The organism is Kocuria sp. NBRC 114282 (assembly GCF_030268385.1).
Classification (GTDB): Bacteria; Actinomycetota; Actinomycetes; order Actinomycetales; family Micrococcaceae; genus Kocuria; species Kocuria palustris.
Map to the genome: position 1 here is coordinate 1 of NZ_BSQO01000005.1, position 55,931 is coordinate 55,931.

Consider the following 55,931-nt stretch of genomic DNA (forward strand, 5'->3'; position numbering starts at 1 on the left):
GCAACCTGAGCGCCAGCTGCTTCTGCTCCCGGCTGAGATGACCGTGCTTGCCCTGCATCCGGATCCTCCTGTGGTCAGTGACTGTCCCATCTCACAGGAGATGTTGCGCTGACCGCTTGAATCCGCCATCTCATTGGCGCGGCGGGCTTCGGCGAGTTCTCGACGCAGCCTGCGATTCTCTTCGCTCAAGGTTTCGCCAGTGGCGGCGGGCGTGGCCTTGCTTGCTGTGATGGCTTGGTTGCACCAGGCGTGCAGGGTCTCGGGGCCGCAGCCCAGCGACTCGGCCACGACTCGGATGGAGGCCGCGCGTGGTCCGCCCTCGGTGGCTTGGCGGTCGAAGACCATCCGCACGGCGCGTTCGCGGAACTCGGGGGTGAACTTCTTGGGCATGATCCGATTCTCCTTCAGGAAGCTCGGAACCAAACCCAGGGCGCTTCAGTTCCGGATGCCACTGACAGACTGGGCAGTCATACTCGCCTGGTTGTGGCTCGCCCCCTCAACAGGTCACAGCTCGTCTCATCCCAGCGCGCCCTCCCGGGATCGGTGGCGGTAAGGTCGACACTGTCGTCATGGGCAAACAATCCAAACGCAAAAGTCGTCGGGACCGCCATGAGGCCCGTGAAACTGGGCTGCGAATTACAGTTGGGGTCGCACCGCACGCTGGCCCCAGTGGTGAAGTTTCACTGCAGCACGAGCTACGTATGGTTCGATCTAGCTTGCTTTATGCAGACCAGATAGAACTCTTAGCCCCGGGCCTCACCTGGGCCTGGACCATGGCACCGCTCCGCAATTTGAAAGGCGAGGATCGCCTCAGACAGTTCTCCGAACTGCCGGCGGACGTTCTACACAGGCTAGGCGTGCCCAACGACCCACAAATTCGACGAGATTTTCGTCGTGAACTGCGAAGCGCCGCTGACAGTGAACCAGATTCAATAACCCGCACTCAAATGGAAGCGCGATTTAGGGGACCGATTAACGATCTATCAAGAATTGTTGAGACGCAGCTAAATCCATCAGACGCCGAAGCATTTGAGGCTGCGATCGACTCCGGTGCGGTCGCACTATTGAATGATGGCTTTGATGATTTCGACATAGACTCAGAGGAACAGTTTGACTGGTTTAGCAGGCGACTCGCGCAGGCTTTGAATTCTCCAGAAACGCAAGTTCTGCTCGACCCCTTTTCCACCGAGCTGATCCGGTCAGGTAACGTCCGTCTAGGCAGCAATGGTCGAACCGAGCCCCAGGCGCGCCGAGCCACGGCAGGGACTGGACTGATCGAGCGATTGCCGGCATTTCCCGACGCCCCTATGACCATGATCCTAGAAGCCCGTGAGCAACTGACTGACAGCCGCCGTGATTACCGCAGGGCAATCAAGTCTTACGCCGCCAAGTTGGACTCTTTGGCCTGGGATGACACTCTTGCCCATGAGCTAGACGAGTTATGGTATGACGAAGTGCAGCCTGCCATCAAAAAAATTCGCACGGACGCATCAGCCACCAGGGTCGCTAGAGAGACAGGCAAGGCTCTCGTGAGTGAGGCGATGCCATCCACCCTTACTCTGGCATCTGTCACGTCAGGAGCCGTGCTAGATATGCTCATACCAGCCTCACTTGGCGGAGCCGGGGTCGCAATTTTTGTAAAAGCCGTCCAGCAGGCCATGAGGGCCAGAGCGGCCCGCGATGCCTACGACTTGGTCTATTTGCTCCACCTCGATAAACAACTTAAATGACGAAGCATTTCCTGTCTCAGGCTACTGGCACGGCCGGACGAGGCGATATTCCCGAGGATGGTCACGCACTCTACGGGACATGAATACTCACACTCGGTTGTCCTCCACGCCCGGAAATCCTAGGCATGTGTGGAAACCGGATCGACACTGGTCAGATGTCGACCCCTTGCCCCCCGATCTCGCCCTGCTGGCAGCAGGGACTGATGCACGAGTAGGTGTCACATGATCTGTGGCGCTCCGCGGCGTTGCAGGGAAGGATGTGCACCATGCCTGCTCCCTATCCCCAGGAGTTCCGTGACGACGTCGTGCGCGTCGCGAGAAACCGCGAACCTGGCCAGAAGCTGTCGATGATCGCGAAGGACTTCGGGATCTCCGAGTCCTGCCTGACGAACTGGATGCGCGAGGCCGATGTCGAAGACGGTGCCCGGCCCGGCAAGACCAGAGAGGAGTCCTCCGAGCTGCGCGATCTGCTCGCCGGAATCGGTTGCTCGAGCAGGAGAACGAAGTCCTGCGCCGCGCGGCCGCCTACCTCTCGCAGGCGAACCTGCCGGGAGAATCCTCTACCCGCTCGTGAGCGAGCTCGCCGGCGATGGCGTCCCTGTCGCGGTGTCCCTGCGGGTCCTGAAGCTCTCCCGCCAGCCCTACTACCGCTGGCGGAAACAGCAGGTCACCGAGTCCGAGCTGGTCGAGGCCTATCGGGCGAACGCTCTGTTCGACGCCCACCGCGATGATCCCGAGTTCGGCTACCGGTTCCTCGCCGGCGAAGCGGAATCCGTTGGCCAGCGCATGTGCGAGCGGACCGCGTGGCGGATCTGCCGAGACAACCAGTGGTGGTCCGTCTTCGGGAAGAAGCGCGGCAAGAATGGGAAGCGCCCCGGTCCGCCAGTCCACGACGATCTCGTCCAGCGCGACTTCTCAGCCGACGACGTTAACGAGCTGTGGCTGACCGACATCACTGAGCACTGGACCGATGAGGGAAAGCTCTACCTCTGCGCCATTAAGGACGTGTTCTCCGGTCGGATAGTCGGCTACTCCATGGATTCCCGGATGAAGGCTCGTCTCGCGGTGAACGCCCTGGACAACGCTGCTTCGCGACGCCGAGGCGCCGCCGGATGCATCGTGAATTCGGACCGAGGATCGCAATTCCGGTCACGGAAGTTCGTGCACACTCTGAACCGTCATCACCTCATCGGATCGATGGGACAGGTCGGTGCGGCCGGGGACAACGCCGCGATGGAGTCCTTCTTCGCCCTGCTCCAGAAGAATGTCCTGGACCGCAAACGCTGGCGGACCCGAGACGAACTGCGGATCGCGATCATCACCTGGATCGAGAGGACCTACCACCGCCGCCGCCGACAGGCCCGCCTCGGCCGATTGACCCCCATCGAATACGAGACCATCATGAACCCGACCGTCAGCCTGGCGGCCTAACCCCAGCTGACACCTACTCGTGCATCAGTCCCAACTCACTACGACCCTCAGTCGCACCAACCGCATGAGACCGCCTCAGAAGGTGAGTGCTCCCGGCCCAACACCTCGGGGCAAGTCAGGTAATCCTCGGGTGTCCACAGCGGTTCATGCGCACAGGGTGCTGGTCTACCGTCGATAATGGTCGAGGGCCTGCCGGCACCTCCCCCCTCCAATACCGGCATGTCCTCGGCCCTACACGCTTCGTGAGGTAGTAGGTAACGGCGCTCCCGTTGTCGCCACCTCAGAAGACCAGGACGAGCCGCCCGCGCACCCCTCCTGCTTCCAGGCGCCGGTGAGCCTGGGGAGCCTGGTCCATCGGGAGCTCCTGGGCTACGCGCAGGCTCAGCAGGCCTTCTTCGGCCTGGCGGCCAAGGGTGTGTAATTTCTCCGAGGCACGGGCATAGTCGACCACCACGATCGGCTGGAACACGATGCCCCGCTCGCCTGGTTGGTCGTATCCGCGCAGGGTGATCACCGTTCCACGGTCCTTGATCGCGGCCGCGATCTCGTTCCCCTGTACGGCACCGTCGATCAGCGCATCCACCCCGGCGGGGTAGTGCTCGCGCACCGCTTGTGCGAAGCCCTCGCCGCGGGGCAGCACCAGGTCCGCTCCCAGGCTCTTGACGAGTTCCTCGTCCTGCGGTGCGGCGTCGGCCACGACCGTCAGCCCGTCGGCCTTAGCCAGCTGCACCGCGTACCCGCCCATGGCCCCGGCTGCACCGGTCACCGCCACCACATCACCGGCGTCCAGGCCCAGCCTGTCCAGGGCCAGTCGCGCGGTCAGCCCGTTCATCGGCAAGGTGGCGGCCTCGGCGAAGCCGGTGTTCGACGGCATGGGCGCCACGGACTCGGCCGGAACCGCCACGCGTTCGGCATAAGCCCCGTGTGAGCCGCGCGGGACGATGATGGCCATGACGCGATCACCGACCCTCAGATCGGTCTGGGTCTCGGGGCCGATCTGTTCGATGACCCCGGCCGCATCCATGCCCAGCACATACGGTCCCCCGGCTGTCCCCGCCCGCCGCTGCCGGGTGCGCCCGGTGAGGTCGGTAGGGTTCACCGCGGCCGCGTGAACACGAATCAAGACCTCGCCCTCGCCGGGAACGGGATCGGGAAGCTCGATCACGTCGAGGACGTCCGGGTCACCGGGGGTATGGAATCCAATTGCCTTCATACCCGTGGCAACACGGCCCCCTAGAGCACTATTCCTGCCACTGACTTCGCCCGATGAATCCCCGCGCCCCTCTGCGCTGCTGTGTGCGATCGACCCCGGTGCTGGCCGTGAACGGTGAACGCACCACGCGGCCACCCGGTGTGGGCGCGGGCCACGGACGGGCCCAAGACACGCCAGTGCCCGGTCTCGAGATGGAGACCGGGCTCCGGCGCGTACTGGGAGGCTAGGGCTTGAGGACGACCTTGATGCAGCCGTCTTCCTTCTTCTGGAACTTCTCGTACATCGCCGGCGCCTGGTCCAGGGGGGCGGTGTGCGTGGTGAGGTCCAGCACGCCCAGCGGGTCGGCGGGGTCATCGACCAGCGGCAGCAGTTCCTCGGTCCACCGCCGCACGTTGCACTGACCCATCCGCAACTGGAGCTGCTTGTCGAACATCGTCATCAACGGCAGCGGGTCCTTCATCCCGCCGTACACCCCGCTGATCGAGATCGTCCCACCGCGCCGCACGGCCCCGATCACGGTCTACCACCACACCGACGTCGGAGCCGCCACGGCATGCGCCGCATTCGCCGCCACCGACATCGCCGTGAACACCCCCAGCGAGGTCCACGACGGCCACACCGCCTCACCCCGCGACCGATGCGCCAGAACCGCCAAGGCGTAGGTCAAGATGGCGCCGTCGATGAAGACCGGAACTGCCCACTGGAGCCCGGGACCGATGCCCGCCCACGCCGCCACGTCATGCAGCGCGCGGAACGAGACCGCGAACGACGTCAGTCCGAGCAGGCCCACCAGACCGACGACCGTCCACTGGACGCCCCGGGTGTCCGGGTCGATTCGAGACGTGCGGGGTGGGGTGGCTGCTACCGTGTCGCTCACCAGCGTTGATCCTCTTAGATCCTGGGTTTCCTGCTGATGAGATGCGCGTCCGGATGCCCCCGGGCGCGCATCGTTTTCTGTGCGCTCAGGCCTCGTCATCGTCAGCGTCCTCCAGGTCCCCGATCACGCCATCCAGGGACTCGATCACGGTCCCCAGGACACGACGCAGCGCCTCCTGCGACTCGCCGTCAAGGTCTTCGACCCCGAGATCGACGATCACGCCGCCGGCTGCCAGCACGGTCCGAGCTGCGGCCATCGTCAGCTGAGACGGCCCCGGATCCTGCGGATCCTCAGTCAAGCGCGGCTCCGCCTTGCGCTGCCTCAGCAGTGCTGCGCAACGGGACTCCGCCCGGACTGGCTCCCGGGTCGATGCAGGCTCCGGATCCAGGACGTCACCGGAGAGCACCTGGTCAGCACCAACCCCAGGCAGGCTCGTCGGATCGACCATCGGGATCCCGAGCCCATCCAGCGACACATCCGCGAACTCAGCAGCGTCCTCCGCCGTCGGAGCGGGCCGCTTGTAGGACTTGCCATCCAGCCCCACCACGTTCGAGTCCCGTTCAGGTGATCCATTTGGATCACCTGAACGAGCCGAGCGATTCACCGTTCCGTAGGACAGGTCCGTCGCCTGCGAGATCGCACGCATGCTCATGCCGGCCTCGCGCATCGACAGCGCGACCTCTTCGCGCTGCTCACGCGGTGGACGCAGCTGGAGCCCACGGAAGTTCGCATCGATCCAGGCGTCCCAGGTCTCGAAGCCCAGGGCCTCCCATACGCGGCCTTCCCAGGCCTGCACGATCAGCGAATGGACATCAGCGAGCCCCTCCGCGATCTGATCCGTCAGTTCTCGTGCATCGGCCTCATTCAGCGGGGTCGTGTTCGTCGTCATGGTCGTGCTCATCGCTGCATCTCCTTGTCTTCTGCCGGCAGCAGATCTCGGAGCGAGACCCCGAGCACCTCCGCCGTCTTCATCAGCTCTGTGACCGTGAAGTCCTTGTGCCCGTTCATGCGCGCCGAGAGGGCTGCATGACCGAGCCCGAGCGCCTCACCGAGCTGCTTCTGAGTCATGTCGCGCAGCGCCAGCCGGGATCGGATCTGGAGCGCGAGCTGCTTCTGCTTTGTCATGCGATCATCGTGCTCGATTTGAGCACCCTATGTCACGATCACTGATCGTGTTTCGAGAACCACGTGTCGCCTTGAGCGCACCTTGACCACGCATCGCGATATGCTTTCGCCATGACTACGACCAACGAGGGCCAGCGCGGCAGCGCCGTCGCCCACCACGTCAGCAATGAAGTCCGCGCATGGCTCGGGCGCAGGCGCCGCACCCAAAGCGACCTCGCTCGTCACATGGGGATCGCCAAGAGCGCGGTCAGCGTCCGGTTGAACGGCAGTAGGGAGTTCTCGATCTCCGAGCTCGTCGAGATCGCGGCCTGGCTCGACATCTCGCTGGCAGACCTACTGGGGCCGGAATTGCTCCAGGCACGGAGAAGCCCCCGCGGCGACATGGTCACCGCAGGGGCTGAGGGGAAGGAGTGGGCCCTGTGGGGATCGAACCCACGACCCATGGATTAAAAGTCCACTGCTCTGCCAGCTGAGCTAAGGGCCCCACCGCCGCCCGGACGTGCGGACGACGCCCACCATCGTAGACCAGGCACCGCATGGGCCTCGGCCGAGAGATCGGCATCCGCCGCCCATCCCGGTACCGTCGTCCCGTGACCTCCCACGACACGCAGCAGCGACACGAGACCGCCCAGAACACCGACGACGACCAGAGCACCGCCTACCAGCTCGACGAGAACGGCGACCCGCTGGGATGGGCCGACACCCAGCGCCCGAGCCCCGAGTGGTCCGAGTCCGAGAAGCTCTTCGGCCCGTCGCCCATCGAGGGCGCCCTGGCCGCCGTGCTGGATGAGGTCCGCGAACTGACCGAGGGCGAGCCGTCGTCGTCGATCCCGGCGCTGGCCAACGCCGATCCGGAGAAGCTGGCCGTCGTGGTCGCCACCGCCGACGGGCACATCTACGAGGCCGGCGACAGCCGCGACTGCTTCTCCATCCAGTCGATCTCCAAGGCCTTCGTCTACGGGCTGGCGATCGAGGACCGCGGCTTCGGGGGCGTGGACGCCAAGATCGATGTGGAGCCCAGCGGCGAGTCCTTCAACCGCATCTCGCTGCATCCGGAGACCAACCGCCCGGCCAACGCCATGATCAATGCCGGGGCGATCACCGCCTCCTGGCTCGTGGACCCGCACCGCGGCACCGCCCGCCGCGAGCGCGTCCGGCAGCTGTTCTCGGCCTTCGCCGGGCGCGAGCTGATGATGGATCCCGACGTCTACTCCCAGGAGCACAAGGAGGGCGACCGCAACCGCGCGCTGGGCTGGATGCTCAGCTCCGTCGGGATCATCGAGGAGGACCCCACCCAGGCGCTGGAGGACTACTTCGCCCAGTGCTCCGTCATGGTCGACACCCGGGACCTGGCGATCATGGGCGCCACCCTGGCCGCCGGCGGGCGCAATCCGTTCACCGACGAGCGCGTCATGGAGCCGGTCACGGTCGAGCGCGTGCTGTCGGTGATGAACTCCTGCGGCATGTACGACGACGCCGGCGAGTGGTTCGTGCGCGTGGGCCTGCCCGGCAAGTCCGGCGTGGGCGGCGGCATCATCGCGGTGGTCCCGGGCCAGCTGGCCGTGGCCACGTTCGCCCCGCCGCTGGATCAGCACGGCAACAGCGTGCGCGGCACGGCCGCCTGCGAGCGCATCTCCCAGGCCATGGACCTGCACTTCGCCCGCGGCCCGCGCCCGTCCAAGCGCACCGTGCGCTCCATCCACTCCTTGGCCGACGCCCGCTCCCTGACCCACCGCGATGAGGACTCCCGCCGGGCCCTGAGCGAGCTGGCCTCGGACGTGGCCGTGATCGAGATCCAGGGCAACCTCCTGTTCCCGGGCACGGAGGAGACGGTGCGCGCCCTGCGCCAGTCGGCGCAGACGGCGAGCTCCGTGATCCTGGACCTGTCCGACGTCGATCAGATCGCCGGCTTCGGCCGCCACCTGATCGCCGTGACCGCCACGGAGCTGTGCGAGGCAGGCCGCGACGTCGCCCTGGTCGTGGGCGACCCCTGGACCGACGACTGGCACGACGCCTGGGACACCGTCTGGGAGGACATCTGGAAGGACGAGCCCGACGACGACCCCGATGGCCCGTCCAACCCCTATACCGACTCGCTGCCTGCCATCTCGGCGGCGCGCAAGATCCGCACCACGACCAAGCCGGAGAACCTCACGGTCTTCGCCACCCGCGAAGAGGCCCTGGCGCACGTGGAGGATCAGCTGATCGAGCAGCTGCGCCGACGCGACGACGACGCCACCGCCTCCGACGAGATGCCCGATCTGGACGCCGAGTCCACCATCGAGGCCGCGCGCTCCACCGACCTGCTGCGCGACACCGACGACGAGATCGCCGAGACGATCTGGTCGCGCGCCCAGGAGCTGCGGGTCCGCGAGGGCGAGCCCGTGCTGGACCTGGAGCCCGGCGAGTCCGCGGTGGTCCTGGTGGTCGAGGGCCTCGTGGAGATGATCCCGCACGGCTCCCACGAGGACGGCTCGGTCGTGCGCCGCATGCGCCCGGGCACCGTCTTCCGCTCCTCAGGCGTCAGCGACGAGCGGCTGAGCGTGCAGGCCGTGGCCGGCACCGACCTGGTGGTGCGCGTGCTCGACGCCCCTGCCCTGCGGGCGCTGGAGCAGGAGGAGCCCGCCGCAGCTCTGGAGCTGTGGCGCTCGATGGCCCGGGCCGCCTCGGATGACCTGGAAACCGCCCTGCGCGCCAACATCGGCTGGGAGCCCGGCGACCACTGGAACGAGACCCCGGTCGAGGACTGAGCTCTGGTCTGCTCGCACGGGGCTTCGGCTGAGCGCTGATCGGACCCGTGCGGCCTGATGCGACCGGCAGCAGCGGTCGTACGCTGGAGGCATGTCTGCTCGTGATCATCACCGCCCGGTGAAGTTCGACCCCGCCCTCTTCGACCAGAGGATCGGCGGGGTCGATCCCGCCGTGCTCGCCGAAGCCGCCCACGTCACCGCTGCGGCCGTGCTGCACCGCGGTCGCGGGCACGAGGATCCCGAGGTCAGGCGCCGGCTCGTCGAGTTCACGGACACCGAGGGCCTCGACGGCCTGGCCGCCCTGTGGTCGGAGGCCCCTCCGGTCAGCCTTCCCGGGGCGCTGTGGCGGCTCTACGCCCTGCGCTCTGCTGTGCAGGCGGATCCGGTGCGCCTGAGCAGGTGGTTCGAGGCCGGGCGCGACACGGCGCAGGTCTCCTACGTGGTGGCCGGGGTGGCCGACCCGCCCCGGGCCGCGGAGATCCGGGAGATGGCCGACGCGATCCTCTCGGGCGCCTGGAACGGCGACTTCGACGTCGCCCTGGAGCGCTTCGCCGCCTTCTGCCGCGTCACAGCGCTCGGCCGCACCCGTCTGGGCGATCCCTGGGCCTCGGACGACGAGACCCGACGCACCACCGAGCGCCTTCCGAGCAGTCCCGCCGCAGGCGAGCTCGCCGTCGAGGCTGCGGCCGCCGAGCTGGACGGCGAGCGGATGGCGCGCCAGGAGATCGCCGGGGCCAAGCGCCTCGAGCGCACCGCTGATGATCTCGAGGCCGCCGCTCGGGCCTGGCGGGCCGGTTCGCTCGACTGAGGCGCTGCCGGACCGAGAGCCCGGCAGCGCCCGACCGGCGATGGGCCCACGCCGGTCGGGCAGTGATCAGGACCCTGTCGTCGGGCTCGGACCCACGACGGGATCGCGCGGAGCCGGCGCGGACCCCGGCCCCGTCGGCGGCTTTGACCCATCACCGGGGGCGGCCCCTACAATGGATGCCAGGTGCCGGGCTGCGGCAGCCCCGGGCTCCATCATTCAGCCGCTTCGAGCGGCCACACGCCGAGAGGCGCTCCCGGTCCGGCACCCCCTAAACCATCGATCGGCCACGAGCCGGTCCCTGACCAGGTCCCGCAGCCGCCCCGCTGCGGGCTCATGCGCTCCATCGACCGAAGGCATGGCTCCATGGCACTGCGTGTCTTCCCCGAGGACAGCGGGGTGCTGCACACCCTGGCGCAGCTCAGCGATCAGGTGCAGGAAGCGGTGCGCTGCTGCTCTGAGATGCTTCCCGCCGAGGGTGATCGCGTGGCCGAGCTGCAGGCTCAGATCAGCAGCATCGGCACCCGGACCGCGGATCTGCACTTCGGGGCCATGACCTCGGCTCGCACCACCTACGCCCTGCCCCTGCCCCGTTCGGACATCTACATCCTCAGCAGCCACCTGGCGGAGGCCTCCGAGCACCTCCAGCTGTGCGTCGAGGCCCTTGCCGTCGACCCGCACCGTCTCTCCCACGGCGCCCACACCACGGAGCAGCTCTCCAGCATCAGCCGCATGGCCTCGCTCTCGCGCACTGCCGTGCTGCGGCTGCGCACGCTCGAGGGGCTCGACGAGTACTGGTTCGACATGCACCGCCTCCGCAAGCAGACCGAGCGGACCTTCCTGGTGCACCGGCAGCAGCTGTTCCGGGAGCTGGAGCCAGCAGAGGCCTTCGAGTCGCTGCAGACCGCCGATCAGCTGCACGAGGCCGCCCGCTCCATGACGGCGCTGGCCCACGAGGTCGGGCGCATCAGCATCTCCGAGGCCTGATCCGTGCTGCTCGCAGCCTCCGCCGCCGTCCTCGTCCTGGCTCTGGCCTTCGCCATCATCAGCTCCGGGCACGACGTCTCCAACGCGATCGCCATGCCCGTGCGCCATCGGGCCCTGACTGCTCGCACGGCGCTAGTGATGGCCGCAGTGCTCAACGTCCTGGGCGTGGCGCTGGTGACCCTGCTGGTGCCCATGCAGCAGGCCACCGAGAACCTGGAGACGCTGCTCCCGGATCCGCGCGCGGGACTGCTGGTGGTCGCCAGCGCGCTCATCGTGAGCATCGCCTGGGCCCTTCTCACCTGGCAGCGCGGCTTGCCCGCCTCCATGGGCGCCACCCTGACCAGCTCCCTGCTCGCAGCCTCCCTGACCGCCGGGGCCCTGGGCCTGACCAGCTATCCCCCGAGCTCGGCCTGGCCCCTGGGCCTTCTGCTCCTGCCCGTGGTCCTGGGCCCGCTGGTCGCCTTCGCCCTGTCCTGGGTACTGCTGATCCCTGTGGTGCACCTGGCCAGTCGGTTCGAGGCCGACCAGGTCACCCTCTCGGCGCGCGTGGTCCTGGCCATCGGCGCCACCGCCATCAACCTCGGCCACGGCGTGATCCACGGACCACGCATGATCGCCCTGGTCACCGCCGTCGCGGGGCTGTCAGGCCTCTCTGCTCTCGAAGCGCCCGAGGCCGCCGTCGCGATCGACGTCGTCGTGGCCCTGTGCCTGGCCGGCGGCAGCCTGCTGGGCGGCTGGCAGATCGCCCGCACGATCTCCTCCCGCATGGTCCGCCCCGATGCCGTGCGCGGGGCCACCGCCCAGGCCGTGGCCGGCGCCCTGCTGCTGCCCGTGGCGCTGGGCTCGGACGTGCAGATGTCCACCTCGCAGACGACCGCCGCCGCCGTGCTCGGCGCAGGCGTGAACCAGCGCTTCCGCTCCACGCACCACGTGGTCGTCGCCCAGGTCATCGGCTGCTGGATCATCACGATCCCCGCCTGCGCCGCCGCCAGCGCCGTGCTGGTCACTGCGGCCTCCCCCCTGCTGAGCCTCTGAAGGGCCCCTGCCTTCCCCGGCTGTCGCCGCTGCGCTTCCTGCCCCCGACGCACGCCGCGGGACCGCTCGATCTGCTCCCGGGCACGCCGTCCGAGCACGACAGCGCCCCCGCTCGGATCCATCCGAGCGGGGGCGCTGAGTGGCGCTGAGGAGCCTGCGCGGGCAGGCCCTGCCGATCAGCCGAAGCGACCGGAGACGTAGTCCTCGGTGGCCTGCTGCTGCGGGTTCTGGAAGATGTTCGTGGTGTCGTTGTACTCCACGAGCTTGCCGGGCTTGCCGGTGGCCTCCAGGTTGAAGAAGGCGGTGCGGTCGGCCACGCGCTGGGCCTGCTGCATGTTGTGGGTCACGATCACGACCGTGAAGTCCTTCTTGAGGTCGTGGATCAGGTCCTCGATCGCGATGGTCGAGATCGGGTCCAGGGCCGAGCAGGGCTCGTCCATCAGGATGATCTCGGGCTTCACGGCGATCGCGCGGGCGATGCACAGACGCTGCTGCTGGCCGCCGGACAGGCCCGAGCCCGGGCGGTCCAGACGGTCCTTGACCTCGTTCCAGAGGTTGGAGCCGCGCAGGGACGACTCCACGAGCTCGTCGGCGTCCTTCTTGGAGATGGCCTTGTTGTTCAGCTTCACGCCGGCCAGCACGTTGTCGCGGATGGACATGGTGGGGAACGGGTTCGGGCGCTGGAAGACCATCCCGATCGTGGAGCGGACGGTCACCGGATCGACGCCGCGGCCGTACACGTCCTCGCCGTCGATCAGGACCTTGCCCGTGGTGTAGGCGCCGGGGATGACCTCGTGCATGCGGTTCAGGGAGCGCAGCACCGTGGACTTGCCGCAGCCGGACGGGCCGATGAAGGCCGTCACGGTGTTGGGATCGATATCGATGTTCACGCCCTCGACGGCGCGGAAATCTCCGTAGAAGACATCGAGGTTCTCGACGTCGATTCGCTTCGACATGTGGTTCAGAGCTTCTTTCTCAGTCGGCGGAGGGTTCAGCGACCAGCGGTCTTGGGTGCGAAGGCGTTGGCGATCAGTCGTGCCGCCAGGTTCAGCAGCATGACGAAGACGATCAGCACGAGCGCGGCGGCCCACGCGCGATCCGTGGACGGATCCGGCGTGGTCGGCGAGATCGGGCGCATCAGCTGCTGGTAGATGAAGGTCGGCAGCGAGGACATCCAGTCGTGAAACGGATTCGCGTTCATGGAGTCCAGGAAGCCGATCGTCACCATCAGCGGTGCCGTCTCACCGATCACTCGCGCGATGGCCAGCGTGACGCCGGCGGCGATGCCCGAGATCGCGGTGGGGATGACCACCTTCAGAATCGTACGCCACTTGCGCACTCCCAGGGCATATGAGGCTTCTCTCAGCTCATTGGGCACGACCTTCAGCATCTCCTCCGTGGACTTCACCACGGTGGGGATCATCAGCACGGTCAGCGCGACCGCGCCGACGATGCCCATGCGCACGCCCTGCTGACCCAGGATGATCGTGAAGAGGGCCGAGGCGAACAGGCCGGCGACGATCGACGGGATGCCGGTCATGACGTCCACCAGGAAGGTGATGACCTTCGACAGGGTGTTGCCGTTGGAGTACTCGACCTGGTAGACGGCCGTCAGCAGGCCGATCGGGACCGAGATGATCGTGGCGCACAGCGTCACGATCACGCTGCCCACGATGGCGTGCAGGATGCCGCCCTGGACGCCCGTGCCGTTCTCGACGCTCTGCTGATCGTCGATGGCGGTCACGCTGGACATGGTGGTGGTCAGCAGCTCCGGCGACAGCGTGGGGATGCCGCGGAAGAGCACGGTCCAGATCACCGAGATCAGCGGGATGACCGCCACGATGAAGGCGCCGTAGACCAGATAGGTCAGGGCCGCGTTCTTGCCCTGACGGGAGCCCTCGATCGAGGTGACCGCGATCGGAGCGGCGATCAGGAAGATCACGGCCGCGAACACGGCCCACAGTGCGACGCTGAAGCTCACGAGGGCGGCCAGGGCGGCTCCGACGACGATCGAGCCGACGAGGATGGCCGGGATCAGCCACTTGGGGCGCTGACCCGACGTGAGCGAGTTCTGATTCTTGGGGCTCCGGGTCTGGGAGCGCTGCTCAGTGGTGTTGGTCGACATCAGTTTGCCCCCGAGAATTCCTTGTAGCGGGCGGTGATCGCGCGTGCTGCGAGGTTCACGATCAGCGTGATGATGAAGAGCACGAAGCCGGCGGCGATGAGCTCGGTGAACCGGTTGCCGAAGGCCTCCGGGTAGTTCAACGCGATCTCCGCGGCGATGGTGTTGTTGCCCGTGCGGATCAGCGACCACTGCAGGCCGCCGGTGGAGAGCACCAGCGCCACGGCCATGGTCTCGCCGAGTGCACGGCCCAGGGCCAGCATGACGGAGGAGACGATGCCCGCCCGGGCGAACGGCATGACGGCCTGGCCGATCATCTCGAGTCGGGTGGCGCCGAGGGCCAGCGAGGCCTCCTCGTGCAGCTTGGGCGTCTGGACGAACAGCTCGCGGGACATGGCGGTGATGATCGGCAGGATCATGATCGCCAGCACCACACCCGCGGTGAGCATGGTGCGCCCGGTGTTCGAGGCCGGCCCCTCGAGCAGCGGGATCCACCCGAAGTTCTCGGCGAGCCAGTTGTAGAACGGCACCAGCGCCGGAGCCAGCACCGTCATGCCCCAGGCGCCGTAGACGACCGAGGGGATGGCCGCGAGCAGGTCGATCACGTAGCCGACCGGCTTGGCGACCTTGGGCGGGGCGAAGTGTGAGATGTACAGAGCCACGAGGATGCCCAGCGGGGTTGCGATCAGCAGCGCGATCACGGCCGCCATCAGGGTGCCCAGGACGATCGGGTAGACGTAGGCGAAGAACCCCTCGCCGCCGGTGATGGCGGAGCCCGGGATCGTCAGGATGTCGGCGGACTTCCAGCCGAGGAAGGTGAAGACCGCAAGCAGGATCACGAAGATCAGGATGCCTGCGGCCAGGCTCAGACCGGAGAAGAGCTGGTCGCCGAAGCGGCCGCCCTTCGAGCCGGAATCGAAGGGCCGGGAGCCCTCCGGCTTCTGCTCCGGCCGCCTCTTCTCAGAGACATTGGTGGACATTCTCGACCCCTTCGGGTGTAGATGCTTTCGTCGGCGGGCCGTCGGGCCGCTCGTGGTTGCGCGGCCAGCGGCCACAGCGACGGGCCCGCCCGTGCCCGGGATCTCTCCTCAGGGAGGCCCGGGCGGGCCCGTCGCGGGGCGCGCATGCCGACTGGGTCGGCCTGCGCGCAGCGGATCAGCCGGCAGCGGTGATCTGGTCGATCGCGTCGTGCGCCTCCTGGCGCATCTCCTCGCTCAGCGGAGCGGAGTGCGCGGCGTCGGCGGAGGCCTGCTGGCCCTCCTCCGAGACCACGTACTGGCCGAAGGCCTTGGCCGCGTCGGCGGTGTCCTGATCCTGGTACTCGTTGCAGTAGATGTGGTACGAGACCAGGATGATCGGGTAGGCCCCGTCGGCCTCGGTGTCGCGGTCGAGCTCGAGCGCCATGTTGTTCTCGGCGCCGCCCTCGACGCGCTGGGAGGCGTCGACGGCCGCAGCGGCAGCGTCGGGGCTGTACTCGACGTAGTCTTCGCCCACGCCCACGGCCACGGTGCCCAGATCGCCGATGGCGGAGGCATCGGCGTAGGTGATGGCGCCGTCCGTGTCAGAGGCGGTGGAGACCACGCCGGAGGTGCCCTGGGAGTTCTCCTGGCCGGAGATCGGCCAGGACTCGGAGGCCTCGTCCGACCAGGCCTCGGGGGCGGCCGCGTGCAGGTAGTCGGTGAAGTTCTCGGTGGTGCCGGACTCATCCGAGCGGTGCACCACGGTGATGTTCGTATCCGGCAGATCGGCATCCGGGTTCTGCTGGGCGATGGCCGGATCGTTCCAGGTGGTGATCTCGCCGGAGAAGATGCCCGCGATGGTCTCGGCGTCGAGGTTCAGGGAGTCGATGCCCTCGAGGTTGAAGCCGACCGCGATCGGGGAGATGTAGGCGGGGACGTTGAACGCGCCCTTGTCGCCGCACTGCTCCTTGGAGGACTCGAACTCCTCCTCGTCCATGGCGGCATCCGAGCCGGCGAAGCTCGCGCCGCCGGCCAGGAAGGCCTCGCGGCCGGCGCCGGAGCCATCCGGCGAGTAGCGGACCTCGACGGCCGGATCCAGCTCGCCGGCGCCATCCGACCAGGCGTTCATGGCCGCCTCCTGCGAGGACGCGCCCGCGCCCTGCAGCGTGGTCGTGCCGCCGCCGCCGCCGCCGCAAGCGGTCAGTGCGATAACGCCGATGGAGAGAATCGCGGCGCTCTGGCCGATGCGAGAAGCCTTCACGTGGTGCCCCTGTTCCTGTGGTTCTGCTGAAGCTGACGTGCCGGTGAGGTCCGGCGGCGCTGGACGAAGGCCCCGAATTCCCGGCCAAGCCCACCCAACGCTCACCGACTCTAGGATCGGCACGTAGCCGGACTCCGCTCAGGCCGTGAACGGAAGGTGAACTTCCCCGACCCTTCGGCGGTCTTTATGTATTGCTGAGCACATATTTTTTGATGGCGTGAGCGTCGTCATGCGGACCGCAAGCTCCCGAGCGGCCAGCATCGAGGCACCCTCGGTGCCACCGGCGAGGGGGCCAGATGCACCTAGGATGGCTCGCATGAGCGAAGCCGAGCAGAGTCCCGGGCTGGTGCACCGCGCCGGCAGGGAGTTCAGCGAGCGCGCCCGCGCCGGCGGGGCTCGCCTGCGCGGCGACATCCTGCAGGCCCTGCAGCTCACGGTCGCCGCGATCGGCGCCTTCGTCTTCGCCGAGAACGTGCTCGGGCACACGGGGCCGATCTTCGCGGCCACGGCGGCCACCGTGGCCCTCGGCTTCTCCAAGGGCGGGCAGCGCTACCGGCGCGTGCTCGAGGTCGCCATCGGCTGCACGCTCGGCATCGCGCTGGCCGAGGTGCTGATCCACTTCATCGGCGTCGGGACGTGGCAGGGCGGCGTCGTCATGCTGGTGTCCATCCTGCTGGCCCGGTTCCTGGACAGCGGCGTCCTGTTCACCACGCAGATGGCCCTGCAGTCGCTGCTGGTCGTCATGCTGCCGCCGTCGTCCGACGGCGCGTTCGCCCGCTCGACCGATGCCATGGTGGGCGGGGTCTTCGCCCTGCTCATGGCCTACCTGGTCCCCTCAGACCCCCGCCGCCAGCCGCGTGTGCACGTGCGCCGGCTGACCGATGAGCTCTCCGCCGTGCTGCGCGAGGCCGCCCAGGCCATCACCGAGGACGACTCCACGGCCGCATGGCACTGCCTGGTGCGCGCCCGGCGCACCCAGTCCGAGATCGATTCCGTGAAGACCGCGCTGCAGGCCTCCCAGGAGATCGCCGCGGCAGCGCCCGTGCATCGGCGCCACCGCTCGGAGATCGAGCAGATCGCGATCTCGGCGCACTACCTGGACCTGGCCGCGCGCGACAGCCGGGTGCTGGTGCGCCGGGTGGCCGGGGTCATCAACCACGTCACCCTGGCACCGGCTGCCATCGAGTCGATCTCCGAATGCCTCACGGACATGGCGGATTCGACCGACACCGTGGGCAGGGCCCTGGCCGTCCCTCAGCGGGAGTCGCGCGAATCGTTCCTGCGCCAGGCGCGCAACGAGCTGATCACCGTGGCCGAGCGCCTGAACCCCCAGGACATGGGCGTGCAGACCCTCGAGGGCCAGACCCTTGTGCTGCTCATGCGGCCGCTGGCGGTGGACCTCCTCGAGGCCACCAACATGGACCACGAGGACGCCATCGCCCACCTGCCGGCCCTCGACGACTGGGACCGCATGTGAGCACCCGCTGTGCTGTCGGACCCGGTTCCTAGCGTGTGAGCCATGAGGTCGACGGCATGAGCACCAGGTCCAAGCGCAGCTCCTCGGGATACCGCTGCACGGAATGCGGGTGGAGCACCGTCAAGTGGGTGGGCCGCTGCGCCGAATGCCAGGCCTGGGGGACCATGGAGGAGGTCGGCGAGCACAGGGCCCGCACCACCCCGGCCCGCTCGATCGCCGATCCCGCCAAGCCCATCGCCCAGGTGGACGCCACCCAGGCCACCAGCGTCCCCACCGGCGTCGGAGAGCTCGATCGCGTCCTGGGCGGCGGGCTCGTGCCCGGCGCGGTGATCCTGCTGGCCGGGGAGCCGGGCGTCGGCAAGTCCACCCTCCTGCTGGACGTCGCGGCTCGCGTGGCCCAGGGCACCGCACCGCGCGGTCCGCGCTCGGTCCTGTACATCACGGGAGAGGAATCCGCGGCCCAGGTGAAGCTGCGCGCCGACCGCGTGGGCGCGCTGGCCGATTCCCTCTACCTCACCTCGGAGACGGATCTGTCCACCGCACTGGGACAGGTGGAGGCCCTGTCGCCGGAGGTCCTGGTCGTGGACTCCGTCCAGACCCTGGCCAGCGCCGAGGTCGACGGCTCCGCCGGCGGCGTGACCCAGGTGCGGGAGGTCGCCGCCTCCCTGATCGCCGCGGCCAAGTCGCGGGGCATGACCGTGCTGCTCGTGGGGCACGTGACCAAGGAGGGGACCATCGCCGGGCCCAGGCTGCTCGAGCACCTGGTGGACGTCGTCTGCCAGTTCGAGGGCCAGAAGCACTCGAGCATCCGGCTGCTGCGCGCCGTCAAGAACCGCTACGGCCCCACCGACGACGTCGGCTGCTTCGAGCTCGTGGACAGCGGGATCCGCTCGGTCTCGGATCCCTCAGGGCTGTTCGTCTCGCGCACCGCGCATCCGGTGTCCGGGACCTGCCTCACCGTGACCATGGAGGGGAGGCGCCCGCTGCTGGCGGAGGTGCAGGCCCTGCTGGATCAGTCCTCGACCGCCCAGCCGCGCCGTGCCACCTCCGGACTGGACGGCTCGCGGGTGGCCATGCTGCTGGCCGTCCTGCAGCGCCGCGCGGGGGTGGGTCTGGCCTCCATGGACGCCTACGTCTCGACCGTCGGCGGGGTGCGCCTCAGCGAGCCCGCCGCCGACCTGGCCACTGCGCTGGCCCTGGCCTCGGCCGCGCAGGACAAGCCCCTGCCCCAGCGCCTGGTGTGCTTCGGGGAGGTCGGGCTGGCCGGAGAGGTCCGGCCCGTTCCGGGGATCGAGCAGCGCATCCGGGAAGTGGCCAGGCTGGGCTTCACCCACGCCGTGGTCCCGGCCAGCCCGCAGGGGCTCAGCAGCATCCCCGACGGCTTCCGCGTCCGCGAGGTCACCAGCCTGGTGGAGGCCCTGCAGATCTTCTTCCCGCCGTCCTGACCTGTCTCACTTCAGGGTGAACTCGACCGGCTCCGCGGAATCCTCGCCCAGTGAGACCTCCAGCTCATAGCCTCCGGCCGCGGCGTCCTCGAGATCCTCGGCGCAGCCTTCCGCCGAGCGCTGGCGGTTCCACTGCATCCGGGCGCTTTCCTTGCCCCCGGCCTCGAGCTCGATCGGACGGTCCTGGCCGTCGATCTGGCAGTGCTTCGAGTCGAAGACCGTGTCTGAGCCGGAGGTGACCGTGAAGTCCATGCGCGCGGTGCCGGCATTGACCATGCAGGGGTACTCGCCCGTGTTCTCGATGGTCATGATCAGGATCGGATCAGCGCCCTCGGCGTAGGTCTCGTGGTCCGTGGACCCCGTGATCTTCAGGGCATCGCCGCAGGCCTGTGCGGCCGGGCCGCTGGCGCCGTCGGTGGTCTGGTCCTGCGGGCGCGCGGAGAAGCCGTCGAAGGGATCCTCCGACTGCGCCGCCTCGGTGGCCACCGCCTCGGGGTCCTCGGCCGTCTCCGAGCCGCCGGTGAGCGCGTTCACCGACCAGATGCCCACCGCGATCAGCAGCAGCACCACAGCCGCCGGGACCAGCAGGCGGGTCAGCCGCTGCGGATCACCGATCCAGCTGCGCCACCGCGGCTGCCGAGCCTCCGGTGCCTCCGCCCAGTCCTCGTCGTCCCAGTCTTCGGCATATCCGCGCTCGTCGTCCCAGTCCTCGGGATAGCCGTGCTCGTCGCCCCAGGTGTCGCGATCGTGGTCGTTGTGCCGCCTGCGGTCAGGGCGCGCACCGCCTGCGGGCTGGCCGTGACGACGTCCCGCTGAGCCGCGCCGCTCCTCACGGTCCAGGTCCCCGCCACCCAGCTCCTCGACACGACCACTCTGGGCTCGGCGCTGGTGCTCAAGCGCATCGCTGGGAGCGGCCTGCTCTTTCGATGAAGCCGCCCCGGCGGCGCGGCCCGGGCGCCGTCGCGCAGGCTTGCCGGTGGCCCAAGCAGGCAGCAGGTCGTCCTCCGGTGCGGAGGCTGCGCGCGAGGAGCGCGCGCCGGAAGACGACGAAGCAGCCCCGTCGCGGGACCCTGCACCGGCTGAGCCGCGCGGAGCAGAGGAATGCGACTGAGGGGCCCCGAAGTCGTCGGGGACGTCATCGTCGTGCGGCAGCTGAGGACCGCGCGGGCCCGGGCCCACCGTGGACAGCTCCTCGGCGGAGTACGGGATCAGGTCGTGGTCGTCCTGATCGATGGGGTCGTCGTCGAGACCCTCGAAATCCAGCGGGTCCTCGGAGGACCGTCTGCGACCGGTGCGCTGCGGCGAAAGCCTCGTCGCGGGCTCGGAGCTCGAGCGCGTCCGGGGCTGCGATCGTTCCTCGGACGGGGTCTGCGGCGCCTCCTGCTGCTCGGCACGGCGGCGGCGCCGGTGATGCTCGGGAGTCGTGGAGGCTCCGAGATCCGGCAGATCGAAGTCCCAGGGGGCGTCCCTGCGCCCGTCATCCGCATCGTCCCGTGCCATGGCCTCCAGGCTACAGTGGCGCGATGCCCAGCCCGCACATCGCCGATCCCTCACCTCAGGATGCTCAGCGACTCGCGCAGATCCGCGACCGGATCGCCGCCTGGTACACCAGCGACGGCCGCGACCTCCCCTGGCGCTGCCCCGAGCGCACCGCCTGGGGCGTGCTGGTCTCGGAGATCATGCTCCAGCAGACTCCCGTGGTGCGCGTGCTGCCCCGCTGGCTCGACTGGATGCGGCGCTGGCCCTCCCCCGCCGACCTTGCCGAGGCCCCGACCGCCGACGTCCTGCGCGCCTGGGACCGCCTGGGCTATCCCCGACGGGCCCTGCGGCTGCAGGCCGCCGCACAGGCGATCGTCGCGGACCACGGCGGCCGCGTGCCGCGCGAGCACGACCAGCTGCTGGCGCTGCCGGGCATCGGGGCCTACACGGCCGCGGCGGTCTCGGCCTTCGCCTTCGGCGAGCGCCAGTGCGTGATCGACACCAACATCCGACGCGTGCACGCTCGCCTCTTCTCCGGCAAGGGGCTGCCGAGCCGGTCCCTGACGGCAGCCGAGACCCGTCTGGCGCGCTCGCTGCTGCCCGAGCAGCGCGCGGCCTCGGTGGTGTGGAACCAGTCCGTGATGGAGCTCGGCGCCCTGATCTGCACGGCTCGGTCTCCGCGCTGCGACCAGTGCCCCGTGCAGGATCTCTGCGCCTGGATCGCAGCCGGTCGCCCGGAGCCGGAGGAGGCCCCGCGGGGACAGTCCTGGAAGGGCACCGACCGGCAGGTGCGCGGCGCGGTCATGGCGGTGCTGCGCGCCGCGGATCAGCCGGTCCCGGAGAGCTGGCTGACGCGGGACCAGCAGGTCACCCTGCCGCGCGGCGCGAGTGCGGATCTGGCCCGCCCCCTCGAGGCCCTGCTGACGCTGGAATCCCCCGTCGAGCAGCGACAGCGCGCGGTCGACGGCCTGGTCTCCGATGGCTTGGCCCACCGCCGCGGCGACAGGATCGCTCTGCCCGGCTGATCCCGACCGGTCTGCGCGGTCCCCGTCAGAGCGTGAGGATCATCCGGGTGTTGCCCAGCGTGTTGGGCTTCACCCGGGCGAGGTCCAGGAACTCGGCCACGCCCTCGTCATGGGAGCGCAGCAGCTCCGCGAAGACGTCCGGGTCGATCGGGCGCTGATCGGCCATGACCCGGAAGCCCTGGCGCTGGAAGAACTCCACCTCGAAGGTCAGGCAGAAGACCCGGTCCACCCCCAGCCTGCGCGCCCGCTCCAGCAGGGCCTCCACGAGCCGCCACCCCACGCCCTGCCCGCGCACCCGCGGGTCGGCGGCCAAGGTGCGGATCTCGGCGAGATCCTGCCACATCACGTGCAGGGCCCCGCAGCCCACGATCCGGGCCGAGGTCCCGCTGGGCGACGGCTGCCCGTAGGCGATCCCGGACTCGTCGACCAGGGCGGCGCCGGAGGGGTCGTCGTCCACGAGCTCGGCGATGAGGAACTCCTGGATGCCCTCGTAGTACGCGACGGTCTCCTTGATCACCAGCACGCCCTCCTGCGCCAGCGGACCCACGAGGGCCTTGATCGCGTGGACGTCGCCCGTGGTGGCAGGGCGCAGGCGCAGCTCGAGAGTCATCCGGAAAGTGTACGACCGCCCGCGACCCTCGCCCTCGCCGAGGCCCCGGCCGAGCCCGGAGAGCGCAGACGACGACGCCCTCCCCGAGCTGAGCTCGGGGAGGGCGTCGTCGCAGGGATCCAGGCGGATCCGCTCGTGCCGGGCAATCAGACCGTGGTCGGGCCCGACTCCGGTCCGTGGCCGGGCTCGGGAGCCTCGGCGCCGGCCGAGCCGGTGTCGCCGTCGGTGCTGTGCGGGACGTTGGTCCCGGACGGCACCTCACCGGGCACCAGATCCGGATCCTGAGCGGAGCCGTCCTGGTCGTCGTCGGAGAACTCCGTGTCCGGCAGCTCGGACATGGCCACCGACGAGAACGTCAGCTTGGCGTCGTCGCCGTCTCCGTCCACATCCACGGAGACGCGCTCGCCCTCCTTGATGTCGCCGAAGAGGATCTTCTCCGAGAGCGCGTCCTCGATCTCGCGCTGGATCGTGCGGCGCAGCGGACGGGCGCCCATGGTTGGGTCGTAGCCGCGCTTGGCCAGCACCTTCTTGGCGGCGTCCGAGACCACGATCGACATGTCCTGCTCGCGCAGGCGCTCCTGGAGACGGGCGACGAACAGATCGACGATCTGGACGATCTCCTTCTCCTCCAGCTGCGGGAACACGACGATCTCGTCCACGCGGTTGAGGAACTCGGGGCGGAAGTGCTCCTTGAGCTCGTCGTTGACGCGCTGCTGCATGCGCTCGTAGTTCGTGGTCGAGTCGTTGCCCGCCTGGAAGCCCATGGGGACGCTGCGCGAGATGTCCTTGGTGCCCAGGTTCGTGGTCATGATGATCACGGTGTTCTTGAAGTCCACCACGCGGCCCTGCGAGTCGGTCAGTCGACCGTCCTCGAGGATCTGCAGCAGCGAGTTGAACAGGTCCTGGTGCGCCTTCTCGACCTCGTCGAAGAGCACGACGGAGAACGGCTTGCGGCGGACCTTCTCGGTCAGCTGGCCGCCCTCCTCGAAGCCGACGTAGCCGGGAGGGGCGCCGAACAGCCGCGAGACCGTGTGCTTCTCCTGGTACTCGGACATGTCCAGCGTGATGAGGGAGTCCTCATCGCCGAACAGGAACTCCGCCAGCGACTTGGCCAGCTCCGTCTTGCCGACGCCCGTGGGGCCGGCGAAGATGAACGACCCGCCGGGGCGCTTGGGGTCCTTGAGGCCCGCACGCGTGCGTCGGATGGAGCGGGAGAGAGCCTTGATGGCCTCCTCCTGGCCCACGACGCGCTTGTGCAGCTCCTCCTCCATGCGGATGAGGCGGCCGGACTCCTCGTCGGTCAGGCGGTACAGCGGCACGCCCGTGGCCGCGGAGAGCACGTCCGAGATGACATCGGGGGTGACCTCGGCGACCTGGTCGCCGCCCTCGCGCCAGGCGGTGTCCTTGTCATCGCGCTCGGACAGCAGCTTCTGCTCCTGATCGCGCAGCGAGGCGGCCTTCTCGTAGTCCTGGCCCTCGATCGCATCCTCCTTGGCCTGCTTGACCTTGGCGATGCGCTCGTCGAGCTCCTTGATCTCCGGCGGGGCCGTCATGCGCTTGATGCGCAGGCGGGCACCGGCCTCGTCGATCAGGTCGATCGCCTTGTCCGGCAGGAAGCGGTCCGAGATGTAGCGGGCCGACTGGTGCACGGCGGCCTCGAGGGCCTCGTCCGAGATCGACACGCGGTGGTGCGCCTCGTACTTGTCGCGCAGGCCCTTGAGGATCTCGATCGAGTGCGCCTCGGAGGGCTCGTCGACCTGGATCGGCTGGAAGCGGCGCTCGAGCGCTGCGTCCTTCTCGATGTGCTTGCGGTACTCATCCAGCGTGGTGGCGCCGATGGTCTGCAGCTCGCCGCGGGCCAGCATGGGCTTGAGGATCGAGGCGGCGTCGATCGCGCCCTCGGCGGCACCCGCGCCGACGAGCGTGTGGATCTCGTCGATGAACAGGATGATGTCGCCGCGGGACTTGATCTCCTTGAGCACCTTCTTGAGGCGCTCCTCGAAATCGCCGCGGTAGCGCGAGCCGGCCACGAGCGAGCCGAGGTCCAGCGTGTAGAGGTGCTTGTCCTTGAGCGTCTCCGGGACGTCGCCGCGCACGATGGCCTGGGCCAGACCCTCGACCACGGCGGTCTTGCCGACGCCCGGCTCGCCGATCAGCACCGGGTTGTTCTTGGTGCGCCGCGACAGGACCTGCATGACGCGCTCCATCTCGCGGGCGCGCCCGATCACGGGGTCGAGCTGGCTCTCGCGGGCCGCTGCCGTCAGGTTGCGCCCGAACTGGTCGAGCACAGCCGAGCCCGCGGGGGTGCCCTCGCCGGAGGTGCGAGCGCCTGCACCCGCGGTCTCCTTCTCCTCGCCGCCGGACTGGTAGCCCGAGATCAGGTCCAGGACGGTCGAGCGGACCTTCTGCGGCTCGGTGCCGAGCTTGGTGAGCACCTGGGCGGCCACGCCCTCGCCTGCGCGGATGATGCCCAGCAGGATGTGCTCGGTGCCGATGTAGTTGTGCCCGAGCTGCAGCGCCTCGCGCAGGGAGAGCTCCAGGACCTTCTTGGCCCGCGGCGTGAAGGGGATGTGCCCGGAGGGGGCCTGCTGACCCGGGCCGATGATGTCCTGGACCTGCTCGCGGGCCCCGTTGAGGGTGATGCCCAGCGAGTCCAGGGCCTTGGCGGCCACGCCCTCGTTCTCGTGGATGAGGCCCAGCAGCAGGTGCTCGGTGCCGATGTAGTTGTGGTTGAGCATCCTGGCCTCCTCCTGGGCCAGGACCACGACCCGTCGGGCCCGATCGGTGAATCGTTCGAACATGGATACTCCTCAGTCGATGTTTGGCACCGATGCTACGCACGCCGGAGGGTCTCGCCGCCATTGTTCGCCACCGGCGAGACGACCCCGCACTGCCCCCCCGAAGGAGCCTTCTGACAGGCGGCCGGAGGCAGCGGCGCTCAGGGCACGGCGGTCCCCGAATGAGGAATCCCCGCACGTCCGGAAGGACGAGCGGGGATCCGCACTGCGATGGAACGGCAATCTCAGATCGAATACCTGCGGGCATTCACCACGAGTTCGTTTCCGAAGCGACCTGAGATTCTCGATTCGGTGATGAATCCCTCAGGCCGCGCGCGCTCACTTGTGAGCGGCGTAGTACGCGTCCTGGACCTCCTGGTGGATGCGGCCGCGATCGGAGACGTTGTAGTTGTTCTCCTTCGCCCAGGCACGGATCTTGGGGGTGTCCGGATTGGCGCGGGTGCCCGAGGACTTCGCGGCGGGGCGGCCGGCCTGCTTGGCCTGAGCCCGGCGGGCCTTGCCCACGTACGGGCGGATGGCCGCGCGCAGCTTGTCCGCGTTGGCAGAGGAGAGGTCGATCTCGTACTGCGCGCCGTCCAGGCCGAAGCGGACGGTCTCGTCCGCGGGGCCGCCGTCCAGGTCGTCCTCGAGAATGATCTTCACGGTCTGCGCCATGTGTGGAGCTCCTTCAGCATAGATTCGATGTGCTCGTGCGGTCAGGAGATCCGCGGAGCCGATTCCAGGCCCGATCACCACGAATTGCGCACTCAGGATCCCCTATTGCCCGCAACTATAGATATCGGATGCCGCTGAAAGCAATTCCCCGGCTCGGAGAAGCCGGGGAATCGGAGAAGAATCAACTGCGCGGCGCATCCTGATGTTCATCGGATCCGCTCCGGGCGGAACCGCGTCCGCCGGATTCCCGCGCCTTCAGATCCTGATACCACTTCTCGGCATCGGCCTGATCGCGATTCACGGCCTCCTGCGCACGGCGCTCACCGCGATCGGCCCGGAACAGGGCCCGCATGGTGAACCAGAAGATCAGCCCCACCCCGATCGAGGGCAGGAGCACAGCGATGTATTCGCCCATGGCGGATCAGTCCTTCTGGGGCTTCATCAAGGGGAACAGGATCGTGTCGCGGATGCCCAGATCCGTGAAGAGCATGATCAGACGGTCCAGGCCCAGCCCCAGTCCGCCCATGGGCGGGGCGCCGTGCTCGAGGGCGCGCAGGAAGTCCTCATCGAGCTGCATGGCCTCGTCGTCGCCGGCCGCGGCCAGGCGGGACTGCTCGGTGAGCCGCTCGCGCTGCACCACCGGGTCGATCAGCTCGGAGAACGCGGTGCCGCGCTCCATGCCGCCGATGATCAGGTCCCAGGCCTCGATGACGTCCGGCTTGTCGCGGTGCGGCCGGGCCAGCGGCTGGGCCGCCGGCGGGTAGTCGCACACGAACGTGGGCTGGATCAGCGTGGGCTCCACGATCTCTCCGAAGAGCTCGATCACGAGCTTCTCGGCACCCCAGGCGGGATCCACCGAGACGTCGTGCTCGGCGGCGATCGCCCGCAGCGCCTCGGCGGGGGTCTCGGGCGTGATCTCCTGTCCCACGGCCTCCGAGAGCCCCGGGTAGACGCTCAGCCACGGCCACTCGCCGCGCAGGTCGATCTCGCCCTTGGCGGTGCGCAGCGGACCGTCGATCCCCAGGGCGTCGGCGGCGGCCACGATCATGCGCTGCATGAGCTCGGCCTGCGAGAACTGATCGCCCCAGGCCTCGTAGACCTCCAGGGTGGTGAACTCCGGGGAGTGCGTGGAGTCCACGCCCTCGTTGCGGAACACCCGCCCGATCTCGAAGACCCGCTCCACCCCGCCCACGACGGCGCGCTTGAGGTAGAGCTCCGTGGCGATGCGCAGGGTCATGTCCTGATCGAACGCATTGAGGTGCGTGGCGAACGGACGGGCCGTGGCGCCGCCGTGCACGAGCTGCAGCACGGGGGTCTCGATCTCGATGTAGCCCTCGTCCTCGAGCGTGCGGCGCACCGCGGAGATGATCGCGGCCCGCTTGCGGACCACGTCGCGCGCCTCCTGGCGCACGAGCAGGTCCAGGTAGCGCTGCCGGACGCGGGTCTCCTCGCTGAGCTCGGATCCCTCGTAGAGATTGGGCAACGGCCGCAGGGCCTTGGAGGCCATCTGCCAGGAGGTCACCATGACGGAGAGCTCGCCGCGGCGGGAGCGGATCACGGTGCCGGTGGCGGCCACGAAGTCGCCCAGGTCCACCAGGGACTTCCACTCGGCCAGCGACTCCTCGCCCACGACCGCCTTGGAGAGCATGAGCTGCAGCTGGACGCCGTCGCCGTCCTGCAGGGCCGCGAAGCACAGCTTGCCGGTGTTGCGCACGAACACCACGCGCCCGGTCACGGAGACGACGTCCTCGGTCTCCTCGCCGGTCTCCAGATGCTCCCAGCCGTCGCGGACCTGGGGCAGCGTGTGGGTCCGGGGGACCTCGACCGGGTAGGCCTGGCGACCCGTCTCGAGCAGCGCGGCGCGCTTGTCCATGCGGAACTGCCGCTGCTCGTCGCTGCGGGCGGCCTCGGCCGCGGCGGACGAGGACTCGGGTGCGGGGCTGGCTGCGTTCTCGCGCGTCTGATCAGTGGTCACAGTCCCCCAGGATAGCCACCGGCCGGGGTGTCGTCGCATCGGCACCGGGCCCCCGGCCGGCGGTGAGAGCCGCCTCACGGACGCGGAGCGGCCTCGATCTCCCGGTTGTCGATCAGCCGCGTGGTCCCCACCCGTGCGGCCACCAGGGCCAGGGCCCCGGGGCGCGGCGGGACCTCGCTCAGGGTCTCGGGGTCCACGACCACGAGGTAGTCGAGCTCCACCGTGGGCCCGGTGCCGATCGGCTCCTCGTCGATCCGACGGCGGGCCTCCGGCAGGTCGATCTCCCCGAGGGCGAGCTCCCCCAGCGTGCGGGAGAGCACGAGCCCGGCCCGACGCTCGTCGTCGTCCAGGTACGCGTTGCGCGACGACAGCGCGAGCCCGTCCGGGGCCCGCACGATCGGGACCGGCCGGATCTCGACGTCCAGGTTCGTGTCGCGGACCATGCGCTGCACGATCAGCAGCTGCTGGGCGTCCTTCTGCCCGAAGTACGCCCGCAGCGGCTGCTGCGTGCGTCCTGAGACCAGGCTCAGCAGCTTGTTGACGACGGTGACCACGCCGTCGAAGTGGCCGGGGCGCGAGGCTCCGTCCAGCACCGTCCCGAGCCGCCCCGAACTCACGGTCACCAGCGGGTCCCCGCCCGGGTACATGTCCTCGAGGCCGGGAGCGAAGACCAGATCGACGCCCAGCCCCCCGAGCAGCTCCAGGTCTGCCTCCAGGTCCGACGGGTAGCGCTCGAAGTCCTCGTTCGGTCCGAACTGCAGCGGGTTCACGAAGATGGAGACGATCACCAGGTCGTTCTCCTCGCGGGCCCGGCGCACCAGGTGCGCGTGCCCCTCGTGAAGCGCACCCATGGTCGGCACGAAGCCGATGGACAGCTGCGCTCCCCGCCGGGCGACCTCCCGCCGCACGACGGCGCGCAGCTTCTCCGGCTCGCGCACCACGACGGGGTCCGACGATTCCGCGGAACCGCGCGGCGCCGAGGCATCGGCCGCGGGGAAGCCGCCGAGAGCGGCGGCGCCCTGCCCGACGGCCGCGTGGGCGCTGCCGGATCCCTCGCTCCGGCTCAGGCCCAGCGCCTCGAGGACCTGCGCGTGCTGGGCCTCGGTGAGCATGCCGCGGTCCCGGGCTCGGTCAGCCGTCAGGGCCGCGAGCGCCCGGTAGGCCCGGTCGATGTCCTGCTGACCGGTGCCCAGGGCGTGCTCGGCCAGGGTCTGGCGGTGCTCGGCCACGGTGCCGGCGTCGCCGCGGGCCACCGGGCCGGTCAGCGCCGACTCCCCCACCGACAGAGCGTTGTCCAGCGCGGCACGCGCCAGGGGTCCGAGCACGCGCTCCGGCTGCTCGAGTCCCAGCTCGCCCAGCAGCTGCAGGGCCTGGCCGGTGATCGTGGTGAGGTGGTTGGCGCCGTGGGCCAGGGCCGCGTGGTAGATCGGCCGGTCGGCCTCGGCGATGACCACGGGCTCGCCGCCCATCTCCATGACCAGCGCCTGCGCGATCGGCAGCACCGCCGCCGGGGCGGTGACGCCGAACGCGCAGCCGCTGAGCCGCGGCAGGTCCAGACTCAGCCCGGTGAACGTCATGGACGGGTGGATCGCCAGCCCGATGGCTCCGGCCTGCCGCGCCGGCTCCAGGACCTCCACGCCCCAGCGGCCGGCGGTGTGTGCCACGAGCTGCCCGGCCTGCCAGTGCCCGGTCGCGGCCAGTCCGCTCACCAGGTCGGCCAGCTGATCGTCGGGAACGGCCAGCAGCACGAGCTCCGCGCGCTCCACGATCTGCTGCGGGGTGAGGATCGGGACCTCGGGCAGCAGCAGCTCGGCACGCTCCCGGGAGGCCTCCGAGACGGCGGCGACCCCCACCACCCCGTGCCCGGCGTCACGCAGCGCGGCTCCCAGCACCGCCCCCACTCGCCCGGCGCCGATCACGCCGACTCCCAGGCGCCCGGGGCGGTTGGCGGCTTCGCTCACGGTCTTCTCCTGTGTGCTCTCGGGTCTGCGGGTCTCTGGGCCGACGCCCGCTGCGGCGGTCCCGACGGCTCCTGCGACGGTGCTGCTGCGACGTTCCGGCGCAGCGCCACCACCCTACGACGGGCGGTGCGCTCGCGCGCACGCTCAGCCCCTGGCGCCCACGAGGGTGTGCTTCTCATGCGCCCGCAGCGACTGCTCGGACACGAAGCGCTCGGCGACCTCCCGGTCCATGGCCATGATCATGGGGCTGACCGGTCCCTGGATCGAATGCAGGCTGACGTCCGAGAGATCCAGCCAGCGCGCCAGCGGCCCTCGCGAGATCTCCATCGACTGGATCTTCCCGTGCGGGACCAGGCAGGCGGTGCGGGAGAGCCTGCCGTCGATCGTGACGACCTCACGCCGCGTCACCGCGAAGCCCCGACGACGGCGCACGACCCAGGAGATGCGCGCCGCTCGGCGCGGCGAGATCGTGAACCGGGACTCGGGATCCTCCACGAGATCGGCCGTGAGGCCGTAGCGCGCCGTCTCGAAGGCCTCGCGCGACTCGTCGGCGCCCAGCGCCTCGGCGAGCATGATCGCCAGGTGCTCGTCGGTCGCCACCGGGATCAGCGTGGTGCGTCCCGAGCCGTTCATCTCCTCGGCGGGATCGCCGTAGCCGGCCACGTTGATCGCCACGCGGCTCCAGCCCGGGCGCCGCCACAGCATGGGGCGGTTCACCTTCAGCGCCTGGATCCGGCCCGTGGGCACGGTCTGGGAGACCGTGCTGAGCAGCCCGTAGCGCAGCCGCAGACCGCTGTCGGTGCGGTAGGCGCTGAAGCCCCAGGTCTTCTCGAGGCGCTGGAAAAGCGAGACCACCAGTCCCACGACGACCGGGATCCAGCCCGCGAAGGCCGCGCCCATGAACTCGGGGAAGAAGATCAGCGCCGCGAGCGCCGCCGCCCCGACGACCACGAGCATCACCATGGATGGGCTCAGGGCCCAGGACAGCAGGACGCGGCTCACGGGAACGCGCAGCAGCAGCTGCTCTGCGCCGTGGTCCTGAGCCGCGGCCGGGACAGCGGCTCGCGCCCAGGGCAGCGCCGCCTCGGCATCGCCGGCCTCCGGCTGCGGACGGCTGCGCGAGAGCAGCTGGGAGCGCAGCCGTCGTGCGTGGGCATGGGTCAGGTAGCGCAGCACGACGGCCGACTCGCCGGCATCGGCGACCTCGAAGCTCAGCTCGGCCAGGCCGAAGATCCGCGCGCCCAGGGGCCGCCGGATGTCGAGGGCCTGGACGCGATCCAGGCGGGTCTGGCGCTCCTGGCGGGCCAGGGCGCCCTGGCGCAGGCGCACGTGGGTGTCGGTGATCTGATACGTGGTGAACCACCAGGCGACCAGCGAGAACAGTGCCACGACCACCAGCAGGCCCACGACGACGAGCGCACCCACCAGCAGCAGCACGAGCCACAGGACGGTGCCCTCGAGCATCGAGGCCCAGCCCGGCAGGCCCTCCGCGGAGTCGTTGAGACCGGGGCCGTCGCCGCGGAAGAAGCCGTCCATGACGTTGGACAGCAGCACTCCCAGGACCGCGAGCACCACGATCCAGCCGCGTATCAGCGGCGAGAGCGGGTGGAGGCGGTGCCAGTCCTCGGCCGAGTCCGGCTGATGCGCCTCCGCCTCCGGGGAGGCGCCCGTCGGCTGGGCCTCCGAATGCTGCGCAGGGCTGCGATCAGACATCTGCTCGCCCCTCACAGCTCGATCAGGCGGGCTTCCCCGCGCTCGGTGAGCCTCTCGCGCAGCCGCCTGGCCTCTTCGGCGGTGATCCCCGGCAGCTCGGCGTCGGTCTCCGCCGAGGCGGTGTGCAGGGTGATCGACGACAGTCCGAACATCCGCAGGATCGGTCCGCTGCTGACGTCCACGTACTGCATGCGGCCGTAGGGCACCACGACCAGCGTGCGGACCAGAAGGCCCTTGCGGACCATGAAGTCATCCGCGTCCTCGCGGTAGCCGTAGGAGCGCACGCGCCGCGGGGTCAGCAGGACCTGCACGAGGCACAGCACCGCGACCCCGAGGGGCCACGGCAGCACGGCCCACCACGAGGCCTCGCCCCACACGCCCACGAGCTTGAGCACGAGCGGCCAGCCCACCGCCGCCGCGAAGATCAGATAGCCGATCACCTCCGAGATCACGCGCACTCGGATGTACCTGGGGTCCAGCCCCTTCCACTGTCCGTCCTGGGGGCCGGGGGCCGGCAGGGTGGCAGGATCATCAGCGCGCAGCCTCGGAGCGCCGTCGGGCTCATGGGTCATGATCGAGATGCTCCTGATCGAGAAGATGACGGATCAGCACCCCACAGTAAGGGGCCTGCCAGCGCACGCACATCCTCCGTGCGAGGGATCCCTGCCCTCCGGAGGCACGAGGCTCAGTCGCGCCAGCGGGCGAGCCCGCCCTCCTCGGCCGTGCGGCCCCGACCGCGCTCGGCGGCGCCGTCGGCCTCCGCGTCCGGGTCCTCCGGCGGGATGCGGCAGAAGCGCTCGACGATCCACCCGACGACGGCCAGCGCGACCCCCACACCCACCTGGAACAGGCAGCGCCACAGCGGCCCCTGATCCGTGCGCAGGGAGATCAGCGCGGCCTGGTCCACGGCGAGCATGGCGTGCCAGCCCAGGCACAGGGCGCCCAGCACGGCCACGGCCTGCGCCAGGGCGGCGATCACGGTGCCCCAGGTGCGGTCCATGCGGATCTCGCGGTCGCCGTCGCGCAGCCTGCGCACGCGCAGTCCGGCGACCAGCAGGATCGCGGCGAAGACCAGCAGGGCGATCCCGGAGGCCACCGGCAGGGCCAGCAGGGGCCCGTGCAGGCTCTCGGAGACCAGCTGGGCGATCCAGCCGCCCATGAAGGCGACCGCCGCGAGCACCGCGAGCAGCCGCACCGTCAGCCCCTTCACCATGTTCCTGCCTCCGTCCTCGATCCTGTCCGCCGCCGGCTCAGTCGTCCGCGGTCTCGTCCTCGCCGGGGGCGTCCTCCAGGCGGAAGGTCTGCGCCCGTACGCCCCGGGCATCCGAGGCCTGCGCCGCCAGCTCGGCGATCCTGCTCCCGGCGAGCTCGGCCTGGGGCTCGAGCAGCGCCCAGGGGAAGAGCACGAAGGCCCTCTCGTGGGCCCGCGGGTGCGGGATGGTCAGCTCGGGATCATCCATCACCGCGCCGTCGAAGTCGATGATGTCCAGATCCAGGGTGCGCGGACCCCACCGCTCCAGGCGCACGCGGTCGTGATCCGCCTCGATGCGCTGGCACAGTGCGAGCAGTTCCCTGGGCGAGAGCTCGGTGCTCAGCCGCACCACGCCGTTGAGGAACTGCGGCTGGCCGGGCGGCCCGCCCACCGGATCGGTGATCGCGATCGGGGAGACCGCCTCCACGCTCACCCCGGGGGCGGCGCGCAGCTGCTCGACCGCCGAGCGCAGCAGCTGCCCGCGGTCCCCGAGGTTGGAGCCCATGCCGATCAGCGCCCGCGGCATCAGGACCGCCCCCTCAGCACCGTCACGGCCACGTCCCGGAAGGCCACCTCGATCGGGGCGTGCGGCTTGTGCACGGTGACCTCGACAGCCTCCAGAAGGGCCTGCTCCCGCAGCAGCCGGGCCGCGATCCGCTCGGCCAGAGCCTCGATGAGATCCACCGGCGGGCCGACGATCTCCTCGTGGACGGCCTCGGCGACCTCTCCGTAGTGCACGGTGCGGGTCAGCTCGTCCGAGCTGCCCGCAGGACGCAGGTCCAGGTGCAGCACCAGGTCGACCGAGAACTCCTGGCCGTCGCGGCGCTCGTGGTCGAACACCCCGTGATGGCCCACCGCGGTGAGTCCGCTCAGCGCGATCCGATCTGCGCTCATGCGATCCCCTCCTTGCCGACGGGGCGGTTCCAAGCCCCGGCCACGGCGAGGGCGTCGACGCTCGAGGCGACGTCGTGCACGCGCACCGCCCACGCCCCGCGATCGGCCGACAGCGCCGAGATGGCCGCCGTGGCGATATCTCGCTGATCCGCTGGACGCGGCTCGGTGCCGTTGCCGAGCAGATGGCCGATGAAGCGCTTGCGCGAGGCCGCCACCAGGATCGGATAGCCGGTGGCCACGAACCGCGGCAGGGCCTCCAGCAGCTGCCAGTCCTGCCGCCCTCCCTTGGCGAAGCCGAGCCCCGGATCCAGCACGAGCTTGGAGGGATCCAGCCCGGCATCGAGGAAGCGCTGGGCGACCTCATGGATCTCGCGCAGCACATCGCCCACGAGGTCGTCGTAGACCGCCAGCGAGTCCATGGTCCCGGGGGTGCCGCGGGAGTGCATGCAGATGTACGGCGCCTGCCGTTCGGCGACCAGCGGGACCATGCCGTCGCGCACAGCCACGCCGGAGACGTCGTTGACGCAGTGCGCCCCGGCGTCCAGGGCGGCCTCTGCGGTCGACGGGTTGAAGGTGTCCACGGACAGCACGATTCCAGCATCCGACAGCTCGCGGATCACCGGCAGGATGCGCCGGCGCTCCTCCTCCGGATCCACGCGCTGCGAACCGGGGCGGGTGGACTCGCCGCCGACGTCGATCAGATCCGCGCCCTGGGAGGCGAGCTCGTGCCCGTGGGCGATCGCGGCCCGGTGGGAGTCGTGCCGGCCGCCGTCGGAGAAGGAGTCCGGCGTGACGTTGAGGATGCCCATGACGAGCGTGCGACCGGAGGGCAGCCCCGCCCAGTCCCCCCAGCCCAGCTCGCGGCGGACGGCAGCGGGCTGCGGGGCGACGGCCTCCGGAGGGGTGGGCTGCATGGTCGTCTCAGCCTCCCAGGATCAGGCTCATGGCCTCGGAGCGGGTGGCGGGCTCGCGCAGCTGGCCGCGCACCGCGGAGGTCACGGTGGACGCGCCGGGCTTGCGCACCCCGCGCATGGACATGCACAGGTGCTCGCACTGCACCACCACGATCGCCCCGGCGGCGTTGAGCTCGCCCATGAGGGCGTCGGCGATCTGGGTGGTCAGCCGCTCCTGGACCTGCGGGCGGCGGGCGTAGACCTCCACGAGCCGGGCGATCTTGGACAGGCCCGTGACCCGGCCCGAGGGCCCTGGGATGTAGCCCACGTGCGCGCTGCCGTGGAAGGGCACGAGGTGGTGCTCGCAGGTCGAGTAGAACGAGATGTCCTTGACCAGCACCAGCTCGGAGTGCCCGATGTCGAACGAGGCGCTGAGCACCTCCGACGGATCCTGGGCGAGCCCGGAGAACATCTCGGCATAGGCGCGGGCCACCCGGTCCGGGGTCTCTCTCAGGCCCTCGCGATCGGGGTCCTCCCCGATCGCGGACAGGATCTCCCGGACCGCGTCCCGGATGCGCGGCTGATCGACCGGGGCGAGATCACCGGGGCCGCCGCCGACCTCGTGGTGGTCCTGCTGCTGCATCGCTCAGCCACGCTCCCTGTCATCGGGGGCGTCCTGGTCCCAGGGGGCGTCGTCCGAGCCCGCCGCGGTGGAGCCGGAGCGCCCGGAGGGCGCCTGCCCGTCGCCGGACTCGGAGCGGTCGTCGCGCCCGTCGCGATCGGGGTGCTCGGCGTCCGGCTCGTCGTCGTGGCGGCGCCTGGCCTGACGCTGCTCGGGGTCCTCGCCCTCGCCGGGCATGGCCTCGAAGCGCTCGCGCTCCTCGGGGGATGCCTCGGCCAGCTCCTCCTTCTCGCGGGAGGTGGTCACCGGGGGCAGGTCCGACTGCGGGCGGCCCTCGGCGGAGATCCACTGCTGCCGCTCGGGCTGGCGGACCAGCTCGGCGAAGATCTCGGCGATGTCCGCCTCGAGGAGGGTCTCGCGCTCGAGCAGCTCCAGGGCCAGGCGGTCCAGGATCTCGCGGTTGGCCACCAGGATCTGATGGGCCTCGTTCTGCGCGTTCTCCAGCAGCGCGCGGACCTCGGCGTCGACGATCGCCGCCGTGGCCTCCGAGTAGCCGCGCACCTCCGAGCCGCCGCGGCCCATGAACGGCTGGCTGTCGTCGCCGCCGAGCTTCATGGAGCCCACGCGCGAGCTCATGCCGTACTGCGTGACCATCTTGCGGGCCGTGTCGGTGGCCTTCTGGATGTCGTTGGCCGCGCCCGAGGACGGGTCCTTGAACACGACCTCCTCCGCGGCGCGCCCGCCCATGGCATAGGCCATCTGATCGAGCAGCTCGTGGCGGGTGGTCGAGTACTTGTCGTCCGCCGGCATGACCATGGTGTAGCCCAGGGCCCGGCCGCGCGGCAGGATCGTGATCTTGGTGACCGGATCGGTGTTGCGAAGCGCCGCCGCCACCAGGGCGTGGCCGCCCTCGTGGTAGGCGGTGACCTTGCGCTCGTGCTCCTTCATGAGCCGCGAGTGCTTCTGCGGTCCGGCGATCACGCGGTCGATCGCCTCGTCCACGGCGCGGTCGTCGATCAGCTGGGCGTGCGAGCGCGCGGTGAGAAGCGCGGCCTCGTTCATGACGTTGGCGAGCTCGGCGCCGGTGAAGCCCGGCGTCCGCTTGGCCACCGAGCGCAGGTCGACCGACTCGTGCAGCGGCTTGTCCTGCGCGTGCACACGCAGGATCTGCTCGCGGCCCTTCATGTCCGGGGCGTCCACGCCGATCTGGCGGTCGAAGCGGCCCGGGCGCAGCAGGGCGGGGTCCAGTACGTCCGGGCGGTTGGTCGCGGCGATCAGGATGACGTTGGTCCCGGCCTCGAAGCCGTCCATCTCCACGAGCAGCTGGTTCAGGGTCTGCTCGCGCTCGTCGTTGCCGCCGCCCATGCCGGCCCCGCGCTGGCGGCCGACGGCGTCGATCTCGTCCACGAAGATGATCGCCGGCGCCGACTCCTTGGCGGTCTGGAACAGGTCGCGGACTCGCGAGGCGCCCACGCCCACGAACATCTCCACGAAGTCCGAGCCGGAGATCGAGAAGAACGGGACGCTGGCCTCCCCCGCCACGGCCTTGGCCAGCAGGGTCTTGCCGGTTCCGGGAGGGCCGTAGAGCAGCACGCCCTTGGGGACCTTGGCGCCCAGGGCGGTGTAGCGATCGCGGTCGACCAGGAACTGCTTGATCTCGTCGAGCTCCTGCACGGCCTCGTCCGCGCCGGCCACGTCCTTGAACGTGACCTGCGGGTTGTCCATATCGAACTTCTTGGCCTTGGAGCGGCCGAACTTCATGACCTGGGAGCCGCCGCCCTGCATGCGGGCGAACACGAACCAGAAGATCGCCAGGATGATCAGGAACGGCAGCAGGAACTGCAGCAGGGACAGGAACCAGTTGGTCTGCACCGGCTGATCGGTGTAGCCCTCGAGCCCGGCGTCGTCGATGGCCTGCACGACCTGCTCGCCGCGCGGCTCGACGTAGAAGAACTCGACGTTGCGCCCGTAGTCGCGTCCGTCCGCGGAGTAGTCCTCCGCCAGCGTCAGCTCGACCTTCTGATCGCCGTCGTAGATCTTGGCCTCGGTGGCCTTGTCGTCCTGCAGCAGCTCCAGGCCCACGTTGGTGTCCACCCGATTGCCTCCGCCGGAGGTCAGTGTGGACAAGACGGGGATCAGGACGAGCAGAGCCAGCAGGACCCAGATGAAGGGTCCCCTCAGGAAGCTCTTCTTCTTCTTCTCAGTGGCCAAGGCCGTGGGTCCTCTCTTCGCATTTCCCGTCCGCGATGCGTCGCGAGGCCGCCGGGCGTGCCGGAGCCTGATGTGCAAGGGTATCGCCCGGTCCGCTCGGCATCGTGCGGCGGACCGGGCGTTCACCCCTCGGCGGACACCCTCAGGAGTAGACGTCCGGGGAGAGCACCGCGATGCATTCCAGGTTGCGGTACTTCTCGTTCCAGTCCAGGCCGTAGCCGACCACGAACTCGTTGGGGATGTCCCACCCGACGTAGCGGACGTCGATCTCGACCTTGGCGGCCTCCGGCTTGCGCAGGAGGGTGCAGATCTCGACCGAGGCGGCGCCCCGGGACTTGAGGTTGGCAAGCAGCCAGGACAGGGTCAGCCCGGAGTCGATGACGTCCTCGACGATCAGGACGTGGCGGTCGGTGAGGTCGGTGTCGAGGTCCTTGAGGATCCGCACCACTCCCGAGGACTTGGTGCCGGAGCCGTAGGACGACACGGCCATCCAGTCCATGGGGTACTGCCCGGCCAGGGCGCGGGACAGATCGGCCATGATCATCACGGCGCCCTTGAGAACGCCCACGAGCAGGACGTCGCTGTCTCCGTAGTCGGCATCGATCTGCGCGGCCAGCTCGGCCACCCGCTGATCGATCTCCTCCTTGGTGTGCAGGACCTCGGTGAGGTCCCCCTGCGCATGCTCGGGCTTCACGGCTCTCCTTGTCCGCCTCCGTGCCGCTGTCGTCGAGGAACGCAGCGGCAGGCCTGTGGCCGGGCCGTCGTGCGGTCGGGGCCGGTGCGGGAGACGCGGAAGCCTGCGGCTGCATGCCGCTCAGCGCGGCTGGAGGACCAGCTCGAGCGTCCCTGCTCGGCCGCCGCCGCAGCTGGGTCGGCGCCTGTACGCGGCCACCCTACCCGCCATCTGCACGGGTCCGGCCTCCCCGTGCCCCGAGGCGAGCTCGTGCAGGGCGGTGAGCCGCTCGTGCGTGGGCCGCTCCCCTCCGGCGCGCATGCAGGCCTGCGCCAGGGCGCGGCGCACCAGCGGCTGCGGCTCGGACTGCAGGACCGCCAGGGACAGGACGACGACGGCCGCCCCGTCGCGCTGCGGCCCGACCTCCGAGCCTCTGTGCGGCGGCTCGTCCGGGACGACGACGGCGCGCTCGAGCACCTGCAGGGACAGCTGCTCGAGCAGCTCGGCATCCGGACCGAGGATGGCTGCGGTGCGGGCCAGGGCCTCGGCCACCCCGGGACCCAGCTGGCGCTCGAGCTCGGGAAGCACCGCGGCCCGGACGCGGGCGCGCAGCATCGTCTCGTCGGCGTTCGCGGGATCGTGCCAGGGCTCGAGCTGCTCGGCCGCGCAGATCGCCTCGGTCTGGCGGCGGCGCAGCTCGAGCAGCGGGCGCAGCACGGGGACGGGGCCGTCGTCGCGCACGCGCGGCATGCCGGACAGCGAGCGCGTCCCGGAGCCGCGGGCCAGCCCGAGCAGCACCGACTCGGCCTGGTCGTCGAGGGTGTGCCCCAGCAGGATCGCTCGGGCGCCGTGGGCGGCGGCGATCTCGTGCAGGGCCGTGTAGCGGGCCGCGCGCGCGGCGGCCTCGGGCCCCTCGCCGCGTTCGCGGACCTCGACCGCTCGGATCTCCACGGGATCCAGCCCGAGCTCGCGGGCCTGCTCAGCGGCGCGCTCGGCGACCAGGGCGGAGCCCTCCTGCATGCCGTGATCGATCACCGCGGCCCCCACGCGCAGTCGGCCCCTGCGCGCCCAGTGGGCGGCGGCGGCGGACAGGGCCAGCGAGTCGGGTCCGCCGGACAGGCCCACGAGCAGCAGGCCCGGGGCCTCCGCGCGATCCGGGCTCTGCGCTGCGACTGGGGCCGGCGCGGGCGGGAAGGCGGTCTCGACCGTGCTGAGCACGGCTCGGCGGGCGAGGGCGACGTCCTGCGACAGTCGGCCGCGCCGTCCCCTCTGGGTCAGTTCAGCCCCGCCGCCGACTCGTGGTGGCGGGCCTCCCGCAGGGCGAGCTCGAGCACCTTGGACAGCGTGGGCGTGGTCTCACCGAGGGCGCTCAGCGCGGATTCGAGCTCGGCGACCGGAACCACCGAGGCCAGGGCGGACACGGCGTTGGACTCGCCGTGGATCCCGGTCTGGATCTGGGTGGTGGTCAGCACCGGCTGGGACTTCTCGACCGTGCTGAGCACCTCTTCGATGTCCGAGGTGCCGGCGCGCTGCTCGAGCATCACCAGGCGCTCGTAGACCGCCGGGTTGCCGATCTTGATGCGGCGTCCGGAGTTCAGCTGCGAGAGCATGGGAGCGGACAGCCCCAGGACCTCCGCGAGGCGGCGCTGGGTGATGCCGTACGCGCCCACGACCGCCCCGAATCGCTCGGAGAGCGGCTGGCCGTACAGCTTGATCTGCTGGTCGATGTTCTCGGTGCTCACTTTTGCAATTATGTCACAGTCAGGTCACGAACGGGACTCGATCGGCCTTCTGAGACCTCAGAAGGCGACCCGATCGACCCACTCCTGCGGGTGGCGGATCTCCCGAGCCGAGGGCAGGTTCTGCGAGCCGAGCCAGACCCGGTTGAAGCCGTCGCGGCCCACGGCCTCCACGACCTCCGTCACGAAGCGCTGGCCCTGCACGTACTGCGCGGCCTTGGCTTCCAGGCCCAGCAGCCGGCGCACGGCCCGGTCCAGGGGCCCGCGCAGATCGGCGCGGCGCTCGAAGCGCCGGCGGATGGTCTTCACCGACGAGACGATCGAGGAGTCCACCCCGTCCATGACCCAGTTGGCGTGGCCCTCGAGCAGGCTCATGACGGCGGTGGTCCGCTCGAGCATCTCCCGCTCCCGCTCATCCAGCGCCGCGCTGAGGGGACCGAGCAGCGAGTCCGGATCCTGCGCCTCCTGCCCGCGGCCACGGCGCATGCGCTTCACGGCGGCCCCGGCCGAGGAGCCCACGGCGGACAGCCTGCGCCCGAAGGCGTCGGCGTCCCCGGACAGCGAGACCGTCAGCTCCCGCATGTCCCGGATCATCTGCTCGCGCAGCCACGGGGCGGCCGCGAACTGGACCCGGTGCGTCTGCTCGTGCAGGCACACCCACAGGCGGAAGTCGTCGGGATCCACGTTCAGCTCCCGCTCGATCTGCAGCACGTTCGGGGCCACGACCATGAGCCGCCCGCCCGGGAAGCGCCGAGCGGCGTCCTCCGAGACCATCCCCGCATAGGGGTCGTACTGGCCCAGGACCTTGGTGGACAGGTAGGCCATCAGCCCGCCGGCCTCCGCCGCGGCCGCCCTGGCGGCGACCGACTGGATCAGCTCGGCGTTCATGCCCCGGTCCAGGCGGTCGGCCCGCGCCCGCCGCAGCTCGCTCAGCGCCGGCTCGAGCAGCAGCTCGAAGGTCGCCGTGTTCGCCCGGGACCAGCCGGCGCGGTCCACGACGACCACCGGGGCGTCATCCAGCCCGCGCGCCGCCGCCAGACCGGAGATCGCGTGGACGTGATCGACCGAGGCCTCGGCGTGCCCGCGGATCGAGGCCACCGCGGTCCGCAGCTGCTCGGGCTCCGGGGTGGGCCCCGGCGGGGCGGTGCGCGCCGCGATCCGGGCCGCGCTCGGCCAGTGGATCAGCCCGGAGCGCTGCGTGCTCGACGACGACTCGGAGGTGCTCATAGCGCTATGGGATCACAGGCGCCCGACAGCGCAGGGGGCGGGGGGCGGCGCGGCTCAGGAGCCGTCGGCGGCGACGATCGCGTGGATCCGATCGGCGGCGTCGCGGGCGGCGTCGGTGTCCTCGACGTCGTCGAAGAGGACGACCACCACGGCCGGGCTGCCGTCCGCCCGGATCGTCTGCCCGGACAGCGCCGTGACCACGTTGAGGGTCCCGGTCTTGGCGCGGGTCACACCGCGGGCCTCGGACTCGTCGGGGTCGTCGAAGCGCTCGGCCAGCGTGCCGGTGGCCCCGCCCACGGGGAAGGCCTCGATCATGGGCGCGAACCGCCCCGAGTCATCGGCGGCGGCCGTCAGCAGCAGGCGGCCCAGGACGTCGGCGCTCACGCGGTCGTCCATGGTCATCCCGGAGGCGTCGACGATGCGCAGACCGTCCGCTTTGGAGGCTTCCTCCTCCGGCAGCGTCTCGAGCACGGCCTCCCGCGCGGCCTGCTGGACCCCCTCGATGCTGCCGTCGTGACCGGCCGAACGGGCCGCCACCCGGCCCAACACCTCCGCCAGGCGGTTGTCGGACTCGCCCATCATGCGCCCGGCCTGCTCCTGCACGGTGGCCGACTCCACGCGGCCCAGCTCCGTGACGCCCTCCTGCTGTTCGGACGGCAGCAGCGGGTCCGCGGACGTGTCCTGCTCCCCGGCCGACTCGACGCGGACCTCCTGGCCGACCTGCTCCTCGAGCTGCGAGCCGAGCTCGCGCTCGAAGGCCTCGGCCACCGAGGCGACCGGGTCCTCGTCGTAGACCCCTTCCTTCCCGGGCACCTGGTGGGAGCCGAAGGCCATGGGGCTGATCGGCCCGATCTCCTGGGACTCGATGTCCCCGTCCTCCCAGGCGGGGTTCAGGGACGGGCCCGAGAAGATGCTCGTGTCCACCGCCACCCGCACGGGCTTCTCGGGATCCACCTCCCCTGCCATGGCCTGCGCGGTGGACTCGGCGAGATCGGCGATCCCCGCCCGACCCGTGACGGCCTCCGGATCGCCGTCCCCGGGCGCCAGCAGGGTGTCCCCGCCGGCCACGAGGACCACTTCGTTGGGGCTCTGGCCGGCTACTGCGGTCGTGGCCAGGCGCTGGTCCGGACCGGTGTGGGCCAGCAGCGAGAAGTGGGTCAGGATCTTCTGGTTGGATGCCGGCACCAGTGCCTCGGCCTCCCCGTCCGAGAACAGGACGTCGTGCGAGCCGGGATCGATGACCATGACTCCTGCAGACCCCGCGGTGGAGTCCTCGATCGCCGCCCGGATCCCGTCCTCGGTCTGCTGCGACAGATAGCCTCCCGGCTGGTCCTGCCGCGGCGCGGCCGGGTCCGGCACGGTCACATCTGCGCCGGCGTCGTCCTGGCCGCCGAAGGCCCCGGGGACGGAGACGATCAGCGAGGCCGCGATCGCCAGCACCACGAGGGCGGCGATCACCGCGGCGACGGGGCTGCGGCGTCGGGAGGGGCCGTCCTGGGGCTCGTCGCCGGGCACAGGGCGGTCGCGGCGGGGATCCTGTGGGGTGCTCACGCCCCCTATTGTGCCGATCCCGCCCGCGCGCCGCCGAGGCGCGACCTGCGCGGCGGGCGCACGGGCCGCTACCCTGAGAGGCGAACGAGTCAGAGAACCCCGACGGAGCACGAGGAGCAGCCATGGAGCTGGACGTCACCATCGAGATCCCCAAGGGATCGCGCGTCAAGTACGAGATCGACCACGAGACGGGGCGCATCCGCCTGGACCGCGTGCTGTTCACGTCGATGGGATACCCGGAGCACTACGGCTACTTCGAGGACACCCTGGGCGAGGACGGCGATCCGCTGGACGCCATGGTCCTGCTCGACGTCGACATCATGCCCGGCGTGATCGTGGAGGCCCGCCCGGTCGCTGTCTTCAACATGAACGACGAGGCCGGCGGCGACGCCAAGATCCTGTGCGTGTCCACGGACAAGCGCTACGACCACATCCAGGGCCTGGACGACATCATGGATTTCAAGCAGAAGGAGATCCAGCACTTCTTCGAGCGCTACAAGGATCTCGAGCCCAACAAGTGGGTCAAGGGCGAGGGCTGGTCCGGCAAGGACGAGGCCGAGCGCCTGGTCCGCGAGGCGCAGGAGCGCTTCGAGGCCTCGCACTACGACTCCGCCGCCGAGGCCGAGCAGAACTGAGCCCATTCGCGCCCAGCGCACAGGCCCCGCCTCCCGTCGCGACGGGAGGCGGGGCCTGTCCTCTTGCTGAGGGAGCCCGACGTCGGCCGTCGTCGCCCCTTGTGCTGTCGGTGCGCCGTGGTTGCATGAACCCGTGATGAGCCGATCGGATGAGGTCCCCCAGCGGGTGCCCTACGTGCTCGAGCACCAGGGCACCACGGTCGTGCTCGGCGAGCCGCTGCACCTGGCGGAGATCGATCGCATGCTCCAGCGGATGCACGTCCAGACCGCCACGACCGTCTCGGCCACCGGCGGCATGAACCTGGAGGGCGTCCTGCTCAACAGCGTGAGGGCGGACCTGCCCCTGCACCGCTTCTGGGAGACCCTGCACCTCGCCGCGTTCGACGACGACTCCGTCGACTGGCGCGACCAGGACGCGGACGTCCTGGTGCCCGAGCCCCCGCAGTGGCTGCGAGAGGCCCGGTGCTGGGAGTACGACCCCATCGCCCCGCTCATGGGCGGCTCGGCGCAGGACCCCCAGTTGCCGCACTCCGGCGGCTGGGTGGCTCGACCCTCCTTCGGGGGGCTGGACTCCGCCCGCCACGGCGGTGCGGTGGGGCTGTTCCAGCTCATGGACCGGGAGAGCTTCTGGGTGCTCGCCGGACAGGACGCCCTGATCGAGATCGTGGAGCTGGCCAGGGACCTGCAGCGATACCGGCGCGGCTTCCCGCAGATGCGCGTGTGCTTCGACGAGACCGACCGCATCGGCTCCCTGTGCCTGCCCGTGATCTGCCGGGAGGTGCTGGAGGACGAGCTGATCGCCCGCTCGATCGACATCGAGCCGCGGTTCTGGCCCCCCGGCGGCGACTGAGCCGGCAGAGCCGACCGCGCCACCGGCTCAGCCGGCCGGCTCGGAGATGAAGCCCTCGGAGACCATCCAGTCGAAGGCCACGTCGACCGGCTCGCGGCCCTCCACGTCCACCTGGGCGTTGAGCTCCTGCAGCGTCTCGTTGTCGAGCTCGGCCATGATGCTGTCCATGACCTCTGCCAGCTCCGGGGACTCCGCGAGCGTCTGCTCGTTGTAGACCGCCGAGCCGTTGTAGGCCGGGAAGTACTTCCGGTCGTCCTCGAGAACGGTGAGATCCAGCGAGAGGATTCGACCGTCGGTGGCGAACACCTCGCCCACGTTGCAGTCGCCGTGGTCCGTGGCCGTGTAGATCGCCCCGGTGTCGTAGAGGCCGATGTTGCCCTCGGGCATCTGGTCGCTGTCCCGTGCCAGGTCATAGTGCTCGAGCAGGGGATTCAGCCCGTCCGGACGGGAGTTGAACTCGGCCTCCACGCACAGCGTCCGGTCCTCGACGGGCAGGCTGCGCAGGTCGGAGATCGTCGTGAGCCCGTGCTCCTGCGCGAACTCCGAGCGCACCGCCAGGGCGTACGTGTTGTTGAACTCGGCCGGCGGGCCCCAGATCAGTTCGTTGCTCCGGTCCTCGTCGGCCACGGCCTGCCACTGCTCCTGGGGATCGGGGATCCCCTCCTCATGGCCCATGTAGGTGATCCAGGCGGTGCCGGTGTACTCGACGGTGAGATCGCCCTCGCCCTCCGCCATCATGCGGCGCACCGGCTGCGAGCCCGGCACATTGGTCTGGTCGGTGACCTGGTACCCGGCGGCCTCCGCGGCCAGGACCAGGATCTTGCCCAGAATGAGCTGCTCGGTGAAGTTCTTGGAGACCACCGTGACCGGGACGTCCTCGGCGCCCTCGACCGGGGTGATGGAGCCCTCCTCGAACTGCGGGACGTAGGAGGCCGACGGGGACAGACCACAGCCGGACAGAGCCATGGCGGCCGCCGCGGCCAGCGATGCCGCGGACAGGGCCCGACGGCGACGCGGCGAGCGGAGCCCGGCTCGCGTCCTCGATCCGCTGGTGGTGGTCGTGGTCATCCTGGCCTCCGTGCTCCGATTCTGGTGCTGCTTGCTGACATCGCCCACGGCGGCCTCACAGCCCCCGGGGACGGGCGATGTGCTCGACCACCCGTCCCAGCCAGTCGATGGCCAGCGCCAGCAGCGAGACGAGCACCGATCCAGTGATCAGGACTCGGGGCAGGTCCAGGTTCACACCGGTCGTGATCGCCACGCCCAGGCCGCCGGCGCTGACGAAGGTGGCGAGGGTGGCTGTGCCGACCACCAGCACGAGCGCGGTCCGGATGCCGGCGAGCATCAGCGGCACCGCCAGCGGCAGCTCGATGCGCCACAGCACGGACAGCGCGGACATGCCCATGCCCCTGCCCGCCTCGACCAGCGACTGATCCACCGAGTCGAGTCCGACCATGGTGTTGCGCAGCACGGGAAGCACCGCGTAGACCACGAGCGCCACGATCGCGGCCGTGGAGCCGAAGCCCATCCACATGGCGAAGAGCACGATCAGGCCCACCGCCGGGGCCGCCTGGCCGATGTTGGCGATCGCCATGATCACCCCGGTCCAGCGCCGCATGGGCCCTCGGGTCAGCAGGATGCCCAGCGGGATCGCGATCACGAGCACGACGACGGTGGCGATCGCGGTGAGGCGCAGGTGCTCGAGGGTCGCGTTCAGCAGCGGTCCCGGTGCGAGCGTGACCAGCTCGGTCTCCGTGAGATCCGCCTGGCTCAGCCACAGGATCAGCACGCCCAGGGCCGCCAGCAGCACGACCGGGTAGATGATCAGCGAGCGCAGCCGGCCCCGGTCGGCCTGGATCCCGGAGGCGCTGCCCAGATCTGCCGCGGCCGTCATCGTCGAGCCTCCTCCGGCTCGGCCGCGCTCGAGCCGCCATGCGGGTCCTCCTCGGTGATGACCCGGATCTCGCCGGTGTCATTGTCGCGCGAGACGCGGATGTCGGCGTCGTTCGAGCCCACGGGGGCCGCTCCCGAGCCGGTCGCGGTGCGCTGGGACTGCAGCGACTCCATGACCGCGTCCAGGTCGACGACGCCCTCGAAGCGCCCGCGGGCGCCGACCACCAGGCCCGCGCCCACCCGGGAGACGAGCATGGTGTTCAGCGCGTCCTCGAGGGTCGCGTCCTCGCCCACGATCGGCAGGTCCGGATCCAGGCGGCTGGGCAGCTGCTGAGCCCGGCTCAGCTGCTCGAGCGACGGCCAGGCCAGCGGGCGCCCGGAGCCGTCCACGATCACCACGTGCCCGTGGCCCGCGCTGCCGGCGCGCTCGAGAGCTCTCTGCACGGAGTCCTCGGGGGTCAGCGTCACGGCCTCGCGGCGCGGCATGTCCCGCACGCGGGACAGCCCCAGCGCCTTGAGACCGGCGCCGCGGCCCACGAAGTCGGCCACGAAGTCGTTGGCGGGCTCGGCCAGGATCCGCTCGGGGCGGTCGTACTGCTGGATGTGCGCACCCTCGTCGAACACGACCACCCAGTCGCCGAGCTTCACGGCCTCGTCGATGTCATGGGTGACGATCACGATCGTCTTGCGCAGCTCCCGCTGGATGGAGATCATCTCCTCCTGCAGACGAGCGCGCGTGATCGGATCGACCGCGCCGAACGGCTCGTCCATGAGCAGCACGGGCGGATCCGCGGCCAGGGCCCGGGCCACTCCCACGCGCTGCTGCTGCCCGCCGGAGAGCTGCTTGGGGTAGCGGTCCCGGTACAGCGCCGGGTCCAGGGAGACCAGATCGAGCAGCTCGTCCACGCGCTCGGCCACCCGCTGCTTGTCCCACCCCAGCATCTTGGGGACCAGTCCGATGTTCGCGGCCACGGTCATGTGCGGGAACAGGCCGCCGGCCTGGATGACGTAGCCCATGCGCCGACGCAGCTCATCGCCGTTCATGGTCGTGACGTCCTCGCCGTCGATCACGATCCGGCCCTGGCTGGGCTCGATCAGGCGGTTGATCATCTTCAGCGTCGTGGTCTTGCCGCAGCCGGACGGGCCCACGAACATCACGGTCGAGCCTGCCGGGATCTCGAGGGTCAGGTGGTCGACCGCCGGCTTGGCGCGCGAGCCGTACTGCTTGGTCACGCCGTCGAGCAGGATCGGGACGCCGGTGACCTCGGAGCGGGCTTCGGGGGCGGTGTTCTGGGCAGAGCTGCGCGGATCAGACACGGAGACCTCTCGAGGTGGTCAGGCGCCCCAGCAGGGCGAGGAGGAGATCGAGGATGAAGGCCACGACGATCACAGCGATGACGCCGGTGAGCACCGAGGCCAGAGCGTTGGCTCCGCCCAGCCGGGAGAGCCCTGAGAAGATGAAGCCGCCCAGGCCGGGGCCCAGGACCCAGGCCGCGATCGCGGCGACGCCCATGACCATCTGACCCGAGACGCGCATTCCGGTGAGGATGACCGGCCAGGCCATGGGCAGCTCGACGCGCAGCAGGGTGGACAGCCGGCTCATGCCGATGCCGCGGGCGGATTCCACGACGGTGTCCGGGACGCCGGCCAGGCCCACGACCGCGTTGCGCAGGATCGGCAGCGCGGCGTAGAAGGTGATCACGACGATGGCCGGGGCGATGCCGAAGCCCAGCGGGGCGACCAGCAGACCGATCAGGGCGAACGAGGGGATGGTCAGACCGATCGCGGTGACGCTGTTGGCCAGCTCGGACAGGCGCTGGGAGCGGTAGCACAGCAGCGCGATCGCGACGGCCAGCACGGTGGCCAGCGCCAGGCACTGGATCACCAGCCACAGGTGCTGCCAGCTGGAGAACAGGATCACCTGCCAGCGCTCAGCGAGATAGTCGGACACGGGTCGGTCCCTCCGGAGACTGGGAGCTGCCGGGGCGGAACCGGCAGATGGGCTGGGCCCCTCTTACCCGTTCACCATAGGCGGGTGAATGCTCATCTGCGCGGATTGGCTCATCAGCGCACTGACCTGTGATCCGCATCTCAGAGCTTCGGGTACGATGCTGCGGCCGCCGGGCGCCCCGGCCCTCGCACCGTCTCGCGCCGCACTGATCGCCCAGGCCACCGTGTGGGCAGCCGACGGCAGCACGTCGGTCAGCTCGCAGACCCCCTGGATGGCCCAGGCCCGGCGCCCCGAGACCGCCATGCGGGATGTCCTGGCCCGCCTGCTGCCGGAGCTGGCGCTTCCGGCGCCCGAGCCGTCGAGCTGATTGATCCGGCCGCCGCGGGCGAGCGGCAGCCCCATCGCAGCGGCTCGCCCGGAGCCCGGGCTGCGGCTCAGCCCTGCGGCAGCAGGGAGCGCAGGATGCGGGCGGCGCCGTCCTGATACACGCTCGTGGTGACCTCCCGCGCCGCCTCCACGACCTCGTCCGGGGCCTGACCCATGGCCACTCCGCGGGCCGCCCACTCGAGCATCTCGATGTCGTTGTGCCCGTCGCCGATCGCGACCGTGTGGGCGGGATCGACGTCCAGGCGGCGACGGACCTGCTCCAGCGCGCTGGCCTTGGAGACGCCGTTGGCCGCCACATCCAGCCATGAGGTCCAGCCCACGGAGTAGGCCACGCCGTGCAGGCCCGAGCGGTCGATGGCCTCGGCGAAGTCCTCCGGCTCCTCCGCAGAGCTGCTGACCACGAGCCGCACGGCGTCGAGCTCGGCGAGCCCGCGCATGTCCGTGGGGATCGCCTCGATGCCGAAGGACCCGTCCTGGAAGCGCTCGGTCGAGTAGAAGCTGCCGTCGGCGGTCTCGATCGCGTACTTGGCCGCGGGCAGGACCTCCCGCAGCGCCTGCAGCGCCTTCTCGGGGTTGAAGGTCACCGCGTCGATCACGCGGTACCAGTCCTCGTGCTCGCTCGACAGGTGCATGGTGATGCCCCCGTTGGAGGACACGGCGTAGCCGGACTCCAGCCCGAGCTTCTCGCACACGGGCAGAGTGGCTCCGCGCGAGCGCCCGGTGGCGATCACCAGATGGTGCCCCGCTGCGGCCGCGGCGCGCGCCGAGTCCAGCACCGCCTGCGACATGCGTCCGTCGTGATCCACGAGCGTGCCGTCCACGTCCAGGCACACGAGGTAGCGCACGCCCTCCTGCAGCTGCCAGTCGCTGCCGACCGGCTCGCGGTCGGGCTCGGGGAACGGCGCCGTCCCGTGATCCGGGGCGTGGGGCGGATCCTGCTGAGGGTCCTGGGGCTGGGGAAGGGTGCCATCTGCGTCGTGCGGCTTGTCGTGAGCCCGATCGTCGGTGTCGGGGCGCTGCGTCTGAGTCATCCCCCGAGCCTGCCACAGCACGACGGCGGGCCGCCGTGGCCGACACCACGACGACCCGCCGCTTCACGGGACGTTCACCCAGCAGGCGCCTGAGGGGCTCAGCGCACCTGGATGACCTCCTGGCCGCGCATGTACGGGCGCAGCGGCTCCGGGATCACGACGGAGCCGTCGGCCTGCTGATGCGTCTCCAGGATCGCCACGAGCCAGCGCGTGGTGGCCAGCGTGCCGTTGAGGGTGGCGACCGTCTGCGTCCCGCCCTTCTTGGCCTTCCCGTCGGCCGTCGTGGTGTCGGCCAGGCGCTCGCGGATGTTGAGGCGACGGGCCTGGTAGGTGGTGCAGTTCGAGGTCGAGGACAGCTCGCGATAGCGGCCCTGGGTGGGGATCCAGGCCTCGCAGTCGAACTTGCGCGCAGCGGAGGTGCCGAGATCGCCTGCGGCGGTGTCGATCACCCGGTAGGACAGCCCGCAGGCCTGCAGCATCTGCTCCTCCCACTCGAGCAGGCGGGCGTGCTCCGCCTCGGCCTGATCCTGGGTGCAGTAGACGAACATCTCCAGCTTGTTGAACTGGTGGACGCGGATGATGCCGCGGGTGTCCTTGCCCGCCGAGCCGGCCTCCCGGCGGTAGCAGGTCGACCATCCGGCATAGCGCAGCGGGCCGTCGGACAGGTCGATGATCTCATCGGCGTGGTAGCCGGCGATCGCGACCTCGGAGGTGCCGACCAGGTAGAGGTCGTCCTTCTCGAGGCGGTAGATCTCGTCGTCGTGCTCGACGTCGAAGCCGGTGCCGGCCATGATCTCCGGGCGCACCAGGGTGGGGGTGGTCAGCGCGATGAAGTCGTTGTCCATGGCCAGGTCCTGGCCCATGCGCAGCAGCGCGGTCTCCAGACGCGCGATGTCGCGCTTGAGGAAGTAGAAGCGCGAGCCGCCGACCTTGGCGCCGCGGGCCATGTCGAGCCCGTCCACGAGCTCGCCGATCTCCAGGTGATCCCGCGCCTCGAAGCCCTCGGCTGCGAAGTCCCGGGGCTGACCCACGTGCTTGAGCACCGTGAAGTCGTCCTCGCCGCCGGCCGGGATGCCGTCGATGATCAGGTTCGGCAGGGCCTTGAGCAGATCATCGATCGTGGCCTGGGCGGCATCGGCCCGGGAATCGGCGTCCTTGACGCGATCGGCGAGGTCCTTGACCTCGGCCAGCATCTGCTGCTTCTGCTCGCCCTGAGCCTGGGCGACCTTCTTGCCGAAGCTCTTCTGCTCGGCGCGCAGCGTCTCGTACTCGGTGATGGCCGAGCGGCGGGCGGAGTCGGCCTCGAGCACGCGGTCCACCACGGACTCGTCGGCGCCGCGGGCGGCCTGCGAGGCGCGGAACTTCTCGGGATTCTCGCGGAGCATGTTGATATCGATCACCGGGCCAGGGTAGCGGAGCCGACCATCCCCGGCTCGCTGTCATGCGGGCGCGCTACGGTGGTCGTTCGCGGGCGATCCCGGGCTGCTGCGCAGCCCCGACCCGCCTCCCCGCCGAAGCCTCAGGAGCCGATCCGTGTCCGAAACCCTGGACCAGCCTCACGTCCAGCACGTGGCAGTCGTCGTCAACCCCATCAAGGCCGGGGCGGACGATGCCATCAACCACACCACGCTGGCCTGCCGCAAGGCGGGATGGCCGCAGCCGCGGTTCTTCGAGACCCGGGCCGATGACCCCGGCACGTCCATGACCCGCGAGGCCCTCGAATGGGGCGCCGATGTGGTGCTGGCCGCCGGCGGCGACGGCACTGTGCGCACCGTGGCCGAGGTCTTGGCCGGCACCGGGACGCCGCTGGGGCTGATCCCCATGGGCACCGGCAACCTTCTGGCCCGCAACCTGGGCGCCCACCTGGATGACATCCACCACTCCGTGGATGTCGCCCTGTTCGGGGAGGACAAGCTCATCGACATGGTCACCTTCCGCACCGAGTCGGACCACGGCACCGTGGACGAGAAGCTGCTGTGCGTCATGGGCGGGGTCGGCTTCGACGCCGAGATCATGGAGCACACCAGCGATCGGCTCAAGAAGAAGATCGGGTGGATGGCCTACGGCGAGGCCGGCATGCGCCGGGTCCTCATGTCCCCGGCCTGGGCGCGCTTCAGCCTGGACGACGGCCCCTGGCAGTCGCGGCGCGTGCGCTCGATCATGGCCGCGAACTGCGGGACCCTGACCGGCGGGCTCGTGCTCGTCCCCGGCGCCAAGCTGGACGACGGCAAGATGGACGTCGTCGTGATCGCCCCGCGCAACCTGCTCGGGTGGGCACGGCTGGCCGGCAAGGTGATCACCCAGCACCGCCACCCGCTGCCCGAGCTCGATCACTACGAGTGCCGGAAGATGCGCGCCGAGTTCGCCGAGCCCACCAGCGGCGAGCTCGACGGAGACACCGTGGGCCACGTGGTGGCCTTCGAGGCCGAGACCATCCCCGGCGCCCTGTCGCTGCGCGTCCCGCCCACGATGGCGCGGGAGTCCCTGGATCTGATCGACGACGACACCCAGGCTCGCCACCCCGAGCATGAGCCTGCGATCCAGGCGGACTTCCACCGCCGCCGCAGCGCCGACGACGAGCGCTGAGCCTTCCGCAGAACGCCGGGGCGGGCTACAGGAGACCGGCCAGGCCGTAGACGGCCGCGGCGATCAGGAAGCCGACCACGGCGATGATCGTCTCCAGCACCGTCCAGGTCCTGAAGGTCGTGCGCACGTCCATCTCCAGGAAGCGGCCCACGAGCCAGAAGCCGGAGTCGTTGACGTGGGACAGCGCCACGGAGCCGGCGGCCACCGCGATCACGAGCGCTGCGACCTGCAGCCCGCCGAGTTCGGCGGCCATCACCGCGGGCGCGATGAGGCCCGCGGCGGTCGTCAGCGCGACGGTCGCGGAACCCTGGGCCACGCGCATGATCACGGCGATGATGAACCCGGCCAGGATGATCGGGATGCCGAGGTCGGTGAGGACGTCGGCCAGGGCGTCGCCGATGCCCGAGCTGCGCAGCACGCCGCCGAACATGCCGCCGGCTCCCGTGATGAGGATGACCGAGCAGACGGGGCCCAGAGCCGATTCGAAGGTCTTCTCGATCGCGCTGCCGCTGACGCCGCGCGCCTTGCCCACGAGCAGGGCCGCCACCAGCAAGGAGATCGTCAGCGCCACCGGGGTGGCACCCAGGGAGACCAGCAGCTGGAACCAGGCCTGCTCCCCCACGCCCTCGGGGATGGCCCCGGACTTCAGCAGGGTGGACAGCCCCGTGTTGAGGAAGATCAGCAGCATGGGCAGCAGGAGGATGAGGACCACGGTCCCCGTCTTCGGCGGGTTCTGCACCGCCTCGGCCTCACCCAGGATGCTGGGCACGGGCAGATCGATCCGCCGTCCCATGACCTTGCTGAAGAGGTACGACGACAGGTACCAGGCCGGAAGCGCAGCCACCAGCCCCACGAGCAGGACCAGGCCGACGTTCGCCTCGAAGAACGTGGAGGCGGTGACCGGCCCCGGATGCGGCGGCAGGAACACGTGCATCACGGAGAACGCGCCGACCGACGGCAGCGCGTAGAGCAGCACGGAGCCGCCGAGTCGTCGGGCCACGGCGAAGACCACGGGCAGCATGACGACCAGGCCGGCGTCGAAGAAGATCGGGAAGCCGAACAGCAGGGAGGCCACTCCCAGCGCCAGCGGGGCCCGCTTCTCGCCGAAGATCGAGATCAGCTTCTCGGCCAGCACCTGGGCGCCGCCGGAGGTCTCGAGCAGCCGTCCGAGCATGGCGCCCAGGCCCACCAGCAGCGCCACGCTGGCCAGCGTGCCGCCGAAGCCGTCGAGCATCACGGGCACGACCGCGCCGAACGGGATGCCCGCGGCGACCGCCGTGAGGAAGCTGATGACGATCAGCGCCACGAAGGCGTGCATCTTCAGCTTGATGATCAGCACCAGCAGGGCGGCGATCGCCGCGGCGGCGATCAGCAGCAGCGGACCTGCGGTGAGGGTCTGCTCCCAGCCCTCGAGCTCCTCGACCATGTCTCGGCTCCTTGCGTGTGTCGGGGCGCTCGTCATCGAGCACCGAAGGGCTCAGCGTATCCGCCTGCCGGCCGATGGAAGGGAGTCGGCTCAGCGCCCTTCGCGCAGCTGCTGGACCCAGTCCCTCGCCTGGCGGAAGGCTCCGTCCGTGTGCCGGCCCTCGACCTCCGTCACGCCCTGCTCCGCCCTGGGGTACGAGCCCAGGAACCGGGTGGTCGGACAGATCCGCCGCAGGCCCACCACGGCCTCCGAGACCCGCTCGTCCAGGATGTGACCGTCCAGATCGACCGAGAAGAAGTAGTCCCCCAGCGAGGCGCCGGTGGGCCGGGACTCGATGCGCGAGAGGTTCACCCCGCGGGTGGAGAACTGCTCCAGGATCTCCAGCAGGGCGCCGGCGCGGTCGCTCCACAGCGGGATGACGAGCGTGGTGCGATCCGAGCCCGTGCGCTCCGGCAGCTGCTCGCCCGGCTCGGCCACCTGAACGAAGCGGGTGACGGCGGCCCGGTTGTCCCCGATGTCATCGGCCAGCACGGTCAGCTCGGGATGGGCCGCGAGGATCGCCGGGGAGCAGATCGCGGCGTCATAGCCCGCGGACTCCCCCGAGGCCAGCAACCCCAGGGCGCCGGCCGCGGTGGACGATGCCGGAATGTATTCCACCTCCGGCATGTTCTCTTGCACCCAGCCTCTGACCTGGGCCCACGCATGCGAGTGCGTGGCCACGGCCCGGACCTGGGCCAGCTCCATGGGCCTCAGCGCCACGAGCGCGAAGCGGATCGGCACGAGCATCTCCGCGCAGATCCGCAGCTCGGTGCCCTCGGCGAGCGCATCCAGCGTGGCGGTCACGCCGCCCTCGACGGAGTTCTCGATCGGCACGACCGCCGAGGCGGCCCGCCCGTCGCGCACCGCCGCCAGGGCCGCGGGGACCGAGGCGACCGGCAGGTGATGAGCGGGATCCGGCTCGATCTGCCTCAGCGCCGATTCGGTGAAGGTCCCGGCGGGACCCAGGAACGCGATGCTCATGGTCTCCGGGGCGTCACTTCACCGAGGGGGTTTCGTCGGTCTCCGAGACCATGGGCTTGTCGGCATCCGCCCACGCGCCCATCCCGCCCAGGACGTTGATGGGGTCGAAGCCGCTCTGTGCCAGGAAGGCCGTGGCCTTCAGGGACCGGCCGCCGGAGCGGCAGATCACATAGACGTCCTCGTCCATGGGGACCTCGCCGTAGCGGGCTGAGAGCTCGCCCAGCGGGATGTGCTGCGCACCCTCGATGTGCCCGGCCTCCCACTCGAAGTCCTCGCGGACGTCGAGGACCTTGGCGTCCTCGGGAACCTCGGTGACATCGGCGCTGGGCAGGTTGTCCACGTTGTCCATGGCGATCCTCCAGTTCATCTCGGCGCCCGGGGCCGATCCCCTGCGGCGCGGTGGCTCGCGGGGCCGCGCACGGCCCCGTCGTCGTCCCCTCACCCTAATCGGGGTCCCCGACGACACAGCGGCCCCCGCCCGGCACGAGCCGGGCGGGGGCCGCTGCAAGGGCCGAGAGGATCAGGCCTTCGGCGTGTGCACCAGCTTGGTGTTGGCGAACTCGCGCATGCCCCAGGGGCCGAGCTCGCGGCCCACGCCGGAGCGCTTCACGCCGCCGAAGGGCAGGTCCGGGGCGGTCTCGGCCTGGCCGTTGACGTAGACCATGCCGCTCTCGATCTGCCGGGCGACCTCGGTGGCATGCTCGACGTCGGAGCCGAAGACGATGCCGCCCAGCCCGAACGCGGAGTCGTTGGCCAGCTCGATCGCGGCGTTGGCGTCCGGGACCTTGTAGACCACGCCGATCGGGCCGAAGAGCTCCTCGGAGTAAGCGCGCATGTCCGGGGTGACGCCGGTGAGGACGGTGGCCTCGATCCAGGCGCCGTCGCGGTCTGGGACCGTGCCGCCGGCCTCGACCTTGGCGCCCTTGTCCACGGCGTCCTTCAGCTGCTCGGCGAGCTCGTCGCGCTGCGAGGTGCTGACCAGCGGGCCCAGGAAGAAGCCCTCGTCCTGCGGATCGCCGAGCTCGATCTCCGACACCCGGCGGGCGAAGGCCTCCACGAAGGCGTCGTAGGCCTCCTCCACCACGATGAAGCGCTTGGAGTTCGTGCAGGCCTGGCCGTTGTTGCTCACTCGGGCGAACACGGCCTCCTTGGCCACGCGGTCGATGTCCTTGTCGTCCAGGACGACGAAGGCATCGGAGCCGCCCAGCTCGAGCACGACCTTCTTGAGATTCGCGCCCGCGGTCGCGGCCACCGACTTGCCCGCCCGCTCGGAGCCGGTCACGGAGACGCCGTGGATGACCGGCGACGGGATGACGATCTCGGAGATCTGCTCATTCGAGGCGAAGACGTTCTGGTAGACGCCCTCCGGGAACCCGGCCTCCCGCATGAGGTCCTCCTGGACCTGGGCGGACTCGGGGACCATGGCCGCGTGCTTGAGCAGGATCGTGTTGCCCAGCATCAGGTTCGGCGCCGCCAGGCGGGCCACCTGGTAGTGCGGGTAGTTCCACGGCATGATGCCCAGGATCGTGCCCGTGGGCTGCAGCTCCACGCGGGCGGTGCCGCCGGTGCTGGCCGGGTACTCCTCGGGCTTCGTGAACGACTCCGCATTCTCGGCGTAGTAGTCGTAGATGCTTGCCACGAGCTCCATCTCCGCCATG

At 70.1% G+C, this 55,931-nt stretch carries 52 protein-coding genes, 1 tRNA gene and 2 pseudogenes (1 of these 55 running past the window's edge); 14 read left to right on the plus strand and 41 right to left on the minus strand.

The features are described from left to right. The coding region (locus QSJ40_RS09395; RefSeq protein ID WP_285730491.1) for a transposase at positions 1–390 on the minus strand (390 nt) is incomplete at its 3' end. 179 nt (positions 391–569) lie between these two features. On the opposite strand from QSJ40_RS09395, the gene QSJ40_RS09400 reads away from it, so the two are divergent. Both QSJ40_RS09400 and QSJ40_RS09405 read left to right on the plus strand, forming a co-directional pair. Next, on the plus strand, positions 570–1,730 hold the full coding sequence (locus QSJ40_RS09400; RefSeq protein ID WP_285730493.1) for a hypothetical protein: 1,161 nt from the start codon (positions 570–572) through the stop codon (positions 1,728–1,730). Between the two features lie 266 nt (positions 1,731–1,996). Continuing rightward, a pseudogene (locus QSJ40_RS09405) lies at positions 1,997–3,161 on the plus strand (IS3 family transposase). Between the two features lie 280 nt (positions 3,162–3,441). Here QSJ40_RS09405 and QSJ40_RS09410 read toward each other — a convergent pair. The 5 genes and pseudogenes from QSJ40_RS09410 to QSJ40_RS09430 all read right to left on the minus strand — a co-directional run bounded on the left by QSJ40_RS09410 (position 3,442) and on the right by QSJ40_RS09430 (position 6,376). Beyond that, positions 3,442–4,326, minus strand: a complete 885-nt coding sequence (locus QSJ40_RS09410) for an NADP-dependent oxidoreductase (RefSeq protein ID WP_278857666.1) — start codon at positions 4,324–4,326, stop codon at positions 3,442–3,444. A gap of 271 nt (positions 4,327–4,597) precedes the next feature. Continuing rightward, a pseudogene (locus QSJ40_RS09415) lies at positions 4,598–4,894 on the minus strand (glutathione-dependent formaldehyde dehydrogenase); the annotation flags it as partial. Next, the gene (locus QSJ40_RS09420; protein ID WP_171004187.1) at positions 4,895–5,251 is read right to left on the minus strand and encodes a DUF2637 domain-containing protein; all 357 of its coding nucleotides are present in this window, start codon (positions 5,249–5,251) and stop codon (positions 4,895–4,897) included. 85 nt (positions 5,252–5,336) lie between these two features. Further along, complete coding sequence (locus tag QSJ40_RS09425) at positions 5,337–6,152, minus strand: hypothetical protein (protein ID WP_285730495.1); 816 nt, start codon at positions 6,150–6,152, stop codon at positions 5,337–5,339. After that, positions 6,149–6,376 carry a helix-turn-helix domain-containing protein gene (locus QSJ40_RS09430; protein ID WP_285730497.1) on the minus strand — a complete coding sequence of 76 codons (228 nt, stop codon included), beginning with the start codon at positions 6,374–6,376 and terminating at the stop codon, positions 6,149–6,151. The genes QSJ40_RS09425 and QSJ40_RS09430 overlap by 4 nt, the downstream gene beginning before the upstream one ends. Positions 6,377–6,601: 225 nt before the next feature. Here QSJ40_RS09430 and QSJ40_RS12810 point away from each other — a divergent pair, with 225 nt between their 5' ends. Then, positions 6,602–6,826: a hypothetical protein gene (locus QSJ40_RS12810; RefSeq protein WP_352156441.1), complete on the plus strand. Its 225-nt coding sequence runs from the start codon at positions 6,602–6,604 to the stop codon at positions 6,824–6,826. Here the strand turns inward: QSJ40_RS12810 and QSJ40_RS09435 are convergent. Continuing rightward, positions 6,788–6,860: transfer RNA gene (locus tag QSJ40_RS09435), tRNA-Lys, on the minus strand. The two genes, QSJ40_RS12810 and QSJ40_RS09435, sit on opposite strands and share 39 nt — an antisense overlap. A gap of 106 nt (positions 6,861–6,966) precedes the next feature. On the opposite strand from QSJ40_RS09435, the gene glsA reads away from it, so the two are divergent. From glsA to QSJ40_RS09455, 4 genes are all read left to right on the plus strand, one after another. Next, positions 6,967–9,126 carry a glutaminase A gene (glsA, locus tag QSJ40_RS09440; protein ID WP_285730500.1) on the plus strand — a complete coding sequence of 720 codons (2,160 nt, stop codon included), beginning with the start codon at positions 6,967–6,969 and terminating at the stop codon, positions 9,124–9,126. A 91-nt stretch (positions 9,127–9,217) separates the two neighbouring features. Next, positions 9,218–9,934, plus strand: a complete 717-nt coding sequence (locus QSJ40_RS09445) for a hypothetical protein (RefSeq protein WP_006213574.1) — start codon at positions 9,218–9,220, stop codon at positions 9,932–9,934. A gap of 363 nt (positions 9,935–10,297) precedes the next feature. Next, positions 10,298–10,918, plus strand: a complete 621-nt coding sequence (locus tag QSJ40_RS09450) for a hypothetical protein (protein ID WP_040560387.1) — start codon at positions 10,298–10,300, stop codon at positions 10,916–10,918. A gap of 3 nt (positions 10,919–10,921) precedes the next feature. Continuing rightward, complete coding sequence (locus QSJ40_RS09455) at positions 10,922–11,953, plus strand: inorganic phosphate transporter (RefSeq protein WP_285730504.1); 1,032 nt, start codon at positions 10,922–10,924, stop codon at positions 11,951–11,953. 176 nt (positions 11,954–12,129) lie between these two features. On the opposite strand, the gene pstB is transcribed toward QSJ40_RS09455, so the two are convergent. The 4 genes from pstB to pstS form a co-directional block, all read right to left on the minus strand. Further along, a complete protein-coding gene (pstB, locus tag QSJ40_RS09460; RefSeq protein WP_053446833.1) occupies positions 12,130–12,909 on the minus strand; it encodes a phosphate ABC transporter ATP-binding protein PstB in 780 nt (259 codons plus the stop codon). Positions 12,910–12,944: 35 nt separating this feature from the next. Further along, positions 12,945–14,078: a phosphate ABC transporter permease PstA gene (gene pstA, locus QSJ40_RS09465; RefSeq protein ID WP_285730509.1), complete on the minus strand. Its 1,134-nt coding sequence runs from the start codon at positions 14,076–14,078 to the stop codon at positions 12,945–12,947. Then, positions 14,078–15,055 (minus strand): phosphate ABC transporter permease subunit PstC, encoded by a 978-nt coding sequence (gene pstC, locus QSJ40_RS09470; protein WP_285730510.1) that lies wholly within the window; start codon positions 15,053–15,055, stop codon positions 14,078–14,080. The genes pstA and pstC overlap by 1 nt, the downstream gene beginning before the upstream one ends. A 175-nt stretch (positions 15,056–15,230) precedes the next feature. Next, a complete protein-coding gene (gene pstS / locus QSJ40_RS09475; protein ID WP_285730512.1) occupies positions 15,231–16,295 on the minus strand; it encodes a phosphate ABC transporter substrate-binding protein PstS in 1,065 nt (354 codons plus the stop codon). A 316-nt stretch (positions 16,296–16,611) separates the two neighbouring features. On the opposite strand from pstS, the gene QSJ40_RS09480 reads away from it, so the two are divergent. Together QSJ40_RS09480 and radA are read left to right on the plus strand one after the other, a co-directional pair. Then, positions 16,612–17,772 carry an FUSC family protein gene (locus QSJ40_RS09480; RefSeq protein WP_285730514.1) on the plus strand — a complete coding sequence of 387 codons (1,161 nt, stop codon included), beginning with the start codon at positions 16,612–16,614 and terminating at the stop codon, positions 17,770–17,772. 56 nt (positions 17,773–17,828) lie between these two features. Further along, complete coding sequence (radA, locus tag QSJ40_RS09485; protein WP_285730517.1) at positions 17,829–19,217, plus strand: DNA repair protein RadA; 1,389 nt, start codon at positions 17,829–17,831, stop codon at positions 19,215–19,217. 6 nt (positions 19,218–19,223) lie between these two features. Here radA and QSJ40_RS09490 read toward each other — a convergent pair whose 3' ends face one another. Next, on the minus strand, positions 19,224–20,717 hold the full coding sequence (locus QSJ40_RS09490) for a hypothetical protein (RefSeq protein ID WP_285730519.1): 1,494 nt from the start codon (positions 20,715–20,717) through the stop codon (positions 19,224–19,226). Between the two features lie 23 nt (positions 20,718–20,740). Between QSJ40_RS09490 and QSJ40_RS09495 the strand changes: the two genes are divergently transcribed. Further along, complete coding sequence (locus QSJ40_RS09495) at positions 20,741–21,721, plus strand: iron-sulfur binding domain-containing protein (RefSeq protein WP_285730521.1); 981 nt, start codon at positions 20,741–20,743, stop codon at positions 21,719–21,721. Between the two features lie 25 nt (positions 21,722–21,746). Here QSJ40_RS09495 and QSJ40_RS09500 read toward each other — a convergent pair whose 3' ends face one another. The 19 genes from QSJ40_RS09500 to QSJ40_RS09595 all read right to left on the minus strand — a co-directional run bounded on the left by QSJ40_RS09500 (position 21,747) and on the right by QSJ40_RS09595 (position 42,494). Further along, entirely contained in the window at positions 21,747–22,331 is a 585-nt protein-coding gene (locus QSJ40_RS09500; protein ID WP_058872127.1) for an amino-acid N-acetyltransferase, read from the minus strand. A gap of 146 nt (positions 22,332–22,477) precedes the next feature. Then, positions 22,478–25,132, minus strand: a complete 2,655-nt coding sequence (locus QSJ40_RS09505) for an ATP-dependent Clp protease ATP-binding subunit (protein WP_285730524.1) — start codon at positions 25,130–25,132, stop codon at positions 22,478–22,480. Positions 25,133–25,447: 315 nt separating this feature from the next. Next, positions 25,448–25,783, minus strand: a complete 336-nt coding sequence (locus QSJ40_RS09510) for a histone-like nucleoid-structuring protein Lsr2 (RefSeq protein ID WP_006213592.1) — start codon at positions 25,781–25,783, stop codon at positions 25,448–25,450. A gap of 181 nt (positions 25,784–25,964) precedes the next feature. Further along, positions 25,965–26,198 carry a hypothetical protein gene (locus QSJ40_RS09515; protein WP_053446827.1) on the minus strand — a complete coding sequence of 78 codons (234 nt, stop codon included), beginning with the start codon at positions 26,196–26,198 and terminating at the stop codon, positions 25,965–25,967. A gap of 6 nt (positions 26,199–26,204) precedes the next feature. Further along, entirely contained in the window at positions 26,205–27,656 is a 1,452-nt protein-coding gene (lysS, locus tag QSJ40_RS09520; protein ID WP_502875249.1) for a lysine--tRNA ligase, read from the minus strand. 176 nt (positions 27,657–27,832) lie between these two features. After that, complete coding sequence (gene panC, locus QSJ40_RS12905; RefSeq protein WP_502875247.1) at positions 27,833–29,719, minus strand: pantoate--beta-alanine ligase; 1,887 nt, start codon at positions 29,717–29,719, stop codon at positions 27,833–27,835. A gap of 144 nt (positions 29,720–29,863) precedes the next feature. Further along, positions 29,864–31,432 (minus strand): PH domain-containing protein, encoded by a 1,569-nt coding sequence (locus QSJ40_RS09535; RefSeq protein WP_206390973.1) that lies wholly within the window; start codon positions 31,430–31,432, stop codon positions 29,864–29,866. A gap of 11 nt (positions 31,433–31,443) precedes the next feature. Beyond that, entirely contained in the window at positions 31,444–32,004 is a 561-nt protein-coding gene (locus tag QSJ40_RS09540; RefSeq protein ID WP_006213597.1) for a PH domain-containing protein, read from the minus strand. A gap of 113 nt (positions 32,005–32,117) precedes the next feature. After that, the gene (locus QSJ40_RS09545; RefSeq protein WP_051990391.1) at positions 32,118–32,645 is read right to left on the minus strand and encodes a DUF3180 domain-containing protein; all 528 of its coding nucleotides are present in this window, start codon (positions 32,643–32,645) and stop codon (positions 32,118–32,120) included. Between the two features lie 37 nt (positions 32,646–32,682). After that, positions 32,683–33,210, minus strand: a complete 528-nt coding sequence (gene folK, locus QSJ40_RS09550; RefSeq protein ID WP_006213599.1) for a 2-amino-4-hydroxy-6-hydroxymethyldihydropteridine diphosphokinase — start codon at positions 33,208–33,210, stop codon at positions 32,683–32,685. Beyond that, on the minus strand, positions 33,210–33,578 hold the full coding sequence (folB, locus tag QSJ40_RS09555) for a dihydroneopterin aldolase (protein ID WP_006213600.1): 369 nt from the start codon (positions 33,576–33,578) through the stop codon (positions 33,210–33,212). Before folB ends, folK begins: the two co-directional genes overlap by 1 nt. Further along, a complete protein-coding gene (gene folP, locus QSJ40_RS09560; RefSeq protein WP_006213601.1) occupies positions 33,575–34,492 on the minus strand; it encodes a dihydropteroate synthase in 918 nt (305 codons plus the stop codon). The genes folB and folP overlap by 4 nt, the downstream gene beginning before the upstream one ends. 7 nt (positions 34,493–34,499) lie before the next feature. Then, on the minus strand, positions 34,500–35,114 hold the full coding sequence (gene folE / locus QSJ40_RS09565) for a GTP cyclohydrolase I FolE (RefSeq protein ID WP_285730539.1): 615 nt from the start codon (positions 35,112–35,114) through the stop codon (positions 34,500–34,502). A 3-nt stretch (positions 35,115–35,117) separates the two neighbouring features. Then, a complete protein-coding gene (gene ftsH / locus QSJ40_RS09570) occupies positions 35,118–37,304 on the minus strand; it encodes an ATP-dependent zinc metalloprotease FtsH (RefSeq protein ID WP_006213603.1) in 2,187 nt (728 codons plus the stop codon). Between the two features lie 142 nt (positions 37,305–37,446). Continuing rightward, a complete protein-coding gene (gene hpt, locus QSJ40_RS09575) occupies positions 37,447–37,998 on the minus strand; it encodes a hypoxanthine phosphoribosyltransferase (protein WP_006213604.1) in 552 nt (183 codons plus the stop codon). Positions 37,999–38,118: 120 nt separating this feature from the next. Next, complete coding sequence (gene tilS, locus QSJ40_RS09580; RefSeq protein ID WP_006213605.1) at positions 38,119–39,195, minus strand: tRNA lysidine(34) synthetase TilS; 1,077 nt, start codon at positions 39,193–39,195, stop codon at positions 38,119–38,121. A gap of 56 nt (positions 39,196–39,251) precedes the next feature. After that, positions 39,252–39,719 carry a hypothetical protein gene (locus tag QSJ40_RS09585; protein ID WP_006213606.1) on the minus strand — a complete coding sequence of 156 codons (468 nt, stop codon included), beginning with the start codon at positions 39,717–39,719 and terminating at the stop codon, positions 39,252–39,254. A gap of 57 nt (positions 39,720–39,776) precedes the next feature. Further along, positions 39,777–40,943, minus strand: coding sequence for an Rv3626c family coenzyme F420 biosynthesis-associated protein (locus QSJ40_RS09590; RefSeq protein ID WP_006213607.1), 1,167 nt, complete (start codon positions 40,941–40,943; stop codon positions 39,777–39,779). Between the two features lie 54 nt (positions 40,944–40,997). Continuing rightward, positions 40,998–42,494 carry a D-alanyl-D-alanine carboxypeptidase gene (locus QSJ40_RS09595; protein WP_157796609.1) on the minus strand — a complete coding sequence of 499 codons (1,497 nt, stop codon included), beginning with the start codon at positions 42,492–42,494 and terminating at the stop codon, positions 40,998–41,000. A 122-nt stretch (positions 42,495–42,616) separates the two neighbouring features. Between QSJ40_RS09595 and QSJ40_RS09600 the strand changes: the two genes are divergently transcribed. Further along, complete coding sequence (locus tag QSJ40_RS09600) at positions 42,617–43,129, plus strand: inorganic diphosphatase (protein WP_006213610.1); 513 nt, start codon at positions 42,617–42,619, stop codon at positions 43,127–43,129. 136 nt (positions 43,130–43,265) lie between these two features. Beyond that, complete coding sequence (locus QSJ40_RS09605) at positions 43,266–43,979, plus strand: hypothetical protein (protein WP_040560388.1); 714 nt, start codon at positions 43,266–43,268, stop codon at positions 43,977–43,979. A gap of 27 nt (positions 43,980–44,006) precedes the next feature. On the opposite strand, the gene QSJ40_RS09610 is transcribed toward QSJ40_RS09605, so the two are convergent. From QSJ40_RS09610 to QSJ40_RS09625, 4 genes are read right to left on the minus strand one after another with little or no spacing between them, the layout of a single operon-like run. Further along, positions 44,007–45,047: a glycine betaine ABC transporter substrate-binding protein gene (locus QSJ40_RS09610; protein WP_081609418.1), complete on the minus strand. Its 1,041-nt coding sequence runs from the start codon at positions 45,045–45,047 to the stop codon at positions 44,007–44,009. A 55-nt stretch (positions 45,048–45,102) separates the two neighbouring features. Beyond that, positions 45,103–45,873, minus strand: coding sequence for an ABC transporter permease (locus QSJ40_RS09615; RefSeq protein WP_006213614.1), 771 nt, complete (start codon positions 45,871–45,873; stop codon positions 45,103–45,105). After that, positions 45,870–47,189, minus strand: coding sequence for an ATP-binding cassette domain-containing protein (locus QSJ40_RS09620; RefSeq protein WP_006213615.1), 1,320 nt, complete (start codon positions 47,187–47,189; stop codon positions 45,870–45,872). The genes QSJ40_RS09615 and QSJ40_RS09620 overlap by 4 nt, the downstream gene beginning before the upstream one ends. Beyond that, positions 47,182–47,823 carry an ABC transporter permease gene (locus tag QSJ40_RS09625; protein ID WP_006213616.1) on the minus strand — a complete coding sequence of 214 codons (642 nt, stop codon included), beginning with the start codon at positions 47,821–47,823 and terminating at the stop codon, positions 47,182–47,184. The genes QSJ40_RS09620 and QSJ40_RS09625 overlap by 8 nt, the downstream gene beginning before the upstream one ends. A 157-nt stretch (positions 47,824–47,980) precedes the next feature. On the opposite strand from QSJ40_RS09625, the gene QSJ40_RS09630 reads away from it, so the two are divergent. After that, on the plus strand, positions 47,981–48,190 hold the full coding sequence (locus tag QSJ40_RS09630; protein ID WP_006213617.1) for a hypothetical protein: 210 nt from the start codon (positions 47,981–47,983) through the stop codon (positions 48,188–48,190). A 67-nt stretch (positions 48,191–48,257) separates the two neighbouring features. Here QSJ40_RS09630 and QSJ40_RS09635 read toward each other — a convergent pair whose 3' ends face one another. Beyond that, positions 48,258–49,241, minus strand: coding sequence for a Cof-type HAD-IIB family hydrolase (locus tag QSJ40_RS09635; protein ID WP_006213621.1), 984 nt, complete (start codon positions 49,239–49,241; stop codon positions 48,258–48,260). 98 nt (positions 49,242–49,339) lie between these two features. After that, positions 49,340–50,641: a serine--tRNA ligase gene (gene serS / locus QSJ40_RS09640; protein ID WP_006213622.1), complete on the minus strand. Its 1,302-nt coding sequence runs from the start codon at positions 50,639–50,641 to the stop codon at positions 49,340–49,342. A 133-nt stretch (positions 50,642–50,774) separates the two neighbouring features. Between serS and QSJ40_RS09645 the strand changes: the two genes are divergently transcribed. Further along, positions 50,775–51,827 carry a diacylglycerol/lipid kinase family protein gene (locus QSJ40_RS09645; RefSeq protein WP_006213623.1) on the plus strand — a complete coding sequence of 351 codons (1,053 nt, stop codon included), beginning with the start codon at positions 50,775–50,777 and terminating at the stop codon, positions 51,825–51,827. A 25-nt stretch (positions 51,828–51,852) separates the two neighbouring features. On the opposite strand, the gene QSJ40_RS09650 is transcribed toward QSJ40_RS09645, so the two are convergent. From QSJ40_RS09650 to QSJ40_RS09665, 4 genes are all read right to left on the minus strand, one after another. Beyond that, positions 51,853–53,253 carry a GntP family permease gene (locus QSJ40_RS09650; protein ID WP_006213624.1) on the minus strand — a complete coding sequence of 467 codons (1,401 nt, stop codon included), beginning with the start codon at positions 53,251–53,253 and terminating at the stop codon, positions 51,853–51,855. A 90-nt stretch (positions 53,254–53,343) separates the two neighbouring features. Beyond that, positions 53,344–54,273 (minus strand): prephenate dehydratase, encoded by a 930-nt coding sequence (gene pheA / locus QSJ40_RS09655; protein WP_006213625.1) that lies wholly within the window; start codon positions 54,271–54,273, stop codon positions 53,344–53,346. Between the two features lie 13 nt (positions 54,274–54,286). Further along, positions 54,287–54,622: a rhodanese-like domain-containing protein gene (locus QSJ40_RS09660; protein WP_006213626.1), complete on the minus strand. Its 336-nt coding sequence runs from the start codon at positions 54,620–54,622 to the stop codon at positions 54,287–54,289. A 171-nt stretch (positions 54,623–54,793) separates the two neighbouring features. Then, positions 54,794–55,931, minus strand: partial view of an NAD-dependent succinate-semialdehyde dehydrogenase gene (locus tag QSJ40_RS09665; protein WP_006213627.1) — the 3' portion only. It continues 242 nt past the right edge of the window; 1,138 of the gene's 1,380 nt are visible here — the last part of the coding sequence; the start codon falls outside the window, past its right edge — the gene reads right to left on this strand; its stop codon occupies positions 54,794–54,796.

What these genes read in the sequence shown, in the direction of transcription:
- QSJ40_RS09400 (WP_285730493.1), top strand. Translation starts at nt 570, where the DNA reads ATGGGCAAACAATCCAAACGCAAAAGTCGTCGGGACCGCCATGAGGCC.
- QSJ40_RS09425 (WP_285730495.1), bottom strand. Translation starts at nt 6,152, where the DNA reads ATGAGCACGACCATGACGACGAACACGACCCCGCTGAATGAGGCCGAT.
- QSJ40_RS09430 (WP_285730497.1), bottom strand. Translation starts at nt 6,376, where the DNA reads ATGACAAAGCAGAAGCAGCTCGCGCTCCAGATCCGATCCCGGCTGGCG.
- QSJ40_RS12810 (WP_352156441.1), top strand. Translation starts at nt 6,602, where the DNA reads ATGGGGATCGCCAAGAGCGCGGTCAGCGTCCGGTTGAACGGCAGTAGG.
- QSJ40_RS09445 (WP_006213574.1), top strand. Translation starts at nt 9,218, where the DNA reads ATGTCTGCTCGTGATCATCACCGCCCGGTGAAGTTCGACCCCGCCCTC.
- QSJ40_RS09450 (WP_040560387.1), top strand. Translation starts at nt 10,298, where the DNA reads ATGGCACTGCGTGTCTTCCCCGAGGACAGCGGGGTGCTGCACACCCTG.
- pstB (WP_053446833.1), bottom strand. Translation starts at nt 12,909, where the DNA reads ATGTCGAAGCGAATCGACGTCGAGAACCTCGATGTCTTCTACGGAGAT.
- pstA (WP_285730509.1), bottom strand. Translation starts at nt 14,078, where the DNA reads ATGTCGACCAACACCACTGAGCAGCGCTCCCAGACCCGGAGCCCCAAG.
- pstC (WP_285730510.1), bottom strand. Translation starts at nt 15,055, where the DNA reads ATGTCCACCAATGTCTCTGAGAAGAGGCGGCCGGAGCAGAAGCCGGAG.
- QSJ40_RS09480 (WP_285730514.1), top strand. Translation starts at nt 16,612, where the DNA reads ATGAGCGAAGCCGAGCAGAGTCCCGGGCTGGTGCACCGCGCCGGCAGG.
- radA (WP_285730517.1), top strand. Translation starts at nt 17,829, where the DNA reads ATGAGCACCAGGTCCAAGCGCAGCTCCTCGGGATACCGCTGCACGGAA.
- QSJ40_RS09490 (WP_285730519.1), bottom strand. Translation starts at nt 20,717, where the DNA reads ATGGCACGGGACGATGCGGATGACGGGCGCAGGGACGCCCCCTGGGAC.
- QSJ40_RS09495 (WP_285730521.1), top strand. Translation starts at nt 20,741, where the DNA reads ATGCCCAGCCCGCACATCGCCGATCCCTCACCTCAGGATGCTCAGCGA.
- QSJ40_RS09500 (WP_058872127.1), bottom strand. Translation starts at nt 22,331, where the DNA reads ATGACTCTCGAGCTGCGCCTGCGCCCTGCCACCACGGGCGACGTCCAC.
- QSJ40_RS09505 (WP_285730524.1), bottom strand. Translation starts at nt 25,132, where the DNA reads ATGTTCGAACGATTCACCGATCGGGCCCGACGGGTCGTGGTCCTGGCC.
- QSJ40_RS09510 (WP_006213592.1), bottom strand. Translation starts at nt 25,783, where the DNA reads ATGGCGCAGACCGTGAAGATCATTCTCGAGGACGACCTGGACGGCGGC.
- QSJ40_RS09515 (WP_053446827.1), bottom strand. Translation starts at nt 26,198, where the DNA reads ATGGGCGAATACATCGCTGTGCTCCTGCCCTCGATCGGGGTGGGGCTG.
- lysS (WP_502875249.1), bottom strand. Translation starts at nt 27,656, where the DNA reads ATGGACAAGCGCGCCGCGCTGCTCGAGACGGGTCGCCAGGCCTACCCG.
- QSJ40_RS09535 (WP_206390973.1), bottom strand. Translation starts at nt 31,432, where the DNA reads ATGTCTGATCGCAGCCCTGCGCAGCATTCGGAGGCCCAGCCGACGGGC.
- QSJ40_RS09540 (WP_006213597.1), bottom strand. Translation starts at nt 32,004, where the DNA reads ATGACCCATGAGCCCGACGGCGCTCCGAGGCTGCGCGCTGATGATCCT.
- QSJ40_RS09545 (WP_051990391.1), bottom strand. Translation starts at nt 32,645, where the DNA reads ATGGTGAAGGGGCTGACGGTGCGGCTGCTCGCGGTGCTCGCGGCGGTC.
- folK (WP_006213599.1), bottom strand. Translation starts at nt 33,210, where the DNA reads ATGCCGCGGGCGCTGATCGGCATGGGCTCCAACCTCGGGGACCGCGGG.
- folB (WP_006213600.1), bottom strand. Translation starts at nt 33,578, where the DNA reads ATGAGCGCAGATCGGATCGCGCTGAGCGGACTCACCGCGGTGGGCCAT.
- folP (WP_006213601.1), bottom strand. Translation starts at nt 34,492, where the DNA reads ATGCAGCCCACCCCTCCGGAGGCCGTCGCCCCGCAGCCCGCTGCCGTC.
- folE (WP_285730539.1), bottom strand. Translation starts at nt 35,114, where the DNA reads ATGCAGCAGCAGGACCACCACGAGGTCGGCGGCGGCCCCGGTGATCTC.
- QSJ40_RS09590 (WP_006213607.1), bottom strand. Translation starts at nt 40,943, where the DNA reads ATGAGCACCTCCGAGTCGTCGTCGAGCACGCAGCGCTCCGGGCTGATC.
- QSJ40_RS09600 (WP_006213610.1), top strand. Translation starts at nt 42,617, where the DNA reads ATGGAGCTGGACGTCACCATCGAGATCCCCAAGGGATCGCGCGTCAAG.
- QSJ40_RS09605 (WP_040560388.1), top strand. Translation starts at nt 43,266, where the DNA reads ATGAGCCGATCGGATGAGGTCCCCCAGCGGGTGCCCTACGTGCTCGAG.
- QSJ40_RS09610 (WP_081609418.1), bottom strand. Translation starts at nt 45,047, where the DNA reads ATGACCACGACCACCACCAGCGGATCGAGGACGCGAGCCGGGCTCCGC.
- QSJ40_RS09615 (WP_006213614.1), bottom strand. Translation starts at nt 45,873, where the DNA reads ATGACGGCCGCGGCAGATCTGGGCAGCGCCTCCGGGATCCAGGCCGAC.
- QSJ40_RS09630 (WP_006213617.1), top strand. Translation starts at nt 47,981, where the DNA reads ATGCTGCGGCCGCCGGGCGCCCCGGCCCTCGCACCGTCTCGCGCCGCA.
- QSJ40_RS09635 (WP_006213621.1), bottom strand. Translation starts at nt 49,241, where the DNA reads ATGACTCAGACGCAGCGCCCCGACACCGACGATCGGGCTCACGACAAG.
- QSJ40_RS09650 (WP_006213624.1), bottom strand. Translation starts at nt 53,253, where the DNA reads ATGGTCGAGGAGCTCGAGGGCTGGGAGCAGACCCTCACCGCAGGTCCG.
- pheA (WP_006213625.1), bottom strand. Translation starts at nt 54,273, where the DNA reads ATGAGCATCGCGTTCCTGGGTCCCGCCGGGACCTTCACCGAATCGGCG.
- QSJ40_RS09660 (WP_006213626.1), bottom strand. Translation starts at nt 54,622, where the DNA reads ATGGACAACGTGGACAACCTGCCCAGCGCCGATGTCACCGAGGTTCCC.